Origin of the sequence: Acinetobacter gerneri DSM 14967 = CIP 107464 = MTCC 9824, assembly GCF_000368565.1 — a bacterium.
Lineage (GTDB): Bacteria > Pseudomonadota > Gammaproteobacteria > Pseudomonadales > Moraxellaceae > Acinetobacter > Acinetobacter gerneri.
On sequence record NZ_KB849543.1, the window covers coordinates 435,736 to 493,406 of the forward strand.

Below are 57,671 nucleotides of genomic sequence, written 5' to 3' on the forward strand. Positions count from 1 at the left end.
ATCATCTAAAATAGATTTTAAAGCTTCTTTTGAAGGCAATTCACGACCACCAAATTCTTTAATTCGATGTTGTTGTTCACGCCAATCATGACGAGCTTGTTGTAAACCTTCAACGACAGGTTGGATTTTCCACTGCGTCATCATCGTTCCTTATTTTTGTGATTATGAAATTGAATAGTCATGTGATTGAGCTCGGATCATCAATCAAAGCGTATTTTCCAACAGCTTTAAAATTCAGTTAATCTTGTACCCACGGCAGTTGATGGGTTTTCCAACCATTGATTTGATTTCGTTGATTATTTTTATTTAAGTCACCTTCAAAACCTTCTAGGATATTGTAGATGTTTTGAAAACCAGCATTGAACGCAGCTTCAGCTGCAAGTGCAGAACGTTTGCCGCTTCGACATAACAATAAGATGGTTTTATCTTTACCAACTTTATTTTCCAATTCTTTTAAAAATCTAGGGTTACGATTGAAAGCAGTGCCTGTTGCCCATGCGATATGTACACCTTCAGGGATATAACCTACAAATTTACGTTCTTCATTGGTGCGGACATCAACTAAAACGACATCTGCAGATTCAACCAATTTCCATGCCTGTTTTGGGCTTAAACTTCCTGTAAAATTTAGATCATGCTGTTGTGCAAACTGTTTGGCTTCATTGAAAATTTCTTCTACATTCTTTAGTGTTTGAACTTGATCTGAAGAACCAACTTTAGCATTCATGACGATTCCTTTTTTTCTTTAAAACTTGTACTGATAAGGCAAATATTATTTTTTTTATTGCTTGTTTAGAAATAAGTAAAAATCATTTATATATCTAAAAATGATAAAAGATACGAGTTATAGCACTTATTTGAATAAAAAAATATTGATCAAAAATATGCCTAAAAGAATGAATAATAAATAAAAATATACGTAATTAAGCTTTAATTATTTCAGTAATTTTATATTGCTTTAATGACTGTTTGCTTTTTTAACGAGCCTATATATTTAAAATTATTTAAATAAAATCAATAAATTAAAAGGATGTGGAAATTTCTCTAGCGAATTCATGCAAAGCTTATCTCGAATAAATATTTTGAATTAAAAGATTTGCTTATAAAAATAATCAAGCGATCTGATCAGAGAAACCTGTTCAGCAATGAAAACTTTAAAATGAAACAATTGGACATTTCTCTTGAATTGGCAATATATCCAAAGCGTTATTCCGCAATTTATAACAGCACTCGGGATGACCTTAAAAATCTCAATAATCAGCATTATTTTAGCCATACTTCTTGGGTTGTTATGCAGTATTGTGTTGACTTACAAAGTCAAAATTTTAGACAAAATCGTAAAAATATACATAGAAATTTCACGTAATACACCTTTATTGATTCAACTGTTTTTTTTGTATTACGGACTACCAAAGCTTGGCATCAAACTTGATGGTTTTACTTGTGGCGTGATCGGACTGACTTTTTTAGGTGGTAGTTATATGGCCGAAGCCTTCAGGGCAGGTCTGGAAGCGGTGCAAAAAGGTCAAATTGATTCGGCAAAAAGTGTCGGGTTGAATCATTTCCAAGTCTTCAGGTTTGTTATCTTCCCTCAAGCACTTGCGGTATCGATTCCCGCAATTGGAGCGAATTGTCTTTTTTTGATCAAGGAAAGTTCAGTGGTCAGCGCTATTGCAATCGCAGAGCTTTTATTTGTCACTAAGGATCTAATCGGAATGGATTATAAAACCACTGAGGCATTGTTTTTATTAATTATTTCTTATCTGATTATCCTGTTACCTGTTTCATTTTTAAGCCGTTATTTTGAATATAAAAGTCGTCAGGTGAGCCATGGAGTTTGAATATTTATTTCAACATGATCATCTGATTCGCCTGTTTAGCGGGCTTTGGATGACTGCAAAAATTGCATTTATATCGGTATTTTTCTCAGCAATTTTTGGCCTAATTTTCGGCGTGATCATGACTTCGAAGTATAAGTGGGTCAAAATTTTGAGCCAGTTTTATCTGGAATCAATTCGTATTATTCCAATATTAGTCATGTTATTTGTGTTTTATTTTGGCTTTGCGACGTGGTTTAACTGGCAACTTTCTGCAGAACTAGTATGTATCGTTGTTTTCACCCTTTGGGGGACAGCAGAAATGGGTGATTTGGTCAGAGCTGCAATTAGTTCTATAGATCGACATCAACAAGATTCTGCTTATGCACTTGGATTAAGCCCAAAACAAACGCTTATTTATGTGATATTTCCACAAAGCCTAAAACGTGTAACCCCTGGCGCAATCAATTTATTTACCCGTATGGTGAAAACAAGTTCTCTTGCCATGCTCATTGGTGTGGTTGAAGTAATTAAAGTCGGTCAGCAAATTATTGAAAATTCACTTTTAACAGTACCCGATGCTTCACTTTGGATTTATGGCTTTATTTTCCTTTTGTATTTTTTACTTTGCTATCCCTTGTCGCTGTTGTCCACTTATTTAGAAAAAATTTGGGAGTAATTATGTCTTTGTTATCTATACAACATTTACAGAAATCTTTTGCAGATAATCCTATTTTACGCGGCATAGATTTAGAGGTAGAACAGGGAGAAGTAGTCGTTATCTTGGGTCCATCAGGATGTGGAAAAAGCACTTTGTTGCGTTGTATTAATGGTTTAGAACCGATTCAAAATGGTGAAATTTCACTTAAAGGTTTCGGATGCTTGGGGCGGGATATTTCATGGATCAAAGCTAGGCAAGAAATTGGAATGGTATTTCAAAACTATGAATTATTCGGTCATATGAACGTGATTAATAATATTTTGCTCGGACCACTTCAAGTACAAAAAAGACAGCGCATCGAAGCAGAAAAAGTTGCAGATGAGCTGCTTAAAAGGGTCGGTCTATATGATCGAAAGCATGATTATCCTAGACAACTATCGGGTGGACAAAAACAGCGTATCGCGATTGTGCGTTCCTTGGTGATGCAGCCCAAAGTGATTTTATTTGATGAAATCACCGCTGCACTTGATCCCGAAATGGTCCGTGAAGTACTGGATGTGGTGCTTGGATTGGCGCGTGAAGGAATGACCATGTTGATCGTTACTCATGAGATGTCATTTGCAGAAAAAGTTGCGGATCGCATTATTTTTATGGATCAAGGTCAGATTATAGAGCAGGCAAAACCAGTAGATTTTTTTGCTCATCCACAAACGGAACGTGCAAGAGCATTTTTAAACATTTTAAATTATTAAGAGAAAAACCACATGAATAATCAATATATTAATCTATCACTTGCTGTGCTTTTAGTTGGTTTTTTAACAGCTTGTCAGAAAACAACTGAAACAAAAAATGAAGCTCAGATTAATGATTCATTAGAACAAATACGAAAAAATGGTGTCATTCGTATCGCAGTATTTGCTGACAATCCACCTTTTGGTTATGTCGATAGTCAGGGTAAAAACCAAGGTTTTGACGTAGCACTTGCCAAGCAGGTCACAAAGGATTTATTGGGTGATGAAAATAAAATTCAGTTTGTGGTAACAGAAGCTGCAAATCGAGTTGAGTTTTTAAAATCAAACAAAGTTGATGTGGTATTTGCAAGTTTTTCTGTGACGCCTGAACGTAAGCAAGTTGTTGATTTTGCAGAGCCATATTTAAAGGCTGCGCTGGGCATTGCTTCGCCCAAAGCCAAGCCCATTGATCGGATAGAACAGCTTTATGGCAAAACATTAATCGTCAACAAAGGCTCAAGCTCTGATAGTTTTTTCTCTAAAAATTATCCTCAAATCAATTTGCTTAAGTTCGAACAAAATACGGATGCCTTCAACGCACTCAAAGATGGGCGAGGTGATGCGATTTCTCAAGACAGTACTTATGCCTTGGCGTGGGCTGCTGAAAATCCGAAATTCACAGTCGGTATTCAACAAATTGGCAATCAAGACTATATCGCGTCGGCGGTAAAAAAAGGCAATAGCAGCCTTTTAAAATGGTTGAACAGTGAAATGATTCATCTCAGGGAAACGGGACAAATTCAAAGCATTTATCGACAAACATTACAGCCTATTTATGGCAATTCAGTCGATCCCAATATTTTTCTAGATGTTCAAAAAAAGTAATCAATATCAATTTTTTATTCAAATGAAAATGTACATAAAAGGTGAAATAAAATGTTAAAACTTCAAAAAAATATTCAATATCTTTTGGCTGCATCTGTATTAAGTTTGGGTTTACTCGGCTGTAATAAGGCAAGTGATAGTCAGCCCAAAGCAGCAGATACATCCGCTTCAAGTATTGAACAAATCAAAAAAAATGGTGTAGTCAGAATCGGTGTGTTTAGTGATAAACCACCATTTGGCTATCTGGATGCACAAGGTAAAAACCAAGGTTTTGATGTAGAAATTGCGAAACACGTTGCCAAAGATCTATTGGGTGATGAAAATAAAGTTGAATTTGTGCTTACCGAAGCAGCCAATCGGGTTGAATATCTAAAATCAAATAAGGTCGATATTATCTTCGCCAATTTTACTGTTACGCCTGAACGCAAAGAAGTTGTTGATTTTGCCAAGCCATATTTGAAAGTGGCACTCGGTGTAGTATCTCCAAAAGATCATCCGATTAGCGATATAAATCAATTGAAAGATAAAGTTTTATTGGTCAATAAAGGCACGACAGCTGATTCATATTTTACCAAGAAATATCCAGAAATTAAGCTACAAAAATATGAGCAAAATACAGAAACTTTTGCAGCATTAAAAGATGGACGTGGTGCGGCTTTGGCGCATGACAATTTACTGGTATTGGCTTGGGCAAAAGAAAATCCGAATTATACCGTTGATATTACAACACTTGGAGAGCATGATTTGATTGCACCTGCTGTGAAAAAGGGTGATAAGGAACTTTTGGATTGGTTAAATAAAGATCTTGAAAAGTTGGCTAAAGAAGGCGTGATTCATCAGGCTTATGAAAAAACGTTGCTGCCTATTTATGGCGATAGTATTCCTGCCAAAGATTTAATTATAGAGTAATGACTATAATGACTTGGGATTTACTGACTTTTCAGTGCAGAAGCATGTGTTGTTCACATTTAGAGTAACTTCCATTTTCTCAATATTTATATTCAATAAAGCGCTACTTCAAGAGATGTAGCGCTTTAAAAAACTACAACTCTACATCCAATCATAGCTACTTTGCTGGCTTAGGGTTATCATAGTTCAATCAAGACATTGGAACGAATTATGAAAATTGTCGCGGATGAAAATCTAGCCTTTACCGAATATTTTTTCTCAGAATTCGGAGATATTCATCAAACAGCGGGGCGTACTTTGACACATGATGATGTGCATGATGCAGAGGCTTTGCTGGTTCGTTCTGTGACAAAAGTCAATGAAGCTTTGATCGATGAAACGCCTTTGAAATTTATCGGCAGTGCGACCATTGGTACAGATCATCTCGATATTGCAGCAATCGAAAAACATCAAATTGCATGGTCAAATGCAGCAGGTTGTAATGCTCAAGCCGTTGCAGAATATGTTATCACTGCATTATTAAATTTAGATCCTTCATTATTAGATAAAAATGACCAATTTACTTTGGGAATCATTGGGCTAGGAAATGTCGGCTCTCGTTTAGCTTATATGGCTAAACTTTTGGGTTGGAAAGTGATCGCCTTTGATCCTTTTGTAAATCGTGAAAATATAAAACAAGTCGAATTAAATCAGTTGTTGGCTGTAGCTGATGCGGTAACCACACATGTTCCTTTGACTAAAACGGGTGAATATCCTACGTTTCATTTAATTGATGAAAATGCTTTAAATTGCATGAAAAAGGATGCAATTTTAATCAATAGCGCTCGTGGACCAGTGGTATCAGAAGCAGCATTGATCACAGATATTGAAAAAAATCAACGTAAAGTTGTGCTGGATGTATTTGAACATGAACCTGAAATTTCACAAAAACTACTCGATTTGGTAACGATTGTTACGCCGCATATCGCGGGTTATAGTTTGGAAGGTAAGGCTCGTGGCACACAAATGATTTACGATGCTTTTTGCAAGACATTTGCATATCAAGCACATAAAAAGTTTGAGAGTCAGTTACCTGCGTGTGCACAGTATTTTTATGGCAATGACATCAAACAGACATTAAAAAAATATCACCATGAAATTTATGATATTTCACGTGATGATACCAATCTTCGTAGCTGTTTAAAAGACGGAAAAGTAGACCAAAAAGCATTTGATTATTTACGTAAAACTTACCCTTTACGTCGTGAGTGGGCTGTACATGGGGGACCAAAAGCATGAGCTTTGCATATCAACCGACGTGTGAAATAAAAGCCCTCAAAGCACGTGCCAAACTTTATCAGCAATTACGTCAATTTTTTGCTGAACGTGATGTATTAGAAGTTGAAACGCCAGTTCTTTCACAGGCAGGTGTGACGGATGTGCATTTAGCATCTGTGCAAGCGACACGTCATGTACAAGGTAAACAGCAAACGCATTATTTACAGACTTCGCCAGAATTTGCCATGAAACGTTTATTGGCGAGTGGCAGTGGTGCGATTTATCAAATCTGTAAAGTATTTCGTGATGATGAGCATGGTCGTAAACACAATAGTGAATTTACCATGTTGGAATGGTATCGCCCTGAATTTTCATTGAAAGATTTGATGCTTGAAGTAACGGACTTACTCAATGTCGTGGTTGCAGAACGCTTTGGTGAGGTTCGCCCGACGATCTTAAGTTATAAGCATGCTTTCCAAGATCGTTTAGATCTCAATCCTTTACAGGCAACATTAAAAGAATTAAAGGATGCAGCACATCGAGTTGGACTCAATATTGATCTGGGTCATGATCGTTTGGCTTATATAGATTTGTTGTTTTCTCATATGGTTGAGCCAAGTCTTGGTTTTGATACACCAGTATTTTTAACTGATTTTCCACCTGAAATGGCATCACTCGCCAAAGTCAAAATGGATGAAGATGGTGAGCAGGTTGCTGCACGATTTGAGCTATACATCGAAGGTTTAGAGCTTGCCAATGCTTATGATGAGTTGATTGACGCAGAAGTTCTACGTTCACGATTTATTGCGGACAATGCTGAACGTGAGCAGTTGGGCTTACATATCATGCCAATCGATGAGTTTTTATTGGCGGCTTTACCGAATATGCCTGAATGTTCTGGCATTGCATTGGGAATTGACCGTTTATTGATGGTAATACAAAATCAGATGAAGCTTGAAAAAGTGATTAGCTTTCCTGCGGATGTGTCTTAAAACATTTGTTTTGGTCCAATTTAAATATTTTATAGATAGAAGGGATGCGTGTGAGAAAAGAAAATGTACTTTTAGTGGTTTTTTGGAAATCCTTAGCAGTATCAATTATTGCTGGGATAATAGTTATCAGCATTACTTATTTACTTTTTGACTATAATAAACAAATGTCTACAATGACGGTAAACATTTCATATATTAAAGATATTTATAGCATAATCTTTGCAATTTTTGCTCCGTTTATTGCAATCTATCTCTTTAGTGATTGGAAAGAGCAGCATAATAAACAGATTATTGCAGATGAAGCAAAAAAACTGTTAATTAGTATAGATAAAGATATATATTTCTTGGCAAATTTAAAAGCTACTTTAGAAATGAAAGATCAGAAAAAAACTTTATTTCAAGAGTATGATGATTCGGTATCTAATTCAGTTCGAAATTTTATGCAAAATCATAATTTGAATGATGAACAAGGTTACTTGGTATCTGAATTAGCAAATATTCTTGAATTTGAAAAGATTAGAAAAGAATATTCAGAAGTTACTTTGCTAATACAAAATACGATGAATATGCTCATAAAAAGTAATGTGCCAATCGAACAAATAGTGGAGTTACTTGAAACTTTTAGAAAAAAATTTGCAATTTTAAATAAAATTTATAAGCAAAATATAAAAAAACTTATTTTTGCATAAGATTGAGAAATTTTATAAAAAATGATTATTGTCATTTTTATAATATTGACTTGAATAGCTCTAAAAAATAAAGCGATTCAATGTATTTTAATGTCTATGTTCCATTTGAGATATTTCAACTCACCAATCGTTTCTATATGGCGTTGAATCAGCATTTCACCAATATCTGCACCTGTGCTTCGGGTGGTAGATCGAAAGCTTTGATTGAACGTATAACTATTGATGGTAGTACAAAACCAAATGAAGCTTGAGAAGGTGATAAGCTTTCCTGCGGATGTCTCTTAATGATTTAATCGGCTTTTTTATGATTACCATTCTAAAGGCTGAACTTTATGCCAAAGTTCAGCCTTTTACAGAAGAATTAAAACAAATGATGCTGATTTAAAATCTACACTTTAAAAGTAAAAGCTGATTACTTTTGCTTTTTAAGTTTCTTTTTAAGCTGTTTGACTTTGCTTTCATGTTTTGAAATCTTTTCAAGACGTGCTTTGATCTTCTGTTTCAACTTTTTCACTTGTTTAGACATGATGTCACTCCTTGTTTTGAGATTCCGTTGACTGATGTTTTTTGATAAAACTACGGATAAATTTTCTTAACTCACGTGCTGCTGTGGTATCCAATTCTTCACATAAATGAATAAATTCATCACGCTCGGCAGTATTGATGCGAATTAAGAGTTGTCCATCTTTTTTATTGACCTTGGTTTTTTTGGGAAGTTCAGTCATCGTGTAATATCACCCAAATCATGATGCCAATCAAAAAAATGTATATACAATATATATACAGGTTGAAAATTAGGCAAGTTAAGTATAGTAAGTAAATGTTTGTTTATGAAACAAAAGATGAGACTCTAAACTCATTCACTCAAATGATCTAAAAATATTTTTAAATCTAGACAGGTTTAAGCTGTGTGTTGTCCATGTTTTAATTCAGCAATTGCTTCAATACGTCTTTGGATCAACATTTCCCCAATATCAGGTCCTTTAACATCAGTAGGCAGGTCTGAGGCTTTGATAGAGCGAACAACATTCACGGCTTCTAGAATGTATTTTGCTTGAGGATATTCACGATTTTCTAATCCCAAACGACCTCGTGCATCACATTCACAGGCTTGAACAAATGCCTCAACTCGCTCAGGACGACGCAACACATCTAAGCGTTGTAACAAACGCCATAAAGTGCCTGCTTTTAGGGTAAATGCCTGATGACATTTTAAATGTTCTTTACATACTGCAAGGGCAAGCTGTTTGGTCAATGTAGGAACATGTAAACGTTCACTGATTTCGGTAACAGGCTGAATGCCACGTTCCTCATGCATGATATGTCGTGGTAATTCTTCTGCTGGAGTCAATGCTTTGCCAAGATCGTGAACCAAGACAGCATAACGCACATCTAAACTATAATTGGCTTTGCAGGCTTGTTTTAATGACATTAATGTATGAATACCACAGTCAATCTCAGGGTGGTATTCTGGACGTTGAGGTACGCCAAACAAAGCATCAATTTCTGGAAATAATACTTTTAAAGCACCACATTGGCGAAGCACATCGAAATAAATATCAGCATGCTCTTCCATCAAAGCACGAGATGTTTCTTTCCAGACACGTTCAGGGGTTAAAGTATTGAGTTCGCCAGATTGCGCAAGTTTACGCATCAAATCTAGTGTTTCATCAGCAACTTGAAATCCATAAGCATGATAACGTGCAGCAAAACGGGCGACACGTAAAACCCGTAAAGGATCTTCGATGAAGGCATCGGAAACATGGCGTAGTATTTTTTGATTGAGATCTTCTAAACCATGATAAGGGTCAATCACTTGACCTTCGTCATCCATAGCCATCGCATTGATGGTGAGATCACGACGAATTAAATCTTCTTCTAGGCTAACATCTGGAGCGGTAAAAAATTCAAAACCATGATAGCCATGACCAGACTTACGTTCGGTTCGGGCAAGTGCATATTCTTCTTTGGTTTCTGGATGCAAAAAAACAGGAAAATCTTTGCCTACAGGTTGAAAGCCTTGAGCAATTAATTGATCGGGCGTTGCACCAACGACCACATAATCTTTTTCAACGACAGGATGCCCAAGTATACGATCTCTGACTGCGCCACCAACTAAATACACTTGCATGAAAAAACCTCTATTCCTCAAGCAATCATGCTACAGAATAGAGGTTTTCTCAAGTGCGAAACTTTAGCTTTTTGCTAAAGAATGCAAATATTATTGATTTGCTTGCTGAATTTCAGCAACAGTCAATGCAGTCATATTAACCAAACGACGAGTAGTCGCAGTTGGCGTTAAAATATGAACAGGTTTCGCCGCACCTAAAAGGATCGGTCCGATTGTCACGTTATTGCCTGAAGTTGATTTCAACAAGTTAAATGAAATGTTGGCAGCATCAAGATTTGGCATGATCAAGAGGTTCGCAGAACCTTTGAAACGTGAATTTGGGAATGCAAAATGACGAATATTTTCATCAAGTGCAGCATCACCATGCATTTCACCTTCAACTTCAAGTTCAGGTGCAATTTCAGACAAGATTTCAAATACTTTACGCATTTTTTGAGCGCTGCTATCTGTTTGGTCTGAACCAAAACTTGAATGAGAAAGCAATGCAACACGTGGTGTTATACCAAAACGACGAACTTCTTCAGCTGCTAAAATAGTCATTTCAGCAAGTTCTTCAGCAGTTGGATTGATGTTGACATAGGTATCTGCAATAAACAAATTGCGATCTTCAAGCATCAATGCATTGAGCGTAAAGTAAGTGCTACGACCTTGTTTAGCGCCAATGATATTTTTCACGAAATCTAAGTGAATATCATAGCTAGAATATGTACCACACAGCATACCATCAGCTAAACCATGACGAACCAACATAGACGCGATCAGAGTTGAACGACGACGTGCTTCACGTTGAGCATACTCAGGAGTTACGCCTTTACGTTGCATGATGTTGTAGTAATCATCAGCAAATTGTTCGTAATTTGGATTTTTCTCTTGATCTACGATCGTGATATTTTCGCCATTTTGTAAGCGTAAACCCAATTTTTTGATATTTGCTTCAATGACAGCGGTACGACCTACCAAGATAGGATGTGCCAAACCTTCATCTACAGCGATTTGAACTGCGCGAAGAACACGTAAATCTTCACCTTCAGCATAAGCAATACGCTTAGGATCAGATTTTGCTTGAGCAAAAATAGGTTTCATCATGAACGCTGAGTTATAAACAAACTCAGACAAGCGTTGACGATATGCAGAGAAATCTTCGATAGGGCGAGTTGCCACACCAGAGTCCATAGCCGCTTTCGCTACAGCAGGTGCAATTTCCAAAATCAAACGTTGATCAAGCGGACGAGGAATGAGGTAATCACGACCGAATGAAGCTGATTTTTCACCATAAGTTGCAGCATCTGCTTCAACATGCGCCATACGTGCAATCGCATGTACACAAGCGATTTTCATTTCTTCATTGATGGTCGTTGCACCAACATCAAGAGCACCACGGAAGATATATGGGAAGCAAAGCGCGTTGTTTACTTGGTTTGGATAGTCAGAACGACCAGTCGCCATGATCACATCAGGACGAACTTCATGCGCGTGTTCTGGCAAGATTTCTGGATCTGGATTTGCAAGAGCAAAAATGATTGGATCTTTTGCCATAAGCTTAACCATTTCTTTGGTTAAGATACCCGCAGCAGAAAGACCTAAGAACATGTCCGCACCTTCAATGACATCAGCCAATTGAGTGCCTTCGATGTCTTGAACGTAGCGTTTTTTAGATTCATCTAAGCCTTCACGTTTAGTCGTCAATAGACCACGAGAATCGGCAACGATAATATTCTCTTTTTTTGCACCAATTGCACAAAGCAAATCAAGGCATGAAAGGGCAGCAGCACCAGCACCTGAAGCAACGATTTTGATCTCTTCGATTTTTTTGCCGTTCAATTGTAGTGCATTAAGCAAACCTGAACCTACGATGATCGAAGTACCGTGTTGATCGTCATGGAATACTGGAATATTCATGCGTTCACGAAGCTTTTGCTCGATATAGAAACATTCTGGTGCTTTGATATCTTCTAGATTGATACCACCAAAAGTTGGTTCAAGTGCTGCAACGATATCAACGATTTTGTCTGGATCATTTTCAGCAATTTCGATATCAAATACGTCAACGCCTGCAAATTTTTTGAACAGAACGCCTTTACCTTCCATTACAGGTTTTGATGCTAAAGGACCGATGTTACCTAAGCCTAAAACGGCTGTACCATTACTGACGACGGCAACTAGATTTCCGCGAGCTGTATAAAGTGCAGCTTTAGAAGGATCTTTTTCAATTTCAAGACAAGGTGCAGCGACACCTGGTGAATACGCAAGTGCTAAATCACGTTGGTTTACCAATTGTTTGCTAGGAGTAACGCTGATTTTCCCTGGCGTTGGGAATTCATGATAATACAAAGCTTGCTGTTTTAATGATTGATCGTCCATCAGTTTCTCGATTGTTACAAAGTGCCAGCTTGGCTGGAAGTTTTGGCTAAATTTGCTTGAATATATCATTAGTTGAGCTTTCCGCCCAGTCCAAAAATTCCAAATTCTACGATTCGAAACAAATCGCATTAAATAATATGAATAAGCAATAAAATTGTATGCATAAGCGTAGATTAAAAATTAATATTTGATAGATAAAACTAAAATTATAATATTTTAGTATTTAAAATATAAATAATTGATTTTAAATTAAATTTTATTATTTTAATAATGGTTAAAATAATAAGTTAGTCGTTTTAAAAAAGGTGAAATACATAAGATAATTAAAAAATATTTTATATATCATAAATTAAAGTTATACAGCGTATATATATTTATATTGAAAATAAATCATATTTATACCGTTAATAGTTTGTGTTCATTTAGATAATCTGTACTTTCTTTAGCATTTAATGGCTTAGAAAAGAAATAACCTTGAAGCTCATCACAGCCTTGATTTTTAAGGAAATTGACTTGTTGAATGGTTTCAACACCTTCAGCGATAACCCGCATACCCATCGATTTACCCATGGCAATCATGGCAGTCACGATAGCTTCATCTCGGCTATCACCAATTTTATTGACAAATGTTTTATCAATTTTAAGAATATCAATTGGATATCGTGTTAAATAAGCAAAAGATGAATAACCTGTTCCAAAATCATCAAGGGCAACTAATATTCCCAATTCTTTGATTTGTGATAAAAGTTTTTCGACATTTTGTGAATGATCGATCAAAGATGACTCGGTAATTTCCAGTTCGAGATGTTGTCCCGAAATACCATAAAGTTCTAATGCTTCTTTTAAATCGGCAAGTAAGCGCCCGCGATGAATTTGCTGCGCAACGACATTGACTGAAACGGATATGTCATAAATATTTTGATTCTGCCATGATTTAATTTGTTTACAGGTTTCATTTAAAACAAAGTATCCAATTTCAGAAATTAGACTAGATTCTTCTGCATACGGTAAAAAGGCATCAGGTGAGATCAGCCCATGTACTGGATGATTCCAGCGAATGAGTGCCTCAAAACCGACGATTGATTTTGAAAGCACGCCAATTTTAGGTTGGTAATAGACTTCGAATTGGTTATTTTTGATCGCTTGACGTAGATCGCGATCCAGATTGATATTTGAATCGAGTAAAACAGGTTGTTTGGTTGAATAAATTCGGATGGTATTGCCACCGAGTTGTTTAGCCTCAGCAATTGCTTGTTCCGCATGCACATTTAAGCTGTCAATCTGACGCCCATGTTCTGGATAGAGGGCAACCCCAATCGAAACAGTAATAAAATGTTCCTGATCATTGAAAAAATATGGCTGACTAATTTTTTGCAAAATCATTTGGCAATATTGTTGAATAGTTTGATTTTTTTGGTTGGTATTATAAATAATCGCAAAGTCATCATTGTTTAAATGTGAGATCAATAATGCCTGTGGTGAAAAATGTCTAAGGCGCTGCGCGACTTGTTTTAATAACTCATCACCAGCATGATTACTTAAATACTCATTAAAAAATCTAAAGCGGTCGATATTGATTCGTATAACAGCAAGTTGTTTATAAGATGGAATATTTTTAGATAAATATTGGTGTAATTGGTTATTAAAATAAAGTCGATTAGGTAGATCAGTCAGCGTATCGTAGTTTTGTAAATATGATAATTGCTTTTCTTGTTTCTTACGTTCAGTTAAATCTGTCAGTATGCCTACATAATGAATGACTTTATTATTTTCATCCGTAATTGCATTGATATGCGTCCAAATAGTGAGTTTTTTACCCGATATAAATTCTTCAGTTGCTTCGGCATCAAACTCACCCGTTTGGATGAGTTGCTGATACATCATGGTATGTAGAGAGCGTATTTCTTCATGATGATTGATCGTTATATCAAATAAATGTTTCCCGATAATTTGGCATTCATCTAAACCAATGAGTTTTTCAAAATAATGATTAACCTCTACAAAACATAGATTATGATCAAGAACAAAAACGCCTTCGTCAACCTGATTAAATACATTCGCAGCTAATCTTAATTTCTCTTGATCAGATTTTTCCTGTTGAATATTTCGACGAATGCCAACCATACGTAATGGTTTATTATTTTTCGGATTTCTTGCAATCACTTGACCGATGTCATGGAACCAAAGCCATTGATTATTTTTATAAATTCGGTAGCTCATTTCAAAGCGTTGAGTGTGTCCGCGCAGATGAGCTCGTATCAATTTCCCATAGGTTTTTAGATCATCGGGATGGATTTGATTATATATTTCATTGTTTTGATAGGTGCGTTGATAAATCATATTTTCTTGATTTGGACCAAAAAACTCAACTGTGCGTTTATCAATATTCCAAACCCAAGAATTAATGTCCGCTGCTTCGTGTGCAAATGCTAGATTTTGTTGATGGTTTTCAAGTCGAATATTCATTTGTTCAACATCGAAAGTACGAGATTTAACTTTTTGTTCAAGCAGTTGATTATTGAGTTGTAATTCATTTTCTATTTTTTGTGATTTTTCAGCAAGTAAATTTAAACTGTTAAATAATTGTTTTTCATTTAAAATATGTTGTTTGATTTGATTTCTAAGTTGCTGTTTTTGCCCAGTTGCATTTTTGATTTTATCATGTTGTTTCTTAATTAAGATTGCGCTGATAAATACCACCAATAAACATATTTCTAAAATTATATAATAAGCAGGGCTTATATCTTTTTCTAAGAATATTTTGGAGAGTAATACACAACTTGAGGGAATAAAAATATAGATAAAATATTGAAATTTTTGTGTAAGATAAATAATTGAAAATATATAGGTAATGCTCAGTAATACTCCAGATAAGAGTAAAACTTTCACTAAGTTTATCTCAGGGTTTTCTACTGGAATAATATAATTAATGACATAAACGCCAGTTGCTAATAATAGACTAGTAAATATACATAAACCTTGATTCCATAACGCTATAATTTGCCCAGAAAATTGATTTGGTTTAAATACAATCAGGGTTAGGATCAGACCTGTTAAAATTGACAAGCTATAACAAATAAACCAAGTGGTTAAACTGCTAGATTCCTTAGTTGTAAAATAATGATAAACGAATAAACAATTGACTGATGCAAAAAGTGCCCAGACCAGAAAGATTTTTAGCATCTGAGTGGTGTTCTCAGTCGCAATTGTTTGCTCTATAGACTTAAATTTCTTGTCTAGAGTTTCGTTCATATCATTGCCTGTATCCATGGGCTTGCAATATAAATTTGTGTTTTTTTGATTTTGCTTTTATCAGCAAATTTAAGATATTCGAGTATTTCAGAATAGTTTAACGCTAACCAATTTAGTTGGAAAAATCAATGATGTTTTTATAAATAGATCACATTTTTATTGTTAATTGTGATGTTTTACGTGATTTAAAATTGAAAGTGCAACCACTGGTGCTGTTTCTGTTCGGAGTACTCGATCACCTATACACCAATTGATAAACCCATGCTGATTAGCCAATTCAATTTCAGCCTCGCTTAAACCACCTTCAGGACCAATTAATAGCGCTATATCGGCTGTTATATTTTCAAGCACATTTTTTTGCTCTTTTTCTGGTGCGAGAACCAATTTGCTTGTTGGTAATGGGGTTGTTAACCATTCTGCTAGTGCCAAAGGCGCAAGAATTTTGGGGACAATATTTAAGCCACACTGTTCGCAGGCTGCGATGGCGATACCTTGCCAGTGGTCAATTTTCTTTTGATCGCGATCATATTTTAAACGCATTTCACAGCGGTCTGAGGTCAGGAGTTGAATGCAATCAACACCAAGTTCAACTGCCTTTTGAATCGCATAATCCATACGATCACCTTTACTCATCACTTGACCGAGTAAAGCTTGAAAAGGGGCTTGACGATTGTCAGGATTAAACGATTGGACTAAAACAGATGCCGTTTTTTTGGAAATGTCCGTTAATGAAACTTGATACTCGCCACCTTGCCCATTGAACAAAGTGGCAGTTTCACCAACTTGCGCGCGTAAAACTTTAACCCAATGATGAAATACAGTTTCAGTCAATTCGACATTTTCATTTACAGCCAAATCAGCTTCAATAAAAAAACGTGGCATTTAAGTTTTACTCACAACAAATCAAAAAAAATTAAGCTAAACCAAGATCAAGCACAAGCTGACGATTTGGTTCTACTTGGTTCATGCTATAAAAATGCAAACTTGGTGCGCCACCTGCGATCAGGCGTTCACACAGTTTGATCACTACTTCATGACCAAATGCTTTAATGCTTTCAGCATCATCACCATAAGCAGCAAGTTGCTTACGAATCCAGCGTGGAATCTCCGCACCTGTACCATCAGCGAAGCGAATGAGATTGCTTGCATTGGTGATCGGCATAATACCAGGCGTGACTGGAATGTCGATGCCTACTTTTTGAATGCGGTCTACAAAGTAGAAATACGCATCTGGATTGAAGAAAAACTGAGTAATTGCCGCATTTGCGCCCGCTTGTACTTTTTCTACAAAATGCTGAATATCTGCATCAAAAGTTTCAGATTGGGGGTGCATTTCAGGATATGCTGCAACTTCAATTTTAAAATGATCGCCAGTGTGTTCGCGGATAAAGCGAACTAAATCTTGTGCATACGGGAGTTCACCCAAGCCAACTTGACCTGAAGGTAAGTCACCACGCAGAGCCACGATACGATCAATTCCTTGAGCTTTATACAGATCAAGCAATTCTGCAATACGGACTTTATCATCACCGATACAAGAAAGGTGAGGGGCAACAGGCGTACCTTTACCATTAAAGTCATTGATCGCAGCTAATGTACGTTCACGAGTTGAACCGCCTGCACCATAAGTAATAGAAAAAAACTCAGGGTTCAATTTTTGCAGTTCTGCATGTACAACACGTAATTTTTCAGCACCAACATCAGTTTTTGGTGGAAAAAATTCAAATGAAATCGGAACACGTTTGGACATTTTCAAATCCTTTTTTATATTTTAAATACACAGATTTCCCTCTCCCTAACCCTCTCCCAGAAGGAGAGGGAAGATTTATTGTGAATCTCAAATGAATAAAATACACAACAGAAACTCCCTCTCCTTTTTAGGAGAGGGCTGGGGTGAGGAGAAAAAACTTAGTATTTATAAGTTTCAGATTTGAATGGACCTTCAACAGCTACACCTAAGTAGTCTGCTTGTGTTTGAGTCAATTGAGTCAATACACCACCAAAACCAGCAACCATAGCTGCAGCAACTTCTTCATCCAATTTCTTAGGTAAAAGTTCTACACGGATAGCCGCTTGTTTTTGTTCAGCAGGAAGATCAGCAAATTTTTCCGCAAATAAATGCATTTGACCTAAAACTTGGTTCGCAAATGAACCATCCATAACACGTGATGGGTGACCAGTTGCATTACCTAAGTTGACCAAACGACCTTCTGAAAGAAGAATCAAATAATCATTTTCGTTTTCTGTACGATAAACTTGGTGAACTTGAGGTTTAACTTCAACCCATTTATAACCACGTAAGTAGTTCGTATCGATTTCAGTGTCGAAGTGACCGATATTACATACAACAGAACCTGCTTTTAATGTATCTAACATTGCAGAGTCACAAACGTGGTAGTTACCAGTCGTTGTTACGATCAAATCAGTATTTTGAAGAAGGTCTAAATTGATATCTTCTTTTTTACCTGTTTGAACGCCATTTTTGTATGGAGAAACAACTTCATAACCATCCATGCATGCTTGCATTGCACAAATTGGATCGATTTCAGTTACACGCACGATCATCCCTTCTTGACGAAGTGATTGAGCAGAACCTTTACCTACGTCACCATAACCGATCACAAGTGCACGGCGTCCAGAAAGCAACATGTCTGTACCACGTTTGATCGCATCGTTTAATGAATGGCGGCAACCATATTTGTTGTCATTTTTAGATTTAGTGACAGAGTCATTTACATTGATCGCTGGAACTTTCAAAGTACCATCACGGAACATTTCGTGTAGACGTTGTACACCAGTGGTTGTTTCTTCGGTGATACCGTGGATATGGTTTAAAAGTTCAGGATATTTCTCATGAACAAGTGCAGTTAAGTCACCACCATCATCCAAAATCATGTTGGCATCCCAAGGTTTACCATCTACATTGATTTGTTGTTCAAGACACCAGTTATATTCTTCTTCAGTTTCGCCTTTCCAAGCAAAAACAGGAATACCGCTTGCAGCAATCGCAGCAGCAGCATGGTCTTGAGTAGAGAAAATATTACAAGAAGTCCAACGAACTTCTGCGCCCAATTCAACTAATGTTTCAATCAAAACAGCAGTTTGAATGGTCATGTGAATACAGCCCAAAATTTTTGCACCAGCAAGTGGTTTTTGAGCAGAATAGCGTTTACGCAAACCGATCAAAGCTGGCATTTCTGCTTCAGCAAGTTTGATTTCTTTACGGCCGTAATCAGCTAGGGAAATATCAGCAACTTTATAATCTGTAAATGAAGCATTAACCGCGTTCATCACGATCTCCTTATAAAAAACAATTGATCATTATGTTCGCGGATGCCGTTGTTGATTAAAACTGCGGATTTTTTGAAAATATCACGAAAATTTTTAACCGAATCGTCGAGCCTAGCGATTTCGCATTACTGTTTTTTCAAAATCAGCCTGTGAAAAAGTCGCAGCATCCCTCGACTGTGGGTATTGTACTTGGAAAATACTTTACTTCCAATCTGAAAATGAATAAAGTCAGGCGAAGGCATGCGTTTTATACGAAATAATAAATAATGGATAAAAAAGCGAAAAATATTTTATTTAAACATTTCTGGAAAAATGGTTGGATCAGTGACGATGAGCGAAGTACTTCATCCGAAGATTTTCAATATGCTCAAGCACATGGGCTGATGTTTGAGCCTGTGAGTATTTCACATGATGAATGTATTCAATCGATTTTAAAATTAACCCAAGAAATTCCATACGAACAGGTGATTAAAGCTTTTCTAAGTAGCCTTTCACGGCGTCGCTTAGATTGGCGTTCGGGACTAGCATCGTATTTTATTGCGAAGCAATTATATCAACATCATTATAGCGTTGCATTGAGCGGGCAAAGTTATGATCAAAATGGCAATGTAATGCATCAAAGCTTCACGTGTGGGATATGTCGTGATTTGAAATATGGCATGATTGGTCATGAAAAATACCAAGATGCGGATTTGAATGTTTTAAATTTTGAACGAATCAAATGGGGTGGAGTAAGACATGGTGAATTACTTTATACATGGTTTGATTTAAAGCAGTTTTCATCTGAAGATATAGCAGAGCCAAATGCTGAAGATATTTTAATATTTAAAAATATTCTAAATGTCATTGCACAATCAAAACCTGATGATTACCCGAGTACCTTAGAGAAAAATTTAAATGATGTCATAAAATCAAGCAAAGATGAGCGGCAAATATTGCTTGAAATCATGGCATGTATCGATTTACTGAAACCTCAATCATATGATCGACCAAGTCGTGGCAAAAACGATTGGGTCTTTGTTGAATATTGGCGGGGTGAGGATAAATATAATCAACAGGTGGTGGATCAACTATTTGGGAAATATTTAAATGGACATTAAAACGCAATTATTTTTACTGACTTGTGCGTTCAGCCCGCTTGTTTTTGCAAATGATTCCACAGGCTATGTGGGAACAGGAGGGATTCAATATTTAAAGAATAAAAATATCGCAATGCAAAGTGAAGATTTATTTATCAGCAAAAAACTGATCAAGGTCGATTATTTATATAAAAATTTGAGTGCAAATGATGTAGAGGAGACGGTTGTTTTTCCATTGCCAGCTGTTGAAAGCTTTATGGATAGTGATTTCGCACGTACTGATACATTGATCAAAAGTTTTAAAATCGTGGCAAATGGTCAAAATGTTGCATATCAAACGCATGTTAGGGCATTTATGCAGCCCCTAAAAAAGTCAGGTGAAACTGATTGGGATGCCAAAGCCCTTGATGTAACGAACGCTATGAAAGAGTGTGGTTTGAGTGATCAAGAATTACAGAGTCCATGGACACAGAAAATTGATCGTCAACTAATCAATAAAAAAATATTCAATTGTCAAAATCCGCAAATCAAATCATTACTCAAAGGTACTCAGTATGAAGATGAGATCAATTGGTCAGCACAAGTGATCTATAGTTGGAAGCAAAAATTTAAAGCAAATTCGATTACGCGCATCCAACATCAATACAAACCACTCGTTGGCGGTTCTGTTGCTTTATTTGATACAGACGAAAATAAAGTGTTTTGTATGGATCAACAATTTAAACAAGGTTTAAAAAAATCAAATGCTGAACATGCGCCCTACAGTGCTTTATCTTATATCTTAACCACAGGAGCAAACTGGGCGAAACCGATTGAAAACTTTAAATTGACGGTTGAGCGAGATCCGGGTGAATTGGTGTCATTTTGTTGGAAAGGTAAAGTCACTAAGCTGAGTCCAACTCGGTTCCAAATGGTCGAGAAAAATTTTGTGCCGAAGCAAGATATCGATATTATTTTTGTGCCCGTGAAGCACTAAAGATTTGAAAAGAGTATTTATTTATGACTTATTTTACTGATCTTAGGATGTATTTATGAGTAATTTTATTGGTGCTGCAAAAGCAAAATCACTCACAGCAGAGGCTCAGATTGATATTTTGACATTTAAAAAACGGCTTGCACAATTTATAGAGGATAATGCCAAACAAGGTAATACTTGTGTCATGACTATCGCTCCAACATATTTAAATCTGAGTGATCTAGAAGTGTTAATTGAAGAATTACAAAAACTTGGTTATCGGATAGAGTTTGAGAAAAGTGAAGCTTGGTATAGCTTAAATGTGTTTTGGAATGATTAATCAAATAAGAAAATCGTTAAAGCGTAAATTGAGCCTATAAACACATTAAACACTATGATTTGTTTATAGGCTTTCAATTTTATAGGCTGTGAAAGTTTCACAACTCAATTTTATGCTTGAAATAAGATTGAAAATTATTGTGATTGTTCTGCTTTCTCAGCCCAAAAATCAGCTTTTTCTTCATCAATCTCAACACCTAAGCCGTGTTCATAAATGGCAACCAGATCACGCATGGCTTGAACTTCACCAAGTTTTGCTGCTTGTTCAACCAGTTCTACTGACTTTGCGACATCTTTATCTACGACATAACCATTGCGGTAAAAACTTGCCATTTCAAAGATTGCGGCAGGATGCGCATGTTTGACGGCTTGTTCTAACCAACGATGTGCATGTTCAAAGTAGGTTTTAGACTCGATGGGATCTTCTTCTTGCATATCTTTGGCATAGGCAGCATAGCCTTCGCCAAGCCAATACATTGCTTCTATATGACCCAATTGAGCTGCTTTGAGTGCCCATTCTTCAGCAAGTTCGACATGCTCATCATTTTCACTTTGCATATAAAGTTCTGCCAATGCAAATTGAGCATCACGTTGTCCAGCGCTAGCACGATTGAAAAGTTCAGCAGGAATTTTAAGCTCAGCCATATTCATCATTATTTAGAAAAGATCAGCTGCATAGCCTAATCGTTTGTCATAAAAAAAGCCAATACAATGATCTACTAGAGAACGAGTTTCCCCCCTTTTTTAAAGAGGGGATAGATGAGATTTTTAAATATTAAGCCAATTGTTTTTCAATGAGATTTTTTAAATGATCGATAGAGTCATGAAGAAAAACTCAACATCGCAATCATACTCAAACAACTCAAAATAATAGGTACAAAGATTAATTTCTTGATCTGATTTTCCGCATAACTCAGGCACCAAGCGACAAACAAAGCAGAAAAGCTAAGTACACCGATCCAGTAACTGATGGCTGTACTGAGATTAAAATGTTTTACGCAGAGTACAAGGCTAATGATCAGTAAAAGCCATCCAATCACTTTTGCTAAAACGGTTTGCTTGATTGCTAATTCATGCTTAAAAATTTGCTTTTGATGCTTAGACATTGTGCTTGCCAAGGCAAAAAATCCCAATGTACTGAGTGACCATATCAACAAAAACCAAATCATGTTTGAGGCTCCTGTTTAGATATTACTTTATGATTTAATTTGCTTTTTTTAGCCGTCGGTGCTTGGTGATTTTTGACTTTATAAAATGCAAATAAGAATAAAATACTCAATAACCATGTCATTAAATCAAAGCTTGCAATCATCCATTGTCCATTTGAAATGCTTTGCCAAATCGCATTTCCTCCAGTGAGGACATTTAAAATCGGAAGGAGGGCATAAGCAATCGTGGCGAACATCAACAGTTCTAACCATGCCTTTTTATGAGGTCTGAGTGCAGCGTAAATCATGCTTATAAGCCAGACGATGAAAAATACTCGGATTTCCCAATTTAAACGCATTTCCATAGCACTTGGTATCAGCCGATTTGCATAGAAATATCCTGCCACCGCAAGAGGTAAACCAATAATAGTGGCGATGTTCAGTACCTCAACCAAACGATATCCAAAAGATTTAAAGCCTTGTTTTTGCTGTTGTGGTGCACGTTTTACACACCATAAAATCAACCCAGTTGCGACCATGAGTGTGCCTAAAATACCAGACAAAAACAGTAACCAACGTAATGCAATATCAACGCCACGTGCTTCATGCAGTACCGTAATGACATTATAAATACCCATAGGGATCGAATGTTTGATTTCAGCCCTTTGTGCTTTATCGAGATTTTTCCCTGTTACGCCATCAAATTTTAAACTCGGGTAAATATTACGGTTGACGACACTTTCGGCATATAACGCACGCAATTCGATTTTGGCTTGCGTGGTATTGGGTGCAATGATTTGAATACTTGCAATCGGGTTATCTTTCCATTGTGATTGCGCATAAGTCAAAATTGCTGTGAGATCGGTTAAAGGTGCAGCTTGAGCTTCTTTGGAGTCATCTTTTTCTCGACGTTCAGCATTTCGTCCTGAAGGATTTTGATCTGCTGTAGCTCTTTGCTGACCTTTTTCAGTATTTCTTTCACGATTATTTTGCACAAGCCCCGCACGTTGATCTTGTAAAAACTGTTGACGACTTTCATAAACTTGATTGATACCCCAAGGCATCAGCGTAAACATGAGCAATAACAAGCCACTGAAAGTAATCATGATATGAAAGGGAAGTGCAAAAACGGCTGTTGCATTGTGTGCATCCAACCAAGAGCGTTGCCCTTTACCAGAGCGAAAAGTAAAGAAATCTTTAAAGATTTTTTTATGGGTAATAATGCCACTAATGATTGCCACCATCATCAGCATAGTCGCGAAGCCGACGATCCAACGAGCCCAAATACGATCCAGACCATACAATTCAAAATGAAAACGATATAAGAAACCTCCACCACGTGTATCCCGTGCTTTGATTTCCTCACCCGTTTGGCTATCTATACTGATACGCTCACCGCCACGCCTTGCCTGCAAATCCTCACCTTGTTTTCGGATATTGAGGTCTGTAGTGGTCTGACGAGCGTTGGGCAGTGTGATGGTCCAACTACCCGCATCTGGCGCTTTTGTTTGTAAATAATCAACAGCGACTTGCGTTTGTACAATCTGTGAACTCGGCGCGACGGATTGATGGGTTTCAGGTTTCATCCAAACACTGATTTCATTTTGGAAAAAGCTCAGCGTCCCTGTGAGAAAAATGGCATAGAGCAACCACCCTAAAATCAAACTCGCCCATGTATGTAGCCATGACATCGATTGGCGTGGTCCCTCAACTTTGGCATCGACTCGCATTTTATGTTCCTAAAAGTTGGTAAATGACAAATAAAATCACCATCGGGATGATGATTCCCAAAGTCGCTTTTAGGGTTTTATGCACCATAAATACCCAGATAAATGCAGCAGTGTGAACACAAAATGCTAATAATGTTGCAGACATAACTGCATTTGCACGTTGTTCAGCAAATAGTTGTGCTGTCACCATCGCAACCAAAGCTGCGAGCAGATACCCGCCAACAGTTGCGAGGGAAAACCGATAAAAGATCATCCAACGATATGCGACCAATGTTCGAGGAGTAGATTTAGGGGGAGTGGACGTTGATGGTGTAAATGCATCCAATGCATCAGTATTTACTTGGCTATTCATGGCATACCAACTCACAGCAATCTTAATTGTGACTTAATTAATGAAAATAATAACAATTATCATTTACTATGTGAATCTAATATTTTGAATATATTAAAAAAATAAACTAGATTTTTGATTGAGGATATGAAAGTGCAAGCAAATATAACTACTCGAAAATATATAGCTGATGCGCTAAAGCATTTCCAAAATGAAAATGCCTTAGCATCTAAGTTATTTATTTTTATTGGTTTATTTGAAAATAATAGACTTGCAGGGTTTATTACTCTTGAAATTCTTTAAAGTCAGCTTTACGTATTTTTGCATGGATGCCTTTTGTTTTATCAACGACTTGAGATACTTCAAAATCAGCCGCAGCACTCAAATAAGCATAAGCAATTGCCTCATCAATGCCATATTCATCTTTTAAGAAACGGATTGCTTCTCGTGTAGATTTTTTCATTGCGACATCCAGATCTTCATCTAAACCGGGTGTGATCCAAAATTCAGCATTTTCTGCGAGCGGTTGAGTGAGCTGCTTACTTGGAATTTTGTCTTTTCCAGCTTTAAGTACTGTAAATTTTAATGTCGCACGGGCTGAAGCTTCCAAGGCTGTCAATGCAACCTCACCATCACCTTGGGCAAAATGACTGTCTCCGGTATAGAACAATGCGCCGGGCACTTGCACAGGATAATAAACTGTAGAGCCTGCACCGAGTTCATTAATGTCGATATTTCCGCCATAAAATGCTGGTGGGACAGAATGAACAGGTTCACTGGTATTGGCAGCCACACCCATAATACCCATAAATGGATAAAGAGGGAATCGGATCGCTTTACCTGATTCTGTACGGATCACACCCTCATATTCACCCGCATTATTTTTTTCAATTGGAGTAAAAATAGAAACGTTGCCATAGCGTTCTGGATGGGCAGCGGATGCATTTTCTTGTTGTGGAGTTAAAGGATATTCACCAACCAAGGCACCTTTGCCGTGACGATTTGAAATGACGCCATAAGGAACACGGGGTTCAACACTGATGACCTCAACTTTTAAAATATCTCCCGGCATAGCCCCTTCGATCGAGATTGGTCCTGTGACGATATGCGGACCATCTTTAGCAAAGTCATGCTTTAAGTTCGATTGTGTGATTTTTTTTGCTTCATCCAAAATAAATGCAGAGGGCACACCTTTAGATTTGAAATATTTTTCGGCATCACGTCCTTGATCTTCCAATAAACCTTCATGTGATACCGTATCAAATGTGACGGTACTGCCAGAGGCTACACTTAAAACAGGTTTTGCATTTTTATTGGGTAAGTAGCCCCAAGTAATGGTGTCTAAAGTGGATGGAACATAATAATTGCCTTGATAAGCTCCATTTTTGAGCAAAGTGGGTTTTTCAGAAATTTGTTTTAAAACTTTAAATTCTTCTGCATGAGCAATAGGCAGGTGAACAGCTGTCAGTAGGGCAACAGAAAGAAAATGACGTTTCAGCATAATTTGATCGACCTTTGGAAAGAAATTTAAAAACTGCAAAGGTGTTTGCAAATCTTATGCCAAATGATTGAAATACATATTTATTTATAAAAATTATAATAAAACGTGAAGTTGATCACTTTATTTGAAATGATATTTAAAAATGAAAGTCATTTTTACACTATTTTAGTGCATGTTTATTTTGAGTGTGATGATCTAAGCAAGAGCAATGATCTATGAAAATAGCCTAAGTTAAACTTAAGCTATGATCAGATGAGATAAGATCCGAGGATTATTCAGTTTTTTGATATTCGTTGATGACTTCTAGGGCTGCACGGAAAGCTTCTTGAGTCGCAGGTGCGCCGCAGTAAGGTAAGCTGTGTAGTAAAACTTCCTGAATTTCTTCAACCGTTGCACCATTGTTTAATGCACCACGGACATGACCTTTGAGTTCTGTAGGACTTTTTTGTGCAGTCAAAAATGCGATGGTGATCAATGAGCGATATTTACGAGGTAATACGCCTTCACGTTGCCAAGTTGAACCCCAAGCATGTTCATTAATCCAGTCCTGAAGTGGCTGAGTAAATGGGACAGTATTGTCTTGAGCACGTTTAACAAAAGATTCGCCCATGACTTCAGTACGAACTTTTAAACCATTTTCATAATCTTGTTGTGACATGATCTTCTCATAAATAAGCAATAAAAAGTGCTAGGAGTGTAGTCTGCTAGCACTTTAAAAAGTATTGGTTTATGGTCGTAGTTCAACCGCAATTGCTGTTGCTTCACCACCACCGATACACAGTGCTGCGATCCCTTTACTTTTACCTAAGCGTTTTAGAGCATGAATCAAAGTCACGATAATACGAGAACCTGAAGAACCGAGAGGGTGACCAAGCGCACAAGCACCGCCGTTGATATTGACTTTTTCAGGATCTAAATCAAATGCATCAATTGCAGCCATTGTCACCATAGCAAAGGCTTCATTGATTTCCCAGAGGTCTACATCAGCCGCATTCCAGCCAGTTTTTTTTAAGACTTTCTCAATAGCGCCTACAGGTGCAATGGTAAATTCTTCTGGAAGCTGTGAGTTTGATGCATATGCTTTGATTTCAGCAAGTACATTTAAGCCGCGCTGATTTGCTTCAGTTTCAGAAGTAATGACCAAAGCAGAAGCACCATCACTAATCGAACTTGAGTTTGCCGCAGTGACCGTACCATCTTTGGCAAAAGCAGGGCGTAGTGTTGGGATTTTGTCGATTTTAGCATTACCCGGATTTTCATCATTTTCAACAATCACATCACCTTTGCGTGTCGAAACTGTGATTGGTGCGATTTCAGCTTTGAAATACCCTTCAGCAATCGCTTTTTGCGCACGGTTTAAAGAACGAATTGCAAATTCATCCATTTGTTCACGTGTATAGCCTTTTTTATCTGCCATTTCTTGGGCAAAAGTACCCATTGCACGACCTGTATAAGCATCTTCCAAGCCATCCATAAACATATGATCAATCACTTGACCATGTCCCATGCGATAGCCAGCACGTGCTTTAGGCAATAAATAAGGTGCATTGGTCATAGATTCCATACCGCCAACCACAACGATATTGGCACTGCCTGCCTTAATCGCATCACTGGCTTGCATCGCGGCTTTCATACCAGAACCACAAACTTTATTGATGGTGGTTGCACCGACATGATCGGGTAAACCTGCTTTACGCATGGCTTGACGAGCAGGACCTTGTTTTACACCTGCAGGTAACACGCATCCCATGATCACTTCATCAATATCATTGACAGGAATATTGGCTTGTTCAACTGCTTTTTGAATGGCAACTGCACCCAAATCAGGTGCAGTCAAACTTGCTAAACTTCCTTGAAAGCTTCCCATTGCAGTACGGCTAGCAGCCACAATCACAATTTTTTCCATTTTTATCTCCAAGTCACTTTGAAAAATAATTTTTTTATTTCTTCAAAGTTCAAATATTTGAAACAGTTTTAGATATTTTGTTGCATTCAAATCAAATTTATAACGATTATTGCAGAACAAGATCGAAAAACTTGCTGTCTTATTGAGCAAATGGGCTACATTTTTGTAACCCATGATTTGCATTGAAATTTAGAAATAAAGCTTTGAAATATAAAAACATTCAAAATTTTATATAGCTTAAGCTGCCAAGTGATCGACAATAAGTTTGACACCTGTCGCAGCTTGGATTTGTTCTAAAGTCACGTCATTTGCAAGTTCAATGAGTTTAGCGCCTTCAGCTGTGATGTCGATAACACCTAAGTCAGAAATGATACGGTGCACAACTGCTTTTCCTGTTAAAGGCAAGCTGCATGTTGGTACGATTTTAGGGCTACCGTCTTTTGCATTGTGTTCCATCAAAACCACAACTTTTTGTACGCCTGCAACCAAATCCATTGCACCGCCCATACCTTTGACTTTTTTGCCTGGAATCATCCAGTTCGCAAGGTCACCTTTTTCTGAAACTTCCATTGCACCTAAAATCGCAATATTGACTTTACCACCACGGATCATGGCGAACGATTCTGAGCTAGAGAAAAATGCAGCACCCTTACGCGCAGTCACCGTTTGTTTACCAGCATTGATGAGATCAGCATCAACAGTTTCTGCTGTTGGAAATTCACCAATACCGAGTAGACCATTTTCAGATTGCAGCCAAACATTGACATTTTCAGGGATATAGTTAGCAACAAGCGTCGGCAAACCGATGCCTAGATTGACATAAAAACCATCTTCAAGTTCAAGCGCGGCACGTGCAGCCATTTCATTACGAGTCCAAGCCATGATTATGCCTCCGCCTTTAATGTTAATTGTTCGATACGTTTTTCAGGATTTGCATTTAAAATAATACGATTGACATAAATACCCGCTAAATGAATCGAATCAGGATCTAATTCACCAATTTCGACGATTTCTTCAACTTCAACAATGGTCATTTTGCCTGCCATTGCACATTCTGGGTTAAAGTTACGTGCTGTTTTATGGAAAATTAAATTACCTGCCTTGTCCGCTTTATAGGCTTTAACTAAGGCAACATCGGCAACCAAAGAAGGTTCTAAAATATATTCTTTTCCATCAAATTCACGGACTTCTTTGCCTTCTGCGATCAGCGTTCCCACACCTGTTTGTGTGAAAAATGCAGGAATACCAGCACCGCCAGCACGCAATTTTTCAGCGAGAGTCCCTTGAGGTGTAAGTTCAACTTCAAGTTCGTTATTTAAATATTGACGTTCAAATTCTTTGTTTTCACCTACATAAGATGAAATCATTTTTTTAATTTGTTTGGTTTGTAAAAGTTTACCTAAACCGAAGTCATCGACACCTGCGTTGTTAGAAATACAAGTCAGACCTTTGACACCTGTATCACGTAGAGCATCAATGAGCGCTTCAGGAATACCACATAAACCAAATCCGCCGACTGCAAAGGTTTGATTGTCGGCAACTACATCCGCCAATGCTGCTTGAGCATTTGCTACGACTTTATTCATCGTTATAACTCTATGTCCATTAGTAGAATTTATTATTAGCATTAGACAGCAGATTTTTGAAGTTGAATATTTCAAACGATTAATGAGAAAAACTCATTAATCACGCAGAGTGTATGTTTTGATTATTTTATTTTTTCAAAAGATTTGAACTCATTCTCGCTCAGCATATTGATAAATTGTGCAGAAATATTGGATAAAGCCAGATCTTTTTTGTAGATCACTCCGACAGGCATGTTGGTATTTTTATCTTCTATTTCAATTAATACATTATGTTCTTTATCAATATAATCTTGGAAATGTCTAGGAATAGCACTCACCCCTAAGCCATAAGCCACAAAATTTGAAAGTGAGCTGATCTGATGGCATTCCACTTTGAGATCTAATACTTGATTGTACTTTTTACAATTTTGCTCAACGAGATAACGGATAATCGAAGGTTGTTGCAAAGTGACAAAGGGCAGTGCGCAGAGCTCTTTCCACGTCACAGAGTCACGTGATGCAAACGGATGATCTTTGGGTAAAAGGGCAAGGAAATCTTCATTAAATAAAGGCTTAAATGCCAGCTGATCATTGAACTTTGGTGCAAAACAGATACCTAGCTCAAAGATACCTTCTTGAACTTTTTCAATGATAATTTCATTGGGAATATCATGAATCGAAAAGTTAAGGTTTGGATGCTCTTTAAGAAAACTGTGAATCACTTCAGGCAGGATTGCATGGGTGACAAAGGGCATAGAGGCGATATTGAGCGTCCCACGATTGAGCTTAAATCTTTGTTTTACATCTTTTTCCATATCCTCCCAGTTGGCTAAAAGCTTCCGAGCATACGGAATCAAAGATTCACCTTCGAGGGTCATTTCTACACGACGGGTGTTGCGCTTAAACAGTTTTCCGCCTAATTCTTCTTCTAAACTTTTGATGCTCAGACTCAAAGCAGATTGGCTCACACACAGCTCATTTGCTGCATTTGCATAATTTAGGGCACGTGCGAGCGCGAGAAAGGCTTTGAGTTGTTTGAGTGTCATACTATTCCTAGTGATGTATTTTCAATGAAAACTGAAAATATGATCCATGTTGTAGCCATGTGAATGACGAAAATTAGTTGATACAAGACCAAGCATTGATTTTAGTATCGAGTATAAAGTAAAAATGGTTATTGAGCAGAATTATTGTGTTTCAAATTTTTGATAATTAATAAGTTTCCAATTGATTAATAGGTAGCTTAGCGAGGTTTTAATTTGAAGCTTAGGTTAATAGATAAACAAATTGTGTTTTAAAGCAAGATTATCTTATTTGAATGTCTATTATTTACATGGATAACCCTATGATCTGTTGATATTAGATGGAAAAATGATGATTATTTAAGACTAAGAAATAGATTATTTTCAATTGGATAGTATTTATATTACAACTTCAAAAGTATTTGTTCTAATAAATAGAAGGACGACTAAAATTTAAAGCTCAAGATTGATGAAAAATATTAAACGATTGATGATAAATTTTAATAAGTCAATTTAATTATTTGTTTTTAAAATTAATTATATTGTTTAATCGTGTGGGATAAGCATTAAAATAAATCAGCATACTTGAGTTTTAAAAAATAAATGTTATTTTCCATGAAATAAAAATCGGTTGTTAAAAGATTGTTGTTATAAAAAATCGTTTGATTATAAACCAAAACTTATAGGCTTATTTCTGTGCGATAAATGACTTTGATTATCTCCTGATAAGTTGAATCTCACAAATAAGAAAAAAGCCGAAATATTGATCAACATGTTTAGGACGAGCTTATTTTATATTTTAGTAAATTTTTTATTTAATAGATATATAGGCTGAACCAGACATATATTCTTTAAAATGGAGTCAAAGAATATGTGGGATTTATGCGTTATTTTATTATCCCTCGGGCTGTTAATGTATACAGCCTACCGCGGTATGTCAGTCATATTAATGGCACCGATTTGTGCCTTACTCGCTGTACTTTTAATCAACCCTGCCAATGTTTTACCATTTTATTCAGGCGTGTTTATGCCGAAAATGGTGGGTTTTATTAAAGATTATTTCCTTGTATTTTTACTCGGTGCGATCTTTGGTAAAGTCGTTGAAATGTCAGGTATTGCAGAATCCATTGCCAAAACCATTGTGAAGTTGATTGGCTCTAAAAATGCCATGTTAACGGTGGTCTTGCTTGGTGCGATTTTGACCTATAGTGGGGTAAGTTTGTTTGTGGTTGTATTTGCAGTTTATCCATTTGCAAATCAACTATTTAGACAGGCAAATATCCCGAAGCGTTTGATTCCGGGGACGATTGCGCTCGGTGCATTTTCATTCACTATGGATGCTTTACCGGGTACGCCACAAATTCAAAACGTGATTCCGACCACTTTTTTTGGAACAGATATTTATGCAGCACCGTTTTTAGGGATTATTGGTGCAATTTTTGTTTTGGCGGTCGGTTTAAGTTATCTAGAATGGCGTCGCCGTGTAGCTGCACGTAATGGCGATGGTTTTGCATCAGGTGTGACTTTAACAGCTGCCGAGTTGCAACAATTTGAACAAGAAGATCAGCATCAAAGTAATGGTTCTGGCTTACGTCAATTTATGGCATTTGTACCTTTAATTTTAGTCGCTGTAATGAATAAATATTTGTCTACAGCAATTAAAACGTGGTATCCGAATGGCTTTGATTTCAATGCGATTGGGCTTGCAAATTATACAGTTGATGTTGCGAAAACGTCTGCAATTTGGGCTGTAGGATTGGCTTTGATCGTGGGTATTATTACTGCCATTTTATTTGATTTTCGTCGTGTCTATGGCGGTTTCAAAGATGGTGTAAATGCCAGTATCGGTGGTTCATTACTTGCAGTGATGAATACTGCGTCCGAATATGGTTTCGGAGCAATTATTGCAGCGTTACCGGGTTTTGCTTTGATCAGTCATGCTTTGGGGCATACATTTACCAATCCTCTGGTCAATGGAGCAGTCACGACTACAGTTTTGGCAGGGGTCACAGGATCTGCTTCAGGCGGTATGAGTATTGCGCTCAGTGCTATGGCTGATCAGTACAATGCTGCGATTGTCGCTATGGGAATTCCAGCCGAAGTGATGCACCGTATCGTCGCGATGGCTTCTGGTGGTATGGATACTTTGCCGCACAATGGTGCTGTGATCACTTTACTTGCTGTAACAGGGCTTACACACAAACAATCTTATAAAGATATTTTTGCGATTACAGTCATTAAAACGGTGGCGGTGTTTATAGCAATTGCCGCATTTACATGGTTTGGTATTGTTTAATCACTAAAAAATGATAGAGAAATAAGGAGCAAATAATGAGTCAACTTCTTCAAGATAAAGTTGCATTTATCACAGGTTCAGCAAGTGGTATCGGTTTGGAAATTGCAAAAAAGTTTGTACTAGAAGGTGCAAAAGTTGTGATTTCTGACATGAATGCAGAAAAATGTAATGAAACAGTGTTGGCACTCAAAAGTGAAGGTTTTGAAGCTTTGTCTGCTCCATGTGATGTTTCTGACGAAGATGCTTATGGGGCAGCGATTGAGTTGGCACATCAGACATTTGGTCGTATTGATATTTTGATCAATAATGCTGGTTTTCAGCATGTTGCTAAAATTGAAGAATTTCCAACCAATATTTTTCAAAAATTGATTAATGTCATGTTGGTGGGTTCATTTATTGGTATTAAACATGTCATGCCGATTATGAAAGCACAAAAATTTGGTCGTATTATCAATATGGCTTCGATTAATGGTTTGATCGGTTTTGCAGGCAAAGCTGGTTATAACAGTGCTAAACATGGTGTGATTGGTTTAACTAAAGTTGCTGCTTTAGAATCTGCACGTGATGGCGTGACTGTAAATGCATTATGTCCGGGTTATGTAGACACCCCTTTGGTTCGTGGACAAATTACTGATCTTGCAAAAACTCGAAATGTCAGTGAAACCAGTGCGTTAGAAGATGTAATTTTGGCAATGGTTCCGCAAAAACGCTTACTCAGTGTTGAAGAAATTGCGGATTATGCAATTTTCTTAGCAAGTGATAAAGCAGGTGGAGTTACTGGTCAGGCTGTGGTGATGGATGGCGGTTATACTGCTCAATAGTATGTTGAACGTTATGTCTATTTTCATGCAATTTTTAGATTAAAACTTGCATGATTTAATGCTGTTGAAGCCCCTAAAGCCTTTTATCGAAAAGCTCTAGGGGTTAATTTTTTTTAAGCTTTAGTCGTATCTAACTCTTCAGCATGTAAGAAATGTGTATGATGCGGTGCACGTTTGGTTTTGCTCCATTCTTCAAGCATTTCATGCTTCATTTCTTCCGTAATCATCGCAATTTTTTCTGGTGATTTAGGATCATCATAAGTCAGTTCCAAACGATGACCATTTGGATCAAAGAAATAAATAGAATGAAATATCCCGTGATTGGTCACGCCTAATACTTCAATGCCGTTGTCTTCTAAATGTGCTTTTGCTTCAAGTAATGCATCGCGGTCTTTAACGCGAAGAGCAATATGTTGCACCCATTTAGGCGTATTTTCATCACGTCCCATTTCAGGCTGAGTTGGAAGTTCAAAAAATGCCAAAACGTTTCCATTACCCGCATCTAAAAATAGATGCATGTATGGGTCAAATGCTTTGGTTGAAGGAACATGATCTTCAGCAAATGCCAAAATAAAGTTCATATTCAAGTTCTTTTGATACCATTCAACAGTTTGTTTTGCATCTTTGCAGCGATATGCAACATGATGAATTTGTTCAATTTGTATAGCCATTTTTAAATATCCTTATTTAAATTAAGTTGCGTCAATTTGTGCTTCGGGCGCTGCATTTTTAAATGCATCTAAGCCTGAGCAATGTTGATAAATCGCTGAAATTTTGGGGAATGCTGATAAATCAATATTGAAGCGTTTTGCGTTATAAACTTGTGGAATCAAACAACAATCCGCGAGTGTTGCCTGATCGCCAAAGCAAAATTTGCCATTTGAATCAAGCAATTGTTGCTCTAAGCTTTTAAAGCCAATCTCTACCCAATGCTTATACCAAGCGGTCTTCTCATCTTCACTGATCTGAAGTTCATGCTTTAAATACTTCAACACTCTTAAGTTATTGAGCGGGTGAATATCACAGGCAATGTTTTGACAAAATGCACGAACCTTTGCACGGTCTTGTAAGTTGTTCGGCAATAAGGCATGTTCTGGATATTTTTCTTCTAAATATTCCAAAATACTGAGCGATTGAGCCAAAGCAAAATCATCCTCAACCAAAGCAGGCAATAGCTCGCTTGGGTTGATTTGACGATAAGCCTGACCGTGTTGCTCTCCACCGTTATTTAGCAAATGCACAGGGATGATTTCACAATCTAAATTTTTTAGATTGAGTGCGATCCTTACACGATATGCGGCTGAACTACGGAAATAGCTATATAGTTTCATGTGATAACCTTAATTATTTGAAATTTCATAAGATTAATCAGCGAAATTAAATGCTACAGCAGGTAGGATTTTCCCTGAAACTTCACCAAATCCGATGCGTAATCCGTCTTTTTCACAGTAGCCTTTCATGATGAGAGTATCGCCATCTTGCATAAAGCTGCGTTGCTCGCCATTTGAAAGTTGAAGCGGTTTGGTGGTATTCCAAGTAATTTCCAGCAAAGAACCATAAGAGTCTGGCGTAGGACCAGAAATCGTACCTGAACCCATAAGATCGCCCACTTGTAAATTACATCCAGCAATAGTGTGATGCGTCAGTTGCTGTGCCATAGACCAATACATATATTTGAAATTGGTTTGACTGATAACATCCGCTTGTTGTTGATTTTCTGGTTTTAATTCAACAGAGAGATTGATGTCATAGCTATTATGAGTGTGATCTTCACGTAAATAAGCCAGTGGTTTTGGTTCTTGAATAGGTGAATTTGTTTTAAATGGAGCCAATGCTTCTAAAGTCACAATCCACGGTGAAATAGACGATGCAAAGGTTTTAGCATTGAATGGTCCTAAAGGTACATATTCCCATTGTTGAATATCACGTGCAGACCAGTCATTGAATAAAACCATACCGAAAATGTGATCCCAAGCATCTTCAATCGCAACAGGCTCACCAAGTTGAGTTGATTTCCCAACAATAAATCCTGTTTCTAACTCAAAATCCAATTTGCGACATGCTGAAAATATAGGGCGTTCTTGGTCTGGAACTTTGATTTGACCTGAAGGGCGTACGATATCAGTACCACTAACAACCACTGAGCTCGCACGTCCGTTATAACCAACTGGGAGTTCTGACCAGTTTGCAAGCAGTGCATTTTTAGGATCACGGAACATACAGCCAACATTGGTTGCATGTTCTTTTGATGAGTAAAAATCGGTATAGCCCGGAACATGAACTGGCATGTGCATGGTCACGGCCGATTGTTTATAAAAGGTTTTATTTCTTAATTCTGCATGATCACGAAGTGTCGCTGTGTCTTTTGCCAATAAGTGCTGTAGCTGAGCACGGACTTTTGACCAGTTGGCTTTGCCTGAATCGATGAATTTATTGAGTGTACTTTGATTGAAAAAGTCACGGCCATTTTCGAGTTCTAACAGTCCATTTTCTTCTAAAACAGATAGATCAACGACCCACTCACCCAAAGCGACCCCCACACGACGTGTTCCATTTGGACTTTCACTAAAGACACCAAAAGGTAAGTTTTGAATAGGGAAATCTGAATCCTTTTTCACTTCAATAAATGAGGTTAATTGCATCGTCATTTATGTGTTCCTTGTGTACTGAGCAAGCGTTAAATAGATTTTCGCTTGAGCTTTATGAAGAAATATCCATCAATAAAATGATTACATTTGCATGAGAATTTACGTTTTAATTTAATTAAATATAGATAAATCAATAAATTAAAAAGTTTATTACTCAAATGTCTAACAAGTATTGATTTTTGCTATGAATCCTATCATACTCACTTTCATAAATTACGCAATACATAAATTGATTACGTAATACGTAATTTATGAATTATTTATTCAGTTGTTAAAGGCGCATCGCGATCTGGGAGTGGCATATTTCTTTTGGCAATCGCTTTGAAATCAGCTTGCTTCGAGTAGAATGCTGATCATTCGATCAAGAGTTGAAAACTAAATGTCAGAAGAAAAAGCACAAGGTGGCGTTCAGTCTTTAGAAGTGGGACTTAGTGTTTTAGATGCATTGATTGCGCATAACACGCCCATGATGCTGAAAGAACTTGCTGCAAGTTTGGCAATGCATCCTGCAAAAGTTCATCGTTATGTGGTGAGCCTCGTTCGGATGAATTATGCCAAACAGTTGGATGATGGGCGTTATGCGCTTGGTGATCAGGCATGGCGTTTAGGTTTGAGTTTTGTGCAAAGAACAAATTCGATCCAAGCAGCACAGCCGATGATTTATGATTTGCATCGCAAGATTGATTGTGGTTTGCAAATCAGTAAATGGACATCGCAAGGACCATTGATTATTCAATGGATTGAACCAAATCAACCTGTATCGGTGATTACACGTGTTGGTTCAGTGATGCCGTTATTAAACTCGGCAACAGGTCGCGCATTCTCAGCATTTATGCCTGAAAATGTGGTGAAACCTTTGCTTGAGCAAGAATGGCAGCAAAAACAGAATTCTGGAATGGACGTTTATCCGCACGATTGGGATGAATTCCAAGTTTTAAAACAGGATATCTTGCAGCACGGTTTAGCAACAGTGTCTGGAGATATGTTGGCAGGTGTGAATGCCATCTGTGCACCGATTTTCAATATTCATGGTGAAGTTGAATTTTGTATCGCGGCGCTCGGTGGTCAGACACATTTACCGATTGATTATCAACATGAACGTGTTTTGGCATTGCAAGGAACGGCAATGGCGATCACAAAATACCTGACTCAGGCTTAGCGAAAGTATTGTGTAGTGTGCTGATCCAGCATGACTAAAGTTTGCAGAGTATTGAGGGGGGAGTTCGATAATCCTGTAAACACATTTATAGTACTAGGGAAAGCACTATGGCTAAGTCATCCAAGTTTTTTTATGGTTGGTGGATTGTTTTCGCACTGATGATCGTGTCGGGAACAGCACTTGCTTTGGTGATCAGTACATTCAATATTTATCTCAATCCATTCACTCATGCGGTTGGGATCAGTGCTACTCAGTTCGCACTTTGTTCTACAATTATCAATATTACCGTCATGCTTTTTTCGCCTAAAGTCGGAAAAATCATGCAATCTCATACCAAAAAAACATTACTGGTGTTTTTAACAGGCTTCTGTTTGAGTTATGCCGCATTCGCTTTTGCGCATAATTTACTGTCTTTATATATCGTTGCAGCACTCTTTGGTTTTTTCTCGACAGGGATGACTTTTATTCCTCCAAATATCTTGGTCAATCGTTGGTTTGTTGAGAAAAAAGGCTTGGCAATGAGTATTTCATTATCAGGAAGTGCATTTTTTGGTATGGCACTCAGCCCTTATATTACCTATTGTATTCAAAAGATAAATTATCAATTTGCCTATCAAAGTATTGCTGCAATGATGTTTGTCGGTGGTGTGCTATTGATTATGTTTTTAATCAAGGAATCGCCTGAACAGTTGGGCTTAAAAGCATTAGGTGAAGGGCAGACACAAACGCCTGCTTCACAGCAAAATGCTTTGAAACTTGTTCATTTAGATCCAAAGACTTTAAAAAGAAAACCATTTTTTTGGTCAATGCTGGCTGCCCAATTTTTAGTGGGCGCGGTTGGCGGTGGTATCGTGTTGCAGTTGCCAGTTTATTTACAAAACACATTCGGTATGCAGCAAGCCGCTCAGTTTTTGGTGATCACGCTTGGTGTCATGATCTTTGCAAAAGTCTTTTTGGGATGGCTTTTCGATAAAGTCGGGCTACTGAAAACTACGACATTTATCGCGCTATGTATCTTGATGACCTGTATTCCCTTTATGTTCGTGACTTCATCACAAATGTATATTTTAGGTTTGGTTGGTGTGCTGTTTTGGGGTGTCGGAAATTGTATTGGTACCGTTGCACCTGCCGTGATCGCATCTAAAACCTATGGTGGCGAACATTATGGTGAGGTTTATGGTATTTGTTTGCGTTTTCAGACGCTCGGTATCGCAGCGGGTGTACCCGCGATTTCTATGATTGCTACTGCAACAGGCTCATTTACGATGGTCTGGATCATTTCTTCTATATTGACTGTTTTACTTTTGGCTTTTTATCTTTTGGGGTTAAAGGGTAGCCAACAATTTCGTACACGGGGTACGAGCACTTATTCATCGTCTACAGAATTGCCATTTGAAAATGTTATGGCAATTGATCAAAAAATTTAAGTTTAGTACGGATACGACAAGGAGTTCGATATGCATTTTCCAGCCACAGAGCCAAGAAAATCACTTTATTATTCATATAATGTTTATCCTTATTTTCATAGCAATCAAGACGTCGTCACAGATGAAAAAACAGTGACAGTCGTTGGGGCTGGTCCGATTGGGATGACCACGGCACTTGAGCTTGCAAAATATGGCGTTAAAGTCATTTTAATGTCAGCAGAACGTCAGCTTTCAGAAGGTAGCCGCGCATTGGTTTATACCAAGCGTTCGATGGAAATCTTACAGTTTGCAGGTGCGGCTGAGTCGATTATGACTAAAGCTTTGCCGTGGACACATGGTAATTCGATTTACAAAGCAAAAACTGTATTTCGTATGGCTTCACCGACCAATGAACATGATCAGTTCGCACCTTTAAATAATCTACAGCAAAATTTCTTGGAAGATTTTTTGTATAAACAAATCGAAAAAAATCCAAATATTGAAATGCGTTGGGGCAATAAAGTTGTTGCGACTGAGCAAAATGGTGAAGTCGTGACCCTTCAGGTACATACACCTGAGGGTGAATATACCCATAAAACACATTGGTTAGTTGCAGCAGATGGCGGGCGTTCTCCAATTCGTGAAGGCATGAAACTTTGGATGGAAGGCGCAAGCTATGAAGGGCGATTTGTTATTGCGGATATTCGCATCAAGCTCGATTATCCAACAGAGCGTTTAGCGTATTTTTCGCCAGACTGGAATCCCGGCAACACGATTTTAATGCATCGTGAACCTGATAGTATTTGGCGTTTTGATTATCAACTCGATCCAAGTATTGCACCAGAAGAAGCGCTTAAGACTGAAAATCTCACTCAAGCCGTCAATGATCAATTGAAAATGATTGGTATGGATCACCTTGAATGGGAAATGGATTGGAGCACAGTCTATTCGGCACGTGCATTGACTTTGGACAATTATGTTTATAACCGCATCATGTTTGTCGGTGATGCAGCGCATTTATTGCCGATTTTTGGTGTACGTGGCGCAAATACGGGCTTCCAAGATGCACATGATTTGTCATGGAAATTGGCAGGGGTAATCCAAGCTTGGGCACCTGAAAAATTGTTGGAAAGTTATACTTTTGATCGTGTGGGTGCGGCGCGTGAAATTATTGCCGAAGCAGGAAAATCAACCCGCTTTATGGCACCACCAACCGAAGGTTTCCGCTTACTCCGCAATGCTGTTTTATCATTGTCATTAGAGCACGAGTTTGTCCGTCCACTCTATCATTGGCGTACTTCACGTCCACATGCATATACTCATTCACCGCTCAATAGCCAAAATGATGACAATGCTTCAATGAATGAAATCACTGAAAATGGTGCATTGATTCCAAACTTTAAGTCAGAAAATGGCGAGTTTTTATATGATGTCATTGCTGGAAAATTCAGTATCGTGACATTTACCGAGCAAACTCAAATCGATGAAAAGCTTTGTCATGAAGTGTCGTTGCTAAAATCTCGCCATATTCCAATTCAAATCGTAGCTTTTGCGCTTAATGGTCAAAATGTTGTGGGAGCAGACCAAACATTCCAGATCACTCAGCTTGAAGCTGAACAGCGCTATTTTGCTGAAAATGGCACGATTTATTTGATAAGACCTGATCATCATATCAATGGGCGTTGGATACAGTATTCAGAAAATGCAATTCTTGCGACATTTGAACAATTTATTTCTTCAGCACAAGGAGTAGTGGCATGAGCTCAATTAGCATTCCAGAATTAGAAAAAGTTTATGATCATTTGGCAGAAACGATTGATGCAATTCCAGTTGAAAAACGTGAGCTTTTTTTAGTGAAACTTGCTCTATTAAGTGCAAATCAAATTCAAGATGGACAAGTTTTCTCACAATTGATTAATCAAGCTAAAGTATTTGAAAATTGATACCTGATCAAATTTTCAAATAGCATGTGAAATAACAGGCTTCACAAAAGGATGCAAAATGCATCCTTTTGTTATTTTTCAGCAGAGTCTAGCACTTGATCTGTTGTTTTTTGTGACGTTTGATTGCTTTGCATTATTTTGTCGCATTTTTTGATTATAAGTAAATGGCGATGAATGAATCGTGATATGAAAATTTTTATTGATTATTTGTAAGATAGTCTTAATAAAAAATGAAATAACGATGAGGAAAAAAGATGAATAACCGAGTAAACAAGAAGTATTTTGCTATATTTTCACTTTTAATGTTGAGCCCTATGGCTTGGTCTGCAACCTGTAACAAAGCAATGAATAACACCATGATTAATGGTGATCTTAACGTACCTGCTGTTGCAACTTGTATCATAAATAATACAGTGGTCAATGGTGATGTAATTGCGCAGAAAAATTCAACTTTGGTCGTCGATAAAGCGACAGTACATGGCGATATCAATGCTGAAGGTGCAAAAGTTGTCAAAATTTTATCATCTGCGATACAAGGCGATGTGAAGACCAGTCATATTTCTGCGGCATTTGTGATAGATAAATCAGCGATCAATGGTGACCTCAGTTGTCTTGGTAATGCACGTCTATCTGGGGGCAATAATGCGATTTCAGGTTCTAAAAGTGCACAATGTAAATAATCATCAAAAAGTCATTTAAAACAAAGCCCTCGATCTGAGGGCTTTAGTTTGGTTTTTAATTTGAGAAGTTTATGCTGGCATTAAACCTCTGAATTGGATTGGGTCGGGAAAGTTTCCACTTTTTCATGCGAAGCAATATGTGGATTTTCCAGTGGCAGATCATGCTCTAGTTTCATATCAAATATATCTGTCAGCATACTGTCATAACGATAAGCATTGTATTCAAGTAATTGATCTGCTTCAGATTGTGAAATAAATCCTGTTGCTAGCGCATCTTCAATATGCTCTTCAAATATTAGACCTTTAAATTGACCATGCGATTCTGCTTTCTTAAATTTATTCCACAATTCTTCTATTTCTAACAACATTTTAAATGCATGTTCCATACGTCCAGTCACATCATTTGGATTGGCATTGTAAAAAACGTGTTGTTTGAGCTGAGATCTAAAAGCATTTTCCTGCATGATCAGTTCTGCCGCCTGACGTTTAAGATCATCACTGGCTTTACGTACTGGTCGACCAAAAGGGAAACAGATAAAACGGACCAAGCTCGAAGCAATTGGCATTGGGAAATTATCATACAAGCCCATAAACGCTTCTTGAGATTTATACAATGCATCTTCTAAAGCCAATTGGGCGTGTATCTGTTCTTGTTCGGTTTTTTGACCATGTTCATAGTATTTCAAAATTGCACAAGCAATAAACATATAGGCATGCATATCAGAAAGTCGTCCTGAGAGCATTTCTTTACGTTTGATGTCGCCTGCAAGCAGTCCTAAACACATGTCAGCGGTCAAGGCAAAATTGGCACTGAGACGATTGATCATTTTATAATAAGGTCGGCTAAAGTTATCGGCATGTGCGGGCACTAAGCTTGAACCTCCTGTAAATCCATATAACCAAGAACGTGCAGTGCGATTGAAGGTATAGCCTAGATGCTGATAAAGCATCGTGTTAAATGTTTTCAGTGCAGTATCTTTATCTTCGGCTTGTAAAAGTTGCAACTCTTCAAAAAGATAAGGGTGGCAACGCATCGAACCTTGCCCGAAAATCATCAAAGATCGACTTAAAATATTTGCTCCTTCAACGGTAATGGAAACAGGAATCGCTTGATACATCAAAGCTAAAAAGTTTCGAGGACCTTGTTGAATGGCACGTCCACCGACGATATCCATGCCATGGTTGACCAATTTGCGCATAGTTTCTGTGGCATAGTATTTTGCCATTGCCGTCATTACTGCAGGCTTACCACCTTGATTTAAGCCACAGGTGACGAGATAACGGAAAGCTTCCAGCATATAGGTTTCACTGGCAATTTCACTGGCAACTTCTTGTACACCTTCAAATTTTCCGACTGAAATTTTAAATTGTTGGCGAACTTTGGCAAATGCACCGACAGTCAGATAAGTCATTTCACCCGCAGCAGTCGAAAGCGCAGGTAAGGAGATACCACGACCGACACCCAGACATTCCATAAGCATACGCCAGCCTTTGCCTGCATTTTTCGGACCGCCAATAATCCAGTCAATCGGTATAAAGACATCTTTGCCCTCAACCGTACCATTCATAAATGGTGAGCCAGGATTGTGTCGTGGACCGACTTCCACACCAGGATGTGAAGCAGGAATGAGCGCACAAGTGATGCCATATTCTTTTTTATTTGCATCACCTAACAATCCGTCAGGATCATAGAGTTTAAAGGCCAAACCAACCACTGTTGCAATCGGAGCAAGGGTAATCCAGCGTTTAGAAAAATTCATTTTCAAACCGATGACATTTTCACCCTCAAAGTCGCCATAACAGACCACCCCTGTATCTGGAATAGATCCTGCATCTGAACCCGCTTCTGGACTGGTCAAACCGAAACAGGGCAGTTCAATCCCTTTGGCAAGTCCGGGTAGATAACGATCTTTTTGTTGATCAGTACCATAATTTAATAATAGTTCTCCCGGCCCAAGTGAGTTCGGCACCATACAGCTCACTGCCGCAGTCAATGAGCGAGAAGCGATCTTACTCATGACACGGCTTTGGGCGAAGTGACTAAATTCGCGTCCGCCATAGGACTTGGGAATAATCAAACCTAAAAAACCATGATCTTTGATAAATTGCCAAGCTTCAGGAGGCAGATCTTTACGTTGATGAATATCCCATTCATCTAACATTTCACAGAGTTGTTCAACCTCATTGTCTAAAAATGACTGCTCTTCGGTGCTGAGTGTTGGATAAGGATAAGCGTCGAATTGTTGCCAATCAGGCGCACCCATAAAGAGTTCTTTTTCCCACCAACTTGTACCTGCATCTAAGGCTTCACGTTCAGTGGTACTCATGCTTGGCATGGCATTTGCCAAAGTTTTATAGGCAGGTTTGGTGATGATATTCATCCTGAGCGGATCAATCATAATGATCAAACTTAGGATGATAATAGGAAGTCCAAGCAATAATGACCAGGGTGAAATCAAACTGCACAGTACTGCGATGACGATCAGACTGATTGCACCGATATTGCGATGCAGTGCAAAAAAGAATACAGCCCAAAGCGCAATGATTTGGATAATAATGGCAAGAATGAATAACATAAGACAGCCTCCATTTTTAATTAAATTTCTATGGAAATGCTTCTAATGCAAAATCAATATTTAACCACATAAAGATTTAGAGCATTTTTTAGGAAGTAAATTTTTGATCTATAACGTGAGTATTCAAATGATATTTACTTAAAATTAAGTCGTGAGTATTGATTCTATTTTTAACGAATAAATGAGCAAATGGTCAATTCCTATACTATTTTGTTTTGTCACATTAGGTAAAGTTAAAGACTGCTTGATTTGCAGATATAAAAAAACCCTCAATAATTGAGGGTTTTTATCGTTCAGAACACGTTTAAGTGAATTGGCTTTTAAGCTTCGATGGTCTGAACAGCAATTTTTTTAGCTGGGTCAGCTTTACGACGTACTTCTGGTACTGGCTCACCATGATATTGACGATCAGCAAAGTAGCTCGAACGAACCATAGGTGCAGACCAAATATTTCTAAAACCGAGTTTACGACCGTGTACAGCATAACGCTCGAACTCTTCAGGAGAAACAAAGCGGTCAATCGGTGCGTGTTGTTTTGATGGTTGTAAATATTGACCAATCGTTACGTAATCAACACCGTGCGCTTTTAAATCATCCAATAACGAAATGACTTCTTCTTCTGTTTCACCAATACCCACCATCAAACCACATTTGGTTGGGATGTCAGGGCAGTATTCTTTAAACATTTTTAAAAGATCTAAAGAATGTTGATAATCAGAACCCGGACGCATTGCTTTATATAAACGTGGCACAGTTTCGATATTGTGGTTAAACACATCTGGTGGACATTCAGTCATGATGCGTAGGGCAATATCCATACGACCACGGAAGTCAGGCACCAAAATTTCAAGTAAAGTATTTGGACTTAAGCTGCGTGCTTCTTTAATACAGTCCACAAAATGCTGAGCACCGCCGTCACGTAGATCATCACGGTCTACAGAGGTAATCACAGCATATTTGAGTTTTAAATTAGAAATCGTTTCCGCCATATGGCGTGGTTCATCTGGGTCAAGCGCATTTGGACGACCATGCGCTACATCACAAAATGGGCAACGACGGGTACAAATATCACCCATGATCATAAAGGTTGCAGTACCACCACCAAAACATTCTGGTAGGTTAGGACACGCTGCTTCTTCGCAAACGGTATGTAATTTTTGTGCACGTAAAGTCGTTTTAATTCTTTGAACTTCTTCAGGTGCTGTCATTTTTACACGAATCCAATCGGGCTTTCGTGGTACTTCAACCGTAGGAACAACTTTTACAGGAATACGAGCGACTTTTTCGGCACCGCGGAGTTTTACACCCTGTTCAGGTTTACGGTTATCTGACATATATAACTTTCCACTGTTGTAAGGAGGGGAGTCAAAAATTGAGCATTTCAAAATTCGATTGAAACATTATAACGGAATTGAAATATGATGTGGCAAAATCATTATTCATTTACTAAATGTCGTTATCACGCAATATATGCTAGGTAAATACAGCAAAAGGACAAAGATTAGGTCATAATATGCGATAAGATAGAAAACAGAAATTAGACGAAGGAGCTTTGAATGCCACGTAAGAAAGAAGTCGTGAGTGGGAATTTCGTTAAATACGACGCAGTAGTGCTCGGTTCGGGACCTGCTGGCGAAGGCGCGGCAATGAAGCTTGCTAAATCTGGTAAGCGTGTTGCAATTGTAGATGTACGTGAACAGCTCGGTGGTAACTGTACGCATGTAGGTACAATTCCAAGTAAAGCATTACGTCAAACTGTTTCGAGTATTATCCGTTATCAACGTGACCCAATGTTTAAAAAAGTGGGTGACTGGAAACAATTTACCATGAAGCAAGTGCTTCGTAATGCGCATAAAGTGATCCAACAACAAGTAGATACACACTCGCGTTTTTATGATCGTAATAGCATCGATGTTTTTCATGGCCGTGCTTATATTCAAGATAAAAATACCGTATTGATTTTTAGCCCTGATGGTATTCGTGAAACGATCGTATTCCAGCAATTGGTGATCGCGACAGGTAGCCGTCCATACCATCCACAAGGCTTAGATTTCAATCATCCACGTGTATTTGATTCAGACAAAATTTTGGATCTAGATTACAGCATTCATAAAATCATCATTTATGGTGCAGGTGTAATTGGATGTGAATACGCATCTATTTTCATCGGTTTGGATCATAAAGTTGACTTGATCAATACCCAACAAAAATTGTTGAGCTATCTTGATGATGAAATTGCCGATGCACTTTCATATCACTTACGTGAACAAGGTGTATTGATTCGTCATAACGAGCAAATTGATCATTTAGAAACATTTGATGACCACGTTGTGCTTTATTTACAAAGTGGCAAAAAAATCAAAGCTGATGCGATTTTGTGGTGTAACGGGCGTTCAGGTAATACAGACGGTTTAGGTCTGGAAAATGTTGGTATTACGCCAAATAGCCGTGGTCAGCTTGCTGTAAACGATAAATATCAAACAGAAGTGGATAATATTTTTGCTGCTGGTGATGTAATTGGTTGGCCTTCACTTGCTTCTGCTGCGTATGACCAAGGTCGTTGCGCTGGTGCAAATATGAGTGGCGAATTGGATGTTAAACCTGTCGTGGATATTCCAACAGGGATTTATACCATTCCAGAAATTTCATCTATCGGTAAAAATGAACAACAATTGACTGAAGAAAAGATTCCTTATGAAGTCGGTCAGGCATCTTTCCGTCATTTGGCTCGTGCACAAATTACTGGTGACACAGTGGGTGAATTGAAAATCTTATTCCACCGTGAAACTTTAGAAGTTTTGGGTGTACATTGTTTTGGTAATAACGCTGCCGAAATTATCCACATTGGTCAAGCTGTGATGAATAGTCCAAACAATACGATTAAATACTTCGTGGAAACAACATTTAACTATCCAACGATGGCGGAAGCTTATCGTGTTGCGACATTAAATGGTATGAATCGTTTATTCTAATCCTCGAATGAGAACATTCACTGAAAATGAGAACGTTCTTGGAAATGAGAGAATTCTTAGATTAGTTTTAAAGAAGCTCGCCAAATAGGCGGGCTTTTTTGATATCTTTATCTCAAAGAATTATTGATAATATTATGTAAATATATTCACTTTTATATTGAATATTCCATTAATTTTATGTTTAGATGAGACAAGCAATTTTCATCATCGCTAAAGGGAAAAATTATGGCGTTAAATGTTGATGCAGCAGTTGAAAGTATTCACACGATGCATGTTTTAATTGAAAAAGTATTTAATGGAACTGGAAATGATGCAGATTTGGCTGCATTAACTGATTATTTTACCAATGATTTTGAAATGGTCGGTGCAGCTGGTAAGCGCATTTCATTTGAACAAGTCAAAGGTTTATTTGCCAACAATCAAGGTAAAATGCCTGATATCAAGATTGAAACCTATGATGCAGAAGTACTCATGCAAAGTGTAGATTCGATTGTATTAACCTATACAGAAAAACATACTAAAGATTCAGGCATTTTGATCCGCCGTTCATGTGCTTTGATCGTTGAAGAACAAGGCAAAATGCTTTGGCGTTATCTCCAAGAAACCTTTTTAGCTTAAGCTTTAAAAGCAAAAAACCAGATCGAAATCTGGTTTTTTTATCTCTGCTTATGAAGCAAATCTACCTGACTGAAAGTCTTGAAATGCTTCTACGATTTCAGCCTCAGTATTCATAACAAAAGGTCCATGTGCAGCGATAGGTTCATTGAGCGGTTCACCACTGACGATCAACAGTTTACTATCTTCTAAACATTCGATATTTAAAAGATCAGCTTCATGGCTAAGATACACTGTTTGTAAGCGTGAAAATTCTTGTTCAGCTATTTTCACTTTACCGCTCAAAACGAAAACTAAACTATTCCAGTTTGGGTTAAGTTCAAAAGTTTCAGTTGCACCAGCGGCCAGTCTGACATCAAACATATTGATTGGACTAAAGGTTTTTGCAGGACCTTTTACCAAACGATTTGCTTGTTTATATTGACCTGAAATTACTCGAACTATCCCGTGATTTTGCTCAAGTTTGATCTCGGGAATATTGGCTTCGGTGAGCTCTTGATAGCGGGGTTCTGTCATTTTTGCATGACTCGGTAAATTGACCCAAAGTTGGATCATATCCAAATTGCCGCCATTTTTAGCAAAGTCTTTTGAGTGATGTTCAGCATGCAAAATACCACTACCTGCTGTCATCCATTGCACTTCATTTTTACCGATTGTGCCATGATTACCTTTAGAATCACGATGTTCAAGTTCGCCATCATAAACAATTGTTACAGTTTCAAAACCACGATGGGGATGCATACCTACACCACGTTGATGCGTACTAGGACTAAATGAACGACTTTCAGTATAACCCATGACCAAAAGTGGGCTAGTTGCATTACCCATTTCTTGCATAGGTAACATCGAATTTGTTGGGAAGCCGTCACCGACCCAAGTACTACGATTACTGCTATACACTTTATCTATCATTTTCATTGTTTTTTCCTCAATTCGTTTCGTATTATTTGTTATGATTGAGCTGATCTTTATGATTTAAAGCACAGAAAGTACAACAGTTTATTCTAAAAATGAGACAATCATGCAAAACTTAAATGATTACTATTTTTTTGCTCAAGTTGTGAAATATCAAGGTTTTACAAAAGCGAGTGAAAATTTGGGTATAACAAAATCAAAATTGTCTCGTCGAATTTCTGATTTAGAAGATCGTTTAGGTGTACGCCTGATCCAGCGCAATACTCGAAAATTTACAGTGACAGAAGTTGGGCAACAATTTTATGAGCATTGCCAAAAAATATTACAAGAAGTAGACCAAGCTGAAGATTTTATTCAAAGTACGATGACAGATGAGCCTGTGGGGCAACTCAAAATCACTTGTCCTACCGCTTTGGTACAAATGCCCGTCGGTGATTTTGTCGCTGACTTTATGCAAAAATATCCCAATGTTCATGTGCAGTTAATAGCAACAAATCGCCGTGTGGATTTGATTGAAGAAAATGTAGATTTTGCAATCCGTGTACGTAATACACCTTTGGATGATAGTGATCTCATCGTTAGAGAGTTAGATGCATGGGAACATGTATTGGTGGCAACGCCAGAGTTTTTTAAACAGCATAAGCGTCCAAATTCACTTGAAGATTTAAGTGACTTACCAAGTATAGGTTTTCTTGCTCCAAAACAAGTTTGGATGTTACAGAAATCTGATGAACAACGAATTTTTCATGACATCGAATTTCAGCCTCGGCTTAAAACTGACAATTTTACCGCGATGAAATCTGCAATGCTGCGTGGAGTAGGTATTGCATCTTTGCCTAAAGTTTATATTTATGAAGAACTAAAATCTGGTCAAGTGGTTGAAGTGTTACCTGAATGGCGCTTGCCTAAAGGTGTGATTTATTTGGTTTACACTTCACGCTTTGGAATGGTTCCAGCATCACGTCTTTTACTTGAACATTTACTTGAATCTTTTAAACATTTAGATCTCAGGGAAGCCAGTAAAAGTTGCTCTTATACGAATGAAAAAAATTGATTGCTGAAGTAGATCTAAAGCTAAAAATTTAAACTAAACTGGGGAAACTTCCTATTTTAGTCTTGATAAATAAGCCTAAAAAGCAAAATTTTTATAAATTTAACCACAATAAAAAAATCTGCTTATGAATGAATACACAAGCAGATTTTGATATTTACACAAGACTTAACCCAAATGGTTGATAAGACTTTTAAAGCAAACTTATGAGCAAGTATAACGAACCACATGTAAGGTACTAGGGCGAGTATTTAAGGCTGCGTCAGTCGCCATGTTACGGTTATTGCTCAAATCTGGCGTATTTGATAAACCAACAGATGTTCTAGAATGTCCTAACTGGACACCGTAGTTCTGTTTTTCAGCAAGTTGTGGATTCGGTATTTCATTTACACTGAGTACTGCAATTTTATAAGTTTTACTTGGACCTAATACCTTTTGGCATGCGCGCTGTAATTTTGCACCATCAAGATCACGATCAGCACGTCCAGCAAGGGTATATGCAAGTGTTGCTGAGTTTTGTGATTGGTTCTCAATTTGATAACCAGTCACTCCATTGTATTGACGTGGTGTGGTTTGACAGGCAGTTAAACCTAAAGCAACAATCCCTAAACCCATTAATGCAATTTTTTTCATCTTTGAAAGTTCCAGCGCTATTATTTACCCGAGTATGCCACAGCTTTGAGCTTTTTACGATGTTGATTTTGCCCTAAAAAACTTGAATATTCTCAAAAAAAATAGCTCGATTTTTTTAGAATCGAGCTATTTTATTGAACATTTTCAATCAAGAAAACAAATCAATCATCAGTAATTAAGCTGTTTTTCTTGGTGTCTTTCATAAAGACATAAGTAATCAATGAAAGCCCAATCATAAAGGTGATGTAATAGAAGAAATAGTTTTCATGACCTGCATTTTTAAAGCTTAAAGCCACCAATTCTGCAGTACCACCAAAAATAGTATTGGCAAGTGCATAAGGCAATGCTACGCCAAGCGCACGGATATGTGGCGGAAATAATTCAGCTTTTACGACCGCATTAATTGCTGTATAGCCAGTCACGATGATCATCCCACTCATACATAAGAAGAATGCAGTCGTGCTATCCGTTGTTGAGCCTAAAAGTTTGAAAATAGGTACAGTAAACAGTACACCCAACACACCAAACGCAATCATAATTGGTTTACGACCAACTTTATCTGAAAGTGCACCAACAGCAGGTTGGATCAACATAAAAATAAAGATCGCTGCGGTTGTGATTTCGGTCGCTGTAGATTTATCAAAACCAGAGGTATTGACCAAATATTTTTGTAAATAAGTGGTAAAAGTATTGAAGGCTAGAGTACCACCAGCAGTCAACATGATCACAGTGAAGGCTTGTTTTGGATATTTTGTAAATAAAGCCATTGCACCAGATTTAGGACCACCTGATTTTGCTTGAGCTTGAGCATCTTTAGAAGACTGAGTTTCAACTAAGCCGCGACGAATCCAGAACACCACAATCGCAAGTAAAGCCCCGATCAAGAATGGAACTCGCCATCCCCAAGTGTGCAATTGTTCTTCGCTTAAAGTGTGTTGTAAAACGATCAATACACAAAGCGCAATCAATTGACCCGAAATCAAGGTGACATATTGGAAACTTGAGAAGAAACCACGGTGATTTTTGCCCGCCATTTCTGATAAATAAGTCGCACTTGAACCATATTCACCACCAACACTCAAGCCTTGTAACAAACGAGCAAAGAGGAGTAGACCCGGTGCCAACATCCCAACCGAATCATAAGTTGGCGCACATGCAATGATCAAAGAACCAATACACATCAAGGAAACAGAAAGGGTAAGACCTGCTTTACGTCCTTTACGGTCAGCATAAATCCCCATAATCCATGCACCGATTGGGCGCATTAAGAAACCGAGAGCAAAAACCGCTGCAGCTTGAAGAAGTTTTACAGTGTCATTTCCTTCAGGAAAGAAAACAGGCGCAAAATATAATGTAAATGCAGCATAAACATACCAGTCATACCATTCGACTAAGTTACCTGCTGATCCACCTAGGATAGATTTGAAACGAGTTTTTCTATCAAGTTGCGATGCAGCAACTTGAGGCGATGAATTTGACACAACAATTCCTCAAAAGAATGTTGGAAAATTCAATTCATAAATAGATCAGTTTTAAGAAAAATTAATGAAATGAATTTTGAACGTGTGGAATGGGAGAAACAAAAGTTTACAAAAACGTTATACGCCCATGCATTTTGAAGATTTATTAGACCTTAGTCTTAGGTTTGATTGATATATATACATTTAGTTTTTCTAATGAAAATTGAAAATAATGCGTTTAATTTATCTTATTCAAAACTATTCAATTTTTAAATAAACAGCGCTGTATTTGTCATATAGCTTTATTCAATAAAGCGAGTGATATTTCAACTAAAAAAGTGTGATATTTCAATTAATGCTTTAAAAATTTATTTTCGTTTTAGAAAATCTTTGTTCATAATATGAAAATGATTTGGATAAATATAAATAAAATCTAGGACAAGATATGCATTACCAACAAAGGCATCAGCAAATATTAGAAAAAGTGCAGTCTGAAGGTTATCTCAGCATAGATGAATTGTCTGCATTTTTCGTAGTGACCCCGCAGACGATTCGTCGAGATATCAATCAGATGGCTGAACAAGGGCTGCTTAAACGCTATCATGGTGGAGCTGCTGCCATCGAATCTAGCGTGCAGAATATAGCCTATCAGGATCGAAGCAACCAATTATTGGATGAAAAAGAACGTATCGCACGAACATTGGTCAAGTATATCCCTGATTTTGCTTCGTTATTTATCAATATTGGAACCACGACTGAAGCGATTGCACAGGCATTACTTCAGCATAAAGGCTTAAAAATAATCACAAATAATATCAATGTTGCCAAAATATTAAGTGAAAAATCTGATTTTGAAGTATTAATTGCCAGTGGTCGAGTAAGACCAGATGGAGGGGTAATTGGGCAAGCAACCGCAGATTTTTTTAAACAATTTAAAGTCGATTTTGCCATTATTGGCATTAGTGGGATCGACAGCGATGGCACATTATTGGATTTTGATTTCCAAGAGGTCTGTGTTTCCCAAGCCATTATCCAAGGGGCTAGGCAAGTTTTCTTGGCAGCTGACCATAGTAAGTTTGGACGTCATGCCATGATGAGATTGGGAAGTTTAGATGATATTGAAATGTTATTTACAGACAATGAACCTGATAAAAATATGGTAGATCAAATAGATCAATGTGGTATCAAATTGGTTGTGGCAAATTGATGCAAAGCGTATTCAACATTCACATGAAACATTGATCGAAAATTGTAACTTTCATTAGATTTGCTAGAAAATGCTGTAATTTTGAGCTATTATTTTCATAAACGAAAATAAAAGAACATTTACGGTGATAAATATGCGCATATCCTCAGCTGATCAAAATAAGGTATATGATCTTTTGGTGATTGGTGGCGGTATTAATGGTGTGGGTATTGCCAATGATGCGGCTGGGCGAGGTTTGTCCGTATTTTTATGTGAAAAAGATGATTTTGCAGCACATACTTCTTCTGCTAGTAGTAAATTAATTCATGGTGGTTTACGTTATTTGGAACATAAAGAATTTCGATTAGTACGTGAAGCTTTAGCCGAAAGAGAAGTATTACTTAAAAAAGCACCACATATTATTCGTCCTTTACGCTTTATCATGCCGCACCAACCGCATTTAAGACCTGCTTGGTTGATTCGTACAGGCTTATTTTTCTATGACTATTTAGGTAAACGTGAAACATTGGCAGGGTCCAATAACGTATTTTTTGATCCTGAAAAAAGTCCATTAAATAATGAAATTTCACGTGGTTTTGAATATTCAGATTGTGCAGTTGATGATGCTCGCCTTGTTATTTTAAATGCTATGCAAGCCCGTGAAAAAGGCGCGACATTGGTGACAAGAACTCAATGTATTGGGGCAAAAAAAGACAATGGTATTTGGTTGGTTGATTTACAGGATCAACAGGGTATTTATAGAATTCAAACAAAAGCCTTAGTCAATGCTACAGGTCCGTGGGTCGCAAACTTTATCCAAGACCAGTTAGCTCAGCAACCAGAGTACGGGATTCGTTTGGTGCAGGGGAGTCATATTATTGTTGAAAAATTATATGACGGTGACAAAGCTTTTATCTTGCAAAATAATGATGGTCGGATAGTATTTGCGATTCCATATCTTGATCAATACACCCTTATCGGTACAACTGACCAAGAATATCATGCTGATCCAAACCAAATTGAGATCACAGATTTTGAGATTGATTATCTCATCCGTGTTAGTAATGAGCATTTTAAAAAGCAAATTTCACGTGAAGATATCGTGCATACTTTTTCAGGGGTTAGACCGCTCTGTGATGATGAATCAGACAATCCATCTGCTGTAACACGGGACTATACTTTATCGCTTTCAAAGCAAGAAACAAATGATCCTGTGCTGCTTTCTGTTTTTGGTGGCAAATTGACAACCTATCGCAAACTTGCAGAATCTGCGATGCATCAATTACATCCTTATTTTAAGCAAATGCGCGGTAGCTGGACCAAAGATGCGCTGTTACCCGGTGCAGAAGATTTAGAGTCGATCGCACAGCTGATTGAAAAAATAAAAGAAAAATTGCCTGAAATAGATGAGTTGCTTGCTCAGCGTTGGGCACATCAATATGGCACTCGAGTATTTGAAATGCTGAGAAATGTACATAACTTGACAGATCTGGGTGAAGAAATTGCTCATCAATTGTATGAAAAAGAAATTGAATATTTGATTGATTTTGAATGGGCAATTTCAGCCCAAGATATTTTATGGCGACGTACTAAGTTGGGAATGAAATTTACTTATTCCGAAACTGAGGATTTAGAACAATGTTTAATAAAACTGCACCGTTTACGTGTAAAAGAGCAAGCAGCTTAAAATTGCTATGAAAAAAACGCGCCATTAAGCGCGTTTTTTATTGAGTGAATTTTATTGTTTATTTTCAGTGAGCTCTAAAGCACGTTGATAAGCAATTTTCTTTTTGATTCCCGTTAAGTCAGCGACCAACTGAGATGCTGCTTTTACAGATAAATCTTGTAAGAGTCGAGTGAGGAGTTGATCTAACTTTTCTTGAGAGAGATCTTTTTCTTCAGCTGCTCCACCAATCACTAAAACAATTTCACCTTTTTGTTGGTTGTGATCATTTTCAATAAATTCAACCAGTTGTTCTAGTGTCATTTTTTTGATTGTTTCAAAGGTTTTCGTGATTTCACGGGCAAATCCAACAGGACGGTCTGCGCCAAAAACCTGAACCATGTCTTTTACACATTCTAAAATACGATGCGGTGCTTCATAAATGATCATGGTTTGTGTTTCATGTTTTAATCTTTCAAGATGAATCAAACGCTGTGACTGTTTAGAAGGCAAAAATCCTTCAAAACTAAAACGATCACTTGGTAAACCTACCGCAGATAAAGCCGCGATTGCTGCACAAGCACCCGGTACAGGTGTGACACGTATCCCATTTTCCTGTGCTGCACGTACCAGTTTAAAACCAGGATCGCTAATCAAAGGTGTACCAGCATCACTAATTAATGCAATGTTATCGCCATTTTTGAGTTTTTCTATTAAAATATTGATCTTATTAGATTCATTATGATCATGGCATGCGGTTAATGGGGTCGCTATGTTATAATGTTTCAATAATTGAGCAGATTGGCGCGTATCTTCTGCCGCGATTAGAGATACTGACTTTAAAACGTCAATAGAACGAAAAGTCATATCATCTAAGTGCCCAATTGGGGTTGCTACAACAAATAACTGAGCACTCATTAGGTTTTCTCCATGATAAATATAAAGATTAAAATATTTTGTGCATTGATTTTTTGCGGGGTTTCGCAAACTTATGCAGACATTCTTATCATTTTACCCGAATCAGGCCCTATGGCGCGAGCGGGTGAGAGTGTTAAACAAGGAATTATCAAGGCACGCTTTGATTCTAACTCAAAGATTCCGATTCGTTTTGTTGATTCGAGTAAAACGTCTTTAAAGAATATTTTAAAAAAAAATGTCAATAAAAAGACAGAATTAGTCATTGGTCCTTTGGCTTTGAATGAAGTTGAGGAGCTGATGGTGCTTAAGCCAAAAGTTCCGATTTTGGCTTTAAATCAAACGAATAAAAATGAAGCGAATATCTATCAATTTAGTTTGGCTAAACAACAAGATGCCAATGCTTTGGCTAAAGTGATGATCAAAGACAAAATTAAAAAATTGTTGGTCTATCGTGAGGAATCTTCAAAAAAAGAAACTGAACAATTTTTAATGGCGCTGATCGCCGAGCTTCCAATTAAGGTCGAGGTATTGGATCAATATCCACAAAAAATGAAATCCAAAGAAGGGCTTTTATTGTTAGGTCATAATAATTGGTTGATGCAAGCAGTCAATTTCCCAAAGAAAAATATCTATGTTCAGGCACTTACTGTTGATGAAAGTGCCTTACCTGTTGGTGTGAAATATTGTGATATTCCCGCACTTTATGAAAATACTGAAAAGCAAAAATTAAAAAGCTATCAAGATCAAGAGACTTCTAGTGCGTATAAACGTCTTATTGCTTTTGGGCATGATTCTTGGAAAATTGCAGAGTTCATCATGGATAAATCGAAATCACATAGAATTGATTTTGAAGGGATGACGGGGCATATTGTAATTGAAGCGAATCAAATTACGCGAACACCAGAATGTTATGAACAGTTGAAAAATGTGTTACGACGATTTTAGGGGAATAACGTGACTAAAAAACTGGGTGATTGGGGCGAGGAAAAGGCAGTCAATGTGTTGAAACAAGGTGGCTATCAAGTTTTGGCGCAAAATTATTTTTCTCGTTATGGTGAAATTGACATCATTGCTTTATATGAACAGAGTTTATTGTTTATAGAAGTCAAAACACGTTCTAAAACGGGTTATGGCTCTGCAAATGAAGTTATTTCAAAGTCAAAGCAAAGTAAAATTATCAAAACTGCACTATGTTTTTTGGAAAATAACCCGCAATATTCAGACTTTGCGTGTCAATTTGATGTGATTTGTATTGATTTTTATCAAGATGTTGCAAAAAAGGTACAGCAAGATATGTCTAAACTTATCTATGATCTAGAGTGGGTTGAAAATGCATTTACTTTGGATCAAGAGTTATTTACTCTGTAGCTTATTCAAAAAATAAATGCTCGAAATAGAAAAGCTTGAAGCATTTAGATGGGAGTTTTATTTAGTGTTGAATCGTATTGCGGTGACATTGCTTTGTGTAGCAAGTTTATCGGGTTGTGCAAGCTTGATTTCTAAAGGTACAGGCTCAAATCCTGTGGGTACCGAGAGTGGTGTACGCTCTTTGGGACAAGTCTTTATTGATTCTTCGATTGAACGTACTGCCAAAATCAATTTATATAAATTGGATGCTCGATTTAAACAGTCGCGTGTCAATATTATCAGTTTCCATAGTAATGTGCTTTTGACAGGACAAGTTCCTGATGAGCATTTAAAACAGCTCGCTGAAGACAATGTGCGTTCGATGAGTGATGTCAAAGCAGTGCACAACTATATTACGGTTGGTCCTCAAATTGGCTATTCAACGATTATGCAAGACGCGGGTGTAACAGCAAATACGCGTGGTCTGATCATGCGTGCACCTGTGGTATCGGACAGTAAAGTATCCATCCATACTGAAGATGCTGTGCTTTATGTTATGGGGCGTTTGAATACTGGTGAGATTGCAGATTTGACGCAAGTTTTGCAAAAAGTAGGTAATGTGACCAAGATCGTAACTTTGGTCGACAATACTGATCAAGCCTCTGCTGGTACACAAAATGCATCCTTTGTACCTTCTGGTGGTGCTTCGACTCAACCCTTAGAGCAAACTCCTGTGGCAATTGATCCTCAAGCTCAAACGGGCGCTGGTACAAATAATGCTCAATAGCCATTTCAAATCAATCCAAAAAGCATTTTTAGCCAAGGCAGAA

The 57,671-nt window shown here is 37.6% G+C and carries 57 protein-coding genes (2 of these 57 only partly in view); 29 read left to right on the forward strand and 28 right to left on the reverse strand.

The annotated features are described in order from the left end of the window. Both epsC and F960_RS10280 read right to left on the reverse strand, forming a co-directional pair. Positions 1 to 141: the 5' end (the start) of a serine O-acetyltransferase EpsC gene (epsC, locus tag F960_RS10275; RefSeq protein WP_004863654.1), read on the reverse strand. The gene continues 807 nt to the left of window position 1, outside the view; 141 of the gene's 948 nt are visible here — the first part of the coding sequence; its start codon is at positions 139 to 141; its stop codon lies beyond the left edge, outside the window. A gap of 97 nt (positions 142 to 238) precedes the next feature. Further along, positions 239 to 727 carry a rhodanese-like domain-containing protein gene (locus tag F960_RS10280; RefSeq protein ID WP_004863657.1) on the reverse strand — a complete coding sequence of 163 codons (489 nt, stop codon included), beginning with the start codon at positions 725 to 727 and terminating at the stop codon, positions 239 to 241. 454 nt (positions 728 to 1,181) lie between these two features. Between F960_RS10280 and F960_RS10285 the strand changes: the two genes are divergently transcribed. From F960_RS10285 to F960_RS22370, 9 genes are all read left to right on the forward strand, one after another. Further along, a complete protein-coding gene (locus F960_RS10285; RefSeq protein ID WP_004863660.1) occupies positions 1,182 to 1,841 on the forward strand; it encodes an amino acid ABC transporter permease in 660 nt (219 codons plus the stop codon). Next, complete coding sequence (locus F960_RS10290) at positions 1,831 to 2,496, forward strand: amino acid ABC transporter permease (protein WP_004863662.1); 666 nt, start codon at positions 1,831 to 1,833, stop codon at positions 2,494 to 2,496. The genes F960_RS10285 and F960_RS10290 overlap by 11 nt, the downstream gene beginning before the upstream one ends. A 2-nt stretch (positions 2,497 to 2,498) precedes the next feature. Beyond that, entirely contained in the window at positions 2,499 to 3,230 is a 732-nt protein-coding gene (locus tag F960_RS10295; RefSeq protein WP_004863667.1) for an amino acid ABC transporter ATP-binding protein, read from the forward strand. A 12-nt stretch (positions 3,231 to 3,242) separates the two neighbouring features. Continuing rightward, the gene (locus tag F960_RS10300; protein ID WP_004863670.1) at positions 3,243 to 4,094 is read left to right on the forward strand and encodes a transporter substrate-binding domain-containing protein; all 852 of its coding nucleotides are present in this window, start codon (positions 3,243 to 3,245) and stop codon (positions 4,092 to 4,094) included. Positions 4,095 to 4,145: 51 nt separating this feature from the next. Further along, positions 4,146 to 5,003, forward strand: coding sequence for a cysteine ABC transporter substrate-binding protein (locus F960_RS10305; protein ID WP_004863673.1), 858 nt, complete (start codon positions 4,146 to 4,148; stop codon positions 5,001 to 5,003). Between the two features lie 210 nt (positions 5,004 to 5,213). Next, the gene (locus F960_RS10310; RefSeq protein ID WP_004863676.1) at positions 5,214 to 6,281 is read left to right on the forward strand and encodes a 4-phosphoerythronate dehydrogenase; all 1,068 of its coding nucleotides are present in this window, start codon (positions 5,214 to 5,216) and stop codon (positions 6,279 to 6,281) included. Next, positions 6,278 to 7,252, forward strand: a complete 975-nt coding sequence (gene epmA, locus F960_RS10315; RefSeq protein ID WP_004863679.1) for an EF-P lysine aminoacylase EpmA — start codon at positions 6,278 to 6,280, stop codon at positions 7,250 to 7,252. Before F960_RS10310 ends, epmA begins: the two co-directional genes overlap by 4 nt. A gap of 50 nt (positions 7,253 to 7,302) precedes the next feature. Then, positions 7,303 to 7,941, forward strand: a complete 639-nt coding sequence (locus F960_RS10320; protein ID WP_154650752.1) for a hypothetical protein — start codon at positions 7,303 to 7,305, stop codon at positions 7,939 to 7,941. A gap of 80 nt (positions 7,942 to 8,021) precedes the next feature. After that, positions 8,022 to 8,192, forward strand: a complete 171-nt coding sequence (locus F960_RS22370; protein ID WP_020846419.1) for a hypothetical protein — start codon at positions 8,022 to 8,024, stop codon at positions 8,190 to 8,192. A gap of 279 nt (positions 8,193 to 8,471) precedes the next feature. Here F960_RS22370 and F960_RS10325 read toward each other — a convergent pair whose 3' ends face one another. From F960_RS10325 to ahcY, 7 genes are all read right to left on the reverse strand, one after another. Further along, a complete protein-coding gene (locus tag F960_RS10325) occupies positions 8,472 to 8,666 on the reverse strand; it encodes a hypothetical protein (protein ID WP_004863688.1) in 195 nt (64 codons plus the stop codon). A 176-nt stretch (positions 8,667 to 8,842) separates the two neighbouring features. Next, on the reverse strand, positions 8,843 to 10,072 hold the full coding sequence (locus F960_RS10330) for a multifunctional CCA addition/repair protein (protein WP_004863690.1): 1,230 nt from the start codon (positions 10,070 to 10,072) through the stop codon (positions 8,843 to 8,845). 90 nt (positions 10,073 to 10,162) lie between these two features. Further along, the gene (locus F960_RS10335; RefSeq protein WP_004863692.1) at positions 10,163 to 12,433 is read right to left on the reverse strand and encodes an NADP-dependent malic enzyme; all 2,271 of its coding nucleotides are present in this window, start codon (positions 12,431 to 12,433) and stop codon (positions 10,163 to 10,165) included. A 396-nt stretch (positions 12,434 to 12,829) separates the two neighbouring features. Continuing rightward, a complete protein-coding gene (locus F960_RS10340; protein WP_042072411.1) occupies positions 12,830 to 15,685 on the reverse strand; it encodes a putative bifunctional diguanylate cyclase/phosphodiesterase in 2,856 nt (951 codons plus the stop codon). Between the two features lie 162 nt (positions 15,686 to 15,847). Further along, complete coding sequence (locus tag F960_RS10345) at positions 15,848 to 16,567, reverse strand: 16S rRNA (uracil(1498)-N(3))-methyltransferase (protein WP_004863696.1); 720 nt, start codon at positions 16,565 to 16,567, stop codon at positions 15,848 to 15,850. A 31-nt stretch (positions 16,568 to 16,598) separates the two neighbouring features. Then, positions 16,599 to 17,435: a methylenetetrahydrofolate reductase [NAD(P)H] gene (metF, locus tag F960_RS10350; protein ID WP_004863700.1), complete on the reverse strand. Its 837-nt coding sequence runs from the start codon at positions 17,433 to 17,435 to the stop codon at positions 16,599 to 16,601. 158 nt (positions 17,436 to 17,593) lie between these two features. Further along, positions 17,594 to 18,976, reverse strand: coding sequence for an adenosylhomocysteinase (gene ahcY, locus F960_RS10355; RefSeq protein ID WP_004863702.1), 1,383 nt, complete (start codon positions 18,974 to 18,976; stop codon positions 17,594 to 17,596). Between the two features lie 266 nt (positions 18,977 to 19,242). On the opposite strand from ahcY, the gene F960_RS10360 reads away from it, so the two are divergent. Genes F960_RS10360 through F960_RS10370 form a run of 3 tightly spaced genes read left to right on the forward strand, consistent with a single transcriptional unit; the run spans position 19,243 to position 21,350 of the window. Continuing rightward, entirely contained in the window at positions 19,243 to 20,076 is an 834-nt protein-coding gene (locus tag F960_RS10360; protein WP_004863704.1) for a hypothetical protein, read from the forward strand. Continuing rightward, the gene (locus F960_RS10365; protein ID WP_004863706.1) at positions 20,066 to 21,031 is read left to right on the forward strand and encodes a DUF4424 family protein; all 966 of its coding nucleotides are present in this window, start codon (positions 20,066 to 20,068) and stop codon (positions 21,029 to 21,031) included. Before F960_RS10360 ends, F960_RS10365 begins: the two co-directional genes overlap by 11 nt. A gap of 55 nt (positions 21,032 to 21,086) precedes the next feature. Further along, positions 21,087 to 21,350 (forward strand): hypothetical protein, encoded by a 264-nt coding sequence (locus tag F960_RS10370; RefSeq protein ID WP_004863712.1) that lies wholly within the window; start codon positions 21,087 to 21,089, stop codon positions 21,348 to 21,350. Between the two features lie 134 nt (positions 21,351 to 21,484). Here the strand turns inward: F960_RS10370 and F960_RS10375 are convergent, their stop codons facing one another. The 4 genes from F960_RS10375 to F960_RS10390 all read right to left on the reverse strand — a co-directional run bounded on the left by F960_RS10375 (position 21,485) and on the right by F960_RS10390 (position 24,579). Next, entirely contained in the window at positions 21,485 to 21,994 is a 510-nt protein-coding gene (locus F960_RS10375) for a tetratricopeptide repeat protein (protein ID WP_035372756.1), read from the reverse strand. A gap of 176 nt (positions 21,995 to 22,170) precedes the next feature. Further along, positions 22,171 to 22,518, reverse strand: coding sequence for a DUF3325 domain-containing protein (locus F960_RS10380; RefSeq protein WP_004863719.1), 348 nt, complete (start codon positions 22,516 to 22,518; stop codon positions 22,171 to 22,173). Continuing rightward, positions 22,515 to 24,227 carry a PepSY-associated TM helix domain-containing protein gene (locus F960_RS10385; protein ID WP_004863722.1) on the reverse strand — a complete coding sequence of 571 codons (1,713 nt, stop codon included), beginning with the start codon at positions 24,225 to 24,227 and terminating at the stop codon, positions 22,515 to 22,517. Before F960_RS10385 ends, F960_RS10380 begins: the two co-directional genes overlap by 4 nt. Before the next feature lies 1 nt (position 24,228). After that, on the reverse strand, positions 24,229 to 24,579 hold the full coding sequence (locus F960_RS10390; protein ID WP_004863726.1) for a hypothetical protein: 351 nt from the start codon (positions 24,577 to 24,579) through the stop codon (positions 24,229 to 24,231). A 126-nt stretch (positions 24,580 to 24,705) separates the two neighbouring features. On the opposite strand from F960_RS10390, the gene F960_RS22375 reads away from it, so the two are divergent. Then, positions 24,706 to 24,861: a hypothetical protein gene (locus tag F960_RS22375; protein WP_154650753.1), complete on the forward strand. Its 156-nt coding sequence runs from the start codon at positions 24,706 to 24,708 to the stop codon at positions 24,859 to 24,861. Here F960_RS22375 and F960_RS10395 read toward each other — a convergent pair. The 6 genes from F960_RS10395 to F960_RS10420 all read right to left on the reverse strand — a co-directional run bounded on the left by F960_RS10395 (position 24,842) and on the right by F960_RS10420 (position 30,576). Next, positions 24,842 to 26,059 carry an acetamidase/formamidase family protein gene (locus F960_RS10395; protein WP_004863729.1) on the reverse strand — a complete coding sequence of 406 codons (1,218 nt, stop codon included), beginning with the start codon at positions 26,057 to 26,059 and terminating at the stop codon, positions 24,842 to 24,844. The two genes, F960_RS22375 and F960_RS10395, sit on opposite strands and share 20 nt — an antisense overlap. A 271-nt stretch (positions 26,060 to 26,330) precedes the next feature. Continuing rightward, positions 26,331 to 26,717 carry a carboxymuconolactone decarboxylase family protein gene (locus F960_RS10400; RefSeq protein WP_004863731.1) on the reverse strand — a complete coding sequence of 129 codons (387 nt, stop codon included), beginning with the start codon at positions 26,715 to 26,717 and terminating at the stop codon, positions 26,331 to 26,333. A 69-nt stretch (positions 26,718 to 26,786) separates the two neighbouring features. Continuing rightward, positions 26,787 to 27,965, reverse strand: coding sequence for a thiolase family protein (locus tag F960_RS10405; RefSeq protein ID WP_004863734.1), 1,179 nt, complete (start codon positions 27,963 to 27,965; stop codon positions 26,787 to 26,789). 237 nt (positions 27,966 to 28,202) lie between these two features. Then, entirely contained in the window at positions 28,203 to 28,847 is a 645-nt protein-coding gene (locus F960_RS10410) for a 3-oxoacid CoA-transferase subunit B (protein ID WP_004863737.1), read from the reverse strand. 2 nt (positions 28,848 to 28,849) lie between these two features. Then, positions 28,850 to 29,551, reverse strand: coding sequence for a CoA transferase subunit A (locus F960_RS10415; protein ID WP_004863740.1), 702 nt, complete (start codon positions 29,549 to 29,551; stop codon positions 28,850 to 28,852). A 122-nt stretch (positions 29,552 to 29,673) separates the two neighbouring features. After that, positions 29,674 to 30,576: a LysR family transcriptional regulator gene (locus F960_RS10420; protein ID WP_004863743.1), complete on the reverse strand. Its 903-nt coding sequence runs from the start codon at positions 30,574 to 30,576 to the stop codon at positions 29,674 to 29,676. Between the two features lie 847 nt (positions 30,577 to 31,423). Between F960_RS10420 and F960_RS10425 the strand changes: the two genes are divergently transcribed. Together F960_RS10425 and F960_RS10430 are read left to right on the forward strand one after the other, a co-directional pair. Beyond that, positions 31,424 to 32,848 carry a GntP family permease gene (locus F960_RS10425; RefSeq protein WP_004863747.1) on the forward strand — a complete coding sequence of 475 codons (1,425 nt, stop codon included), beginning with the start codon at positions 31,424 to 31,426 and terminating at the stop codon, positions 32,846 to 32,848. Positions 32,849 to 32,883: 35 nt separating this feature from the next. Further along, the gene (locus F960_RS10430) at positions 32,884 to 33,669 is read left to right on the forward strand and encodes a 3-hydroxybutyrate dehydrogenase (RefSeq protein WP_004863750.1); all 786 of its coding nucleotides are present in this window, start codon (positions 32,884 to 32,886) and stop codon (positions 33,667 to 33,669) included. A gap of 113 nt (positions 33,670 to 33,782) precedes the next feature. Here the strand turns inward: F960_RS10430 and F960_RS10435 are convergent, their stop codons facing one another. From F960_RS10435 to fahA, 3 genes are read right to left on the reverse strand one after another with little or no spacing between them, the layout of a single operon-like run. After that, positions 33,783 to 34,340 (reverse strand): VOC family protein, encoded by a 558-nt coding sequence (locus tag F960_RS10435; protein WP_004863754.1) that lies wholly within the window; start codon positions 34,338 to 34,340, stop codon positions 33,783 to 33,785. Between the two features lie 21 nt (positions 34,341 to 34,361). Further along, positions 34,362 to 35,000, reverse strand: coding sequence for a maleylacetoacetate isomerase (gene maiA, locus F960_RS10440; protein ID WP_004863755.1), 639 nt, complete (start codon positions 34,998 to 35,000; stop codon positions 34,362 to 34,364). 33 nt (positions 35,001 to 35,033) lie between these two features. Then, the gene (gene fahA, locus F960_RS10445) at positions 35,034 to 36,317 is read right to left on the reverse strand and encodes a fumarylacetoacetase (RefSeq protein WP_004863759.1); all 1,284 of its coding nucleotides are present in this window, start codon (positions 36,315 to 36,317) and stop codon (positions 35,034 to 35,036) included. A 379-nt stretch (positions 36,318 to 36,696) separates the two neighbouring features. On the opposite strand from fahA, the gene F960_RS10450 reads away from it, so the two are divergent. The 5 genes from F960_RS10450 to F960_RS10470 all read left to right on the forward strand — a co-directional run bounded on the left by F960_RS10450 (position 36,697) and on the right by F960_RS10470 (position 41,505). Further along, the gene (locus tag F960_RS10450; RefSeq protein WP_004863762.1) at positions 36,697 to 37,476 is read left to right on the forward strand and encodes an IclR family transcriptional regulator; all 780 of its coding nucleotides are present in this window, start codon (positions 36,697 to 36,699) and stop codon (positions 37,474 to 37,476) included. A gap of 107 nt (positions 37,477 to 37,583) precedes the next feature. Next, positions 37,584 to 38,903, forward strand: a complete 1,320-nt coding sequence (locus tag F960_RS10455) for an MFS transporter (RefSeq protein WP_004863766.1) — start codon at positions 37,584 to 37,586, stop codon at positions 38,901 to 38,903. A gap of 30 nt (positions 38,904 to 38,933) precedes the next feature. Continuing rightward, positions 38,934 to 40,643: an FAD-dependent monooxygenase gene (locus F960_RS10460; protein WP_004863769.1), complete on the forward strand. Its 1,710-nt coding sequence runs from the start codon at positions 38,934 to 38,936 to the stop codon at positions 40,641 to 40,643. Further along, positions 40,640 to 40,825, forward strand: coding sequence for a hypothetical protein (locus F960_RS10465; RefSeq protein ID WP_004863773.1), 186 nt, complete (start codon positions 40,640 to 40,642; stop codon positions 40,823 to 40,825). The genes F960_RS10460 and F960_RS10465 overlap by 4 nt, the downstream gene beginning before the upstream one ends. A gap of 254 nt (positions 40,826 to 41,079) precedes the next feature. Beyond that, a complete protein-coding gene (locus F960_RS10470) occupies positions 41,080 to 41,505 on the forward strand; it encodes a hypothetical protein (RefSeq protein ID WP_004863776.1) in 426 nt (141 codons plus the stop codon). Positions 41,506 to 41,585: 80 nt separating this feature from the next. Here the strand turns inward: F960_RS10470 and F960_RS10475 are convergent, their stop codons facing one another. Both F960_RS10475 and lipA read right to left on the reverse strand, forming a co-directional pair. Continuing rightward, complete coding sequence (locus F960_RS10475) at positions 41,586 to 44,081, reverse strand: acyl-CoA dehydrogenase (protein ID WP_004863778.1); 2,496 nt, start codon at positions 44,079 to 44,081, stop codon at positions 41,586 to 41,588. A 320-nt stretch (positions 44,082 to 44,401) separates the two neighbouring features. Further along, positions 44,402 to 45,415: a lipoyl synthase gene (lipA, locus tag F960_RS10480; protein ID WP_004863780.1), complete on the reverse strand. Its 1,014-nt coding sequence runs from the start codon at positions 45,413 to 45,415 to the stop codon at positions 44,402 to 44,404. 222 nt (positions 45,416 to 45,637) lie between these two features. Here lipA and sthA point away from each other — a divergent pair, with 222 nt between their 5' ends. Together sthA and F960_RS10490 are read left to right on the forward strand one after the other, a co-directional pair. Then, a complete protein-coding gene (gene sthA / locus F960_RS10485) occupies positions 45,638 to 47,053 on the forward strand; it encodes a Si-specific NAD(P)(+) transhydrogenase (protein WP_004863784.1) in 1,416 nt (471 codons plus the stop codon). 225 nt (positions 47,054 to 47,278) lie between these two features. After that, a complete protein-coding gene (locus F960_RS10490; protein ID WP_004863787.1) occupies positions 47,279 to 47,671 on the forward strand; it encodes a hypothetical protein in 393 nt (130 codons plus the stop codon). 48 nt (positions 47,672 to 47,719) lie between these two features. On the opposite strand, the gene F960_RS10495 is transcribed toward F960_RS10490, so the two are convergent. Beyond that, positions 47,720 to 48,586 (reverse strand): pirin family protein, encoded by an 867-nt coding sequence (locus F960_RS10495; RefSeq protein WP_004863792.1) that lies wholly within the window; start codon positions 48,584 to 48,586, stop codon positions 47,720 to 47,722. Between the two features lie 103 nt (positions 48,587 to 48,689). Here F960_RS10495 and F960_RS10500 point away from each other — a divergent pair, with 103 nt between their 5' ends. After that, positions 48,690 to 49,637 (forward strand): LysR substrate-binding domain-containing protein, encoded by a 948-nt coding sequence (locus tag F960_RS10500; RefSeq protein ID WP_004863796.1) that lies wholly within the window; start codon positions 48,690 to 48,692, stop codon positions 49,635 to 49,637. A 201-nt stretch (positions 49,638 to 49,838) separates the two neighbouring features. On the opposite strand, the gene F960_RS10505 is transcribed toward F960_RS10500, so the two are convergent. After that, positions 49,839 to 50,267 carry a hypothetical protein gene (locus F960_RS10505; RefSeq protein WP_004863800.1) on the reverse strand — a complete coding sequence of 143 codons (429 nt, stop codon included), beginning with the start codon at positions 50,265 to 50,267 and terminating at the stop codon, positions 49,839 to 49,841. Between the two features lie 161 nt (positions 50,268 to 50,428). Further along, entirely contained in the window at positions 50,429 to 51,748 is a 1,320-nt protein-coding gene (locus tag F960_RS10510) for an MFS transporter (protein WP_004863803.1), read from the reverse strand. A 424-nt stretch (positions 51,749 to 52,172) separates the two neighbouring features. Here F960_RS10510 and F960_RS10515 point away from each other — a divergent pair, with 424 nt between their 5' ends. Both F960_RS10515 and glpD read left to right on the forward strand, forming a co-directional pair. After that, positions 52,173 to 52,934, forward strand: a complete 762-nt coding sequence (locus tag F960_RS10515; protein WP_004863805.1) for a DeoR/GlpR family DNA-binding transcription regulator — start codon at positions 52,173 to 52,175, stop codon at positions 52,932 to 52,934. A gap of 133 nt (positions 52,935 to 53,067) precedes the next feature. After that, the gene (gene glpD / locus F960_RS10520; protein ID WP_004863809.1) at positions 53,068 to 54,600 is read left to right on the forward strand and encodes a glycerol-3-phosphate dehydrogenase; all 1,533 of its coding nucleotides are present in this window, start codon (positions 53,068 to 53,070) and stop codon (positions 54,598 to 54,600) included. A gap of 51 nt (positions 54,601 to 54,651) precedes the next feature. Here glpD and rsmI read toward each other — a convergent pair whose 3' ends face one another. Then, entirely contained in the window at positions 54,652 to 55,494 is an 843-nt protein-coding gene (gene rsmI / locus F960_RS10525) for a 16S rRNA (cytidine(1402)-2'-O)-methyltransferase (protein ID WP_004863813.1), read from the reverse strand. Positions 55,495 to 55,506: 12 nt separating this feature from the next. Here rsmI and F960_RS10530 point away from each other — a divergent pair, with 12 nt between their 5' ends. From F960_RS10530 to F960_RS10545, 4 genes are all read left to right on the forward strand, one after another. Beyond that, positions 55,507 to 56,439, forward strand: coding sequence for a penicillin-binding protein activator (locus tag F960_RS10530; protein ID WP_004863815.1), 933 nt, complete (start codon positions 55,507 to 55,509; stop codon positions 56,437 to 56,439). A gap of 9 nt (positions 56,440 to 56,448) precedes the next feature. Then, positions 56,449 to 56,862, forward strand: coding sequence for a YraN family protein (locus tag F960_RS10535; RefSeq protein ID WP_004863818.1), 414 nt, complete (start codon positions 56,449 to 56,451; stop codon positions 56,860 to 56,862). A gap of 64 nt (positions 56,863 to 56,926) precedes the next feature. Next, positions 56,927 to 57,628 (forward strand): BON domain-containing protein, encoded by a 702-nt coding sequence (locus F960_RS10540; RefSeq protein WP_035372766.1) that lies wholly within the window; start codon positions 56,927 to 56,929, stop codon positions 57,626 to 57,628. Then, a protein-coding gene (locus F960_RS10545) for an alpha/beta hydrolase (RefSeq protein WP_004863825.1) crosses the window boundary here: on the forward strand, positions 57,618 to 57,671 show its 5' end (the start). 837 nt of this gene lie beyond the right edge of the window; only the first 54 of its 891 coding nucleotides appear in the window; it begins with the start codon at positions 57,618 to 57,620; its stop codon lies beyond the right edge, outside the window. The genes F960_RS10540 and F960_RS10545 overlap by 11 nt, the downstream gene beginning before the upstream one ends.

What these genes read in the sequence shown, in the direction of transcription:
- F960_RS10470 (WP_004863776.1), top strand. Translation starts at nt 41,080, where the DNA reads ATGAATAACCGAGTAAACAAGAAGTATTTTGCTATATTTTCACTTTTA.
- fahA (WP_004863759.1), bottom strand. Translation starts at nt 36,317, where the DNA reads ATGACGATGCAATTAACCTCATTTATTGAAGTGAAAAAGGATTCAGAT.
- F960_RS10475 (WP_004863778.1), bottom strand. Translation starts at nt 44,081, where the DNA reads ATGTTATTCATTCTTGCCATTATTATCCAAATCATTGCGCTTTGGGCT.
- maiA (WP_004863755.1), bottom strand. Translation starts at nt 35,000, where the DNA reads ATGAAACTATATAGCTATTTCCGTAGTTCAGCCGCATATCGTGTAAGG.
- F960_RS10295 (WP_004863667.1), top strand. Translation starts at nt 2,499, where the DNA reads ATGTCTTTGTTATCTATACAACATTTACAGAAATCTTTTGCAGATAAT.
- F960_RS10515 (WP_004863805.1), top strand. Translation starts at nt 52,173, where the DNA reads ATGCATTACCAACAAAGGCATCAGCAAATATTAGAAAAAGTGCAGTCT.
- F960_RS10365 (WP_004863706.1), top strand. Translation starts at nt 20,066, where the DNA reads ATGGACATTAAAACGCAATTATTTTTACTGACTTGTGCGTTCAGCCCG.
- F960_RS10345 (WP_004863696.1), bottom strand. Translation starts at nt 16,567, where the DNA reads ATGCCACGTTTTTTTATTGAAGCTGATTTGGCTGTAAATGAAAATGTC.
- F960_RS10425 (WP_004863747.1), top strand. Translation starts at nt 31,424, where the DNA reads ATGTGGGATTTATGCGTTATTTTATTATCCCTCGGGCTGTTAATGTAT.
- F960_RS10400 (WP_004863731.1), bottom strand. Translation starts at nt 26,717, where the DNA reads ATGTCACAACAAGATTATGAAAATGGTTTAAAAGTTCGTACTGAAGTC.
- F960_RS10335 (WP_004863692.1), bottom strand. Translation starts at nt 12,433, where the DNA reads ATGGACGATCAATCATTAAAACAGCAAGCTTTGTATTATCATGAATTC.
- F960_RS10360 (WP_004863704.1), top strand. Translation starts at nt 19,243, where the DNA reads ATGGATAAAAAAGCGAAAAATATTTTATTTAAACATTTCTGGAAAAAT.
- ahcY (WP_004863702.1), bottom strand. Translation starts at nt 18,976, where the DNA reads ATGAACGCGGTTAATGCTTCATTTACAGATTATAAAGTTGCTGATATT.
- F960_RS10310 (WP_004863676.1), top strand. Translation starts at nt 5,214, where the DNA reads ATGAAAATTGTCGCGGATGAAAATCTAGCCTTTACCGAATATTTTTTC.
- lipA (WP_004863780.1), bottom strand. Translation starts at nt 45,415, where the DNA reads ATGTCAGATAACCGTAAACCTGAACAGGGTGTAAAACTCCGCGGTGCC.
- F960_RS10380 (WP_004863719.1), bottom strand. Translation starts at nt 22,518, where the DNA reads ATGATTTGGTTTTTGTTGATATGGTCACTCAGTACATTGGGATTTTTT.
- F960_RS10410 (WP_004863737.1), bottom strand. Translation starts at nt 28,847, where the DNA reads ATGGCTTGGACTCGTAATGAAATGGCTGCACGTGCCGCGCTTGAACTT.
- metF (WP_004863700.1), bottom strand. Translation starts at nt 17,435, where the DNA reads ATGTCCAAACGTGTTCCGATTTCATTTGAATTTTTTCCACCAAAAACT.
- glpD (WP_004863809.1), top strand. Translation starts at nt 53,068, where the DNA reads ATGCGCATATCCTCAGCTGATCAAAATAAGGTATATGATCTTTTGGTG.
- F960_RS10395 (WP_004863729.1), bottom strand. Translation starts at nt 26,059, where the DNA reads ATGCTGAAACGTCATTTTCTTTCTGTTGCCCTACTGACAGCTGTTCAC.
- F960_RS10385 (WP_004863722.1), bottom strand. Translation starts at nt 24,227, where the DNA reads ATGCGAGTCGATGCCAAAGTTGAGGGACCACGCCAATCGATGTCATGG.
- F960_RS10330 (WP_004863690.1), bottom strand. Translation starts at nt 10,072, where the DNA reads ATGCAAGTGTATTTAGTTGGTGGCGCAGTCAGAGATCGTATACTTGGG.
- F960_RS10420 (WP_004863743.1), bottom strand. Translation starts at nt 30,576, where the DNA reads ATGACACTCAAACAACTCAAAGCCTTTCTCGCGCTCGCACGTGCCCTA.
- F960_RS10415 (WP_004863740.1), bottom strand. Translation starts at nt 29,551, where the DNA reads ATGAATAAAGTCGTAGCAAATGCTCAAGCAGCATTGGCGGATGTAGTT.
- sthA (WP_004863784.1), top strand. Translation starts at nt 45,638, where the DNA reads ATGCCACGTAAGAAAGAAGTCGTGAGTGGGAATTTCGTTAAATACGAC.
- F960_RS10430 (WP_004863750.1), top strand. Translation starts at nt 32,884, where the DNA reads ATGAGTCAACTTCTTCAAGATAAAGTTGCATTTATCACAGGTTCAGCA.
- rsmI (WP_004863813.1), bottom strand. Translation starts at nt 55,494, where the DNA reads ATGAGTGCTCAGTTATTTGTTGTAGCAACCCCAATTGGGCACTTAGAT.
- F960_RS10340 (WP_042072411.1), bottom strand. Translation starts at nt 15,685, where the DNA reads ATGAACGAAACTCTAGACAAGAAATTTAAGTCTATAGAGCAAACAATT.
- F960_RS10290 (WP_004863662.1), top strand. Translation starts at nt 1,831, where the DNA reads ATGGAGTTTGAATATTTATTTCAACATGATCATCTGATTCGCCTGTTT.
- F960_RS10490 (WP_004863787.1), top strand. Translation starts at nt 47,279, where the DNA reads ATGGCGTTAAATGTTGATGCAGCAGTTGAAAGTATTCACACGATGCAT.
- F960_RS10405 (WP_004863734.1), bottom strand. Translation starts at nt 27,965, where the DNA reads ATGGAAAAAATTGTGATTGTGGCTGCTAGCCGTACTGCAATGGGAAGC.
- epmA (WP_004863679.1), top strand. Translation starts at nt 6,278, where the DNA reads ATGAGCTTTGCATATCAACCGACGTGTGAAATAAAAGCCCTCAAAGCA.
- F960_RS10300 (WP_004863670.1), top strand. Translation starts at nt 3,243, where the DNA reads ATGAATAATCAATATATTAATCTATCACTTGCTGTGCTTTTAGTTGGT.
- F960_RS10530 (WP_004863815.1), top strand. Translation starts at nt 55,507, where the DNA reads ATGATAAATATAAAGATTAAAATATTTTGTGCATTGATTTTTTGCGGG.
- F960_RS10450 (WP_004863762.1), top strand. Translation starts at nt 36,697, where the DNA reads ATGTCAGAAGAAAAAGCACAAGGTGGCGTTCAGTCTTTAGAAGTGGGA.
- F960_RS10460 (WP_004863769.1), top strand. Translation starts at nt 38,934, where the DNA reads ATGCATTTTCCAGCCACAGAGCCAAGAAAATCACTTTATTATTCATAT.
- F960_RS10325 (WP_004863688.1), bottom strand. Translation starts at nt 8,666, where the DNA reads ATGACTGAACTTCCCAAAAAAACCAAGGTCAATAAAAAAGATGGACAA.
- F960_RS22375 (WP_154650753.1), top strand. Translation starts at nt 24,706, where the DNA reads ATGAAAGTGCAAGCAAATATAACTACTCGAAAATATATAGCTGATGCG.
- F960_RS10390 (WP_004863726.1), bottom strand. Translation starts at nt 24,579, where the DNA reads ATGAATAGCCAAGTAAATACTGATGCATTGGATGCATTTACACCATCA.
- F960_RS10465 (WP_004863773.1), top strand. Translation starts at nt 40,640, where the DNA reads ATGAGCTCAATTAGCATTCCAGAATTAGAAAAAGTTTATGATCATTTG.
- F960_RS10455 (WP_004863766.1), top strand. Translation starts at nt 37,584, where the DNA reads ATGGCTAAGTCATCCAAGTTTTTTTATGGTTGGTGGATTGTTTTCGCA.
- F960_RS10435 (WP_004863754.1), bottom strand. Translation starts at nt 34,340, where the DNA reads ATGGCTATACAAATTGAACAAATTCATCATGTTGCATATCGCTGCAAA.
- F960_RS10505 (WP_004863800.1), bottom strand. Translation starts at nt 50,267, where the DNA reads ATGAAAAAAATTGCATTAATGGGTTTAGGGATTGTTGCTTTAGGTTTA.
- F960_RS10495 (WP_004863792.1), bottom strand. Translation starts at nt 48,586, where the DNA reads ATGAAAATGATAGATAAAGTGTATAGCAGTAATCGTAGTACTTGGGTC.
- F960_RS10375 (WP_035372756.1), bottom strand. Translation starts at nt 21,994, where the DNA reads ATGGCTGAGCTTAAAATTCCTGCTGAACTTTTCAATCGTGCTAGCGCT.
- F960_RS10280 (WP_004863657.1), bottom strand. Translation starts at nt 727, where the DNA reads ATGAATGCTAAAGTTGGTTCTTCAGATCAAGTTCAAACACTAAAGAAT.
- F960_RS10370 (WP_004863712.1), top strand. Translation starts at nt 21,087, where the DNA reads ATGAGTAATTTTATTGGTGCTGCAAAAGCAAAATCACTCACAGCAGAG.
- F960_RS10500 (WP_004863796.1), top strand. Translation starts at nt 48,690, where the DNA reads ATGCAAAACTTAAATGATTACTATTTTTTTGCTCAAGTTGTGAAATAT.
- F960_RS22370 (WP_020846419.1), top strand. Translation starts at nt 8,022, where the DNA reads ATGTATTTTAATGTCTATGTTCCATTTGAGATATTTCAACTCACCAAT.
- F960_RS10305 (WP_004863673.1), top strand. Translation starts at nt 4,146, where the DNA reads ATGTTAAAACTTCAAAAAAATATTCAATATCTTTTGGCTGCATCTGTA.